Raw genomic sequence first — 54,849 nt, 5'->3', positions numbered from 1 at the left:
AGCACCAACGGCTGGACCCTGACCGCCGCACCCCCTTAAACCACGGCCATCCACCCCCACCAGCACCCCGCAAGATTTTCAGTGATCTTCTAGACAGGGTTTGCAGCCTGGCTGGCGTCCACCCAGCGCGCCAGGACCGCTGCGGCGGCGCCGGAGTCGATGGCCTGGGCGGCGCGGGGCAGCGCCTCGGCGATCTGCTCGGTGACAGGGGCCTCGGTCGGGCCGGAGGCCGCCACCAGCGAGGCGGCGGCGGCGAGCAGCACGGCGTCGCGGACCGGACCCGGCTCGCCGGCCAGCAGAGCCCGGGTGACAGCGGCGTTGTGGGGGGCGTCGGCGCCGCGCAGGGCGGTGATGTCCGGCACGTGGATGCCGACGTCGCGCGGGTCGAACCGCTCGCGGCGCGGCGACGTGGCTGAGTCCCCGGCCGTCCCGTCCCCGGCCGTCCCGTCCCCGGCAGGGTGGCCGGGGATCACCCAGATGGTGGAGGTGGTCGTCGGGGTCAGCTCGTCGAGGCCGTCGTCGCCGCGGAAGACCAGCGCCCGGGTGCCGCGGTCGGCGAGGACCTGTGCGACGACCGGCGCGAGGCGGGCGTCGGCAACCCCGATGGCCTGCGCGCCCGGCTCGGCCGGGTTGGTCAGCGGGCCGAGGATGTTGAAGGCCGTCGGCACGCCGATCTCGGCGCGGGGGGCGCCGACGTGCCGCATCGCCGGGTGGAAGATCCGGGCGAAGCAGAAGGCGATGCCGGCCGCCTGCAGGCACGCCTCGACCGCGGCCGGCGGCAGGTCGATGGCGACCCCGAGCTCGGCGAGCAGGTCGGCCGAGCCGCAGGCGGACGACGCGGCCCGGTTGCCGTGTTTGATCACGGGTACGCCCGCGCCGGCCACGACGAGGGCCGCCATCGTGGACAGATTGACCGTGTTCGACCGATCGCCGCCCGTCCCGCAGGTGTCCACCGCGCGTGCCCGGACCTCGTCGGGGATGCGCAGTGGGGCGGCGTGGGCGAGCATCGCCGCGATCAGTCCGCCGATCTCGGCCGGCGTCTCGCCCTTGGCCCGCAGCGCCACCGCGAACCCGGCGATCTGGGCTGGGGAGGCGGCGCCGGCCATGATCTGATTCATGGCCCAGGCCGTCCGCGCGGAGTCCAGGGACTCGCGGGCGAGCAGGGCGCCGATCAGCTCCGGCCAGCTCGTCACCGCGGCGGCCGGCACGGTGGGCGGCCCGGTCGGTGGCCTAGCGGGTGGCCCAGTGGGTGGCACGGTGGCCTCGATGGTCATCGGCGTCAGCCGGCGAGCTGGGCGCCCGTCAGCGGCCGCCGGGCCGCCGCGCCGCCGGCCCGTGCGCGCAGCAGCGTCACGACGGCCTCGGTGAGCCGGCCGGGGTCGACCGGGTGCGGGACGACGGCGTCCGCCTGCGACCAGGTGGCCAGCCACCGGTCGTCGGCGCGCGCGACGAGCAGGATCGTCGGCGGGCAGTCGGCCACCTCGTTCTTCAACTGGCGGCACAGGCCCATGCCGCCGGTGGGGGTGGCCTCCCCGTCGAAGATGCACAGATCGGCTTCGTGATGGTCGACGACGTCGATCGCGGCGGCGGCGTCGGCGGCCTCGACGAACTCCAGCGGGCCGAGGTCGGCGGCGGGCAGTCGACCGATCGCGGTGATGACGCGCGCGCGCACGTCGGCGCGGTCGGCGTAGACGAGGACGGTGCTCATGGCGTCCACGGCCTTTCGCATCAGGTGGCCACCGCCGACCGGCGGCCCGGGGCGGACCGCCGCCCCGGGCCCGACCGGAGACCGCGCGGGCGGGCGACCGGAGGCGATCGGGAGCGACCGGGCGACCGGCGCGATCCGCTCCGAAGATTACCCGGTTGTGGGGTCACGTCATCCCTTCTCCCTCGGGTCCGCCGCGCGGGCGGCGTGGCGCCGGCCCGCCGCGTGCATCGCCGGGCCGGCGCGGTTGCCAGAAGGCGGGAACAACAGTGATACTGAGAGTCGTTCTCAACCAGTGGAGCCCTCCGTCGGCGCGGTCGCCGGGCGTGTGCCCGGCGTGACGGCCGGCGGGTTCCGCTGCGACCGACGGGCGTGATCCATGACCGACCTGGCTGATCTTCGACTGACTCCGCAACGGATGGCCGTGCTGGAGGTCCTGCGGGCCGCCGACGACCATCCCACCGCGGCCGAGGTGTACGAGCGGGTACGCCGTTCCTCGCCGCGGATAGGCAGCGCTACGGTGTACCGCACCCTGGCGCTGTTGGTGTCGACCGGTCGGGCGCTGGAACTCAACCTGGGCGACGGCGCGGCGGCTCGGTACGACGCCAACACCCGCCGCCACGACCACGCGGTCTGCGACGGCTGCGGCCGTGCGGTCGACATCGATCACCCCGTACCGGACGGAATGATGGCGGAAATCGCTCGTCGCTCGGGCTTCGCCATCACCGGCTACGACCTGCAGTTCCGGGGCCTGTGTCCGGACTGTCAGGCGAATGGCTCCGATCCGGCCCGCGCCGCGGGCGGGACCGGCCCGACAGTGAACACCCACGCCAAAGGAGCGCTTCATGCCGAAGCTTGACGGCACCAAGACCCACGAGAACCTCAAGGAGGCGTTCGCCGGCGAGAGCCAGGCCAACCGGCGCTACCTGTACTTCGCCCGCCGCGCCGACATCGAGGGCCTGACCGACGCCTCGTCGCTGTTCCGCGACACCGCGGAGGGCGAGACCGGGCACGCCTTCGGGCACCTGGACTTCCTCGCCGAGGTCGGCGACCCGGCCACCGGCGAGCCGCTCGGCACCACCGCGAAGAACCTGGCCAGCGCCGTGGCCGGCGAGACCTACGAGTTCACTGCCATGTACCCCGGCTTCGCGAAGACCGCCCGCGAGGAGGGCTTCGAGGAGATCGCGGACTGGTTCTCGACCCTCGCCCGCGCCGAGAAGACCCACGCCGGCCGGTTCAAGAAGGCCCTCGACGCCCTCAACGCCGAGACCGCCGACGCCTGATCGGCCCGTTCTCGCACCACCGTCGGTGACCGGCCCCGGGTGTCCTTCCGCCGGGGCCGGTCACCGGTTCCCTCTCCCGCCCTCCCCTGTGACCCCGCCCCCCTGTGACCCCGCCCCCCGCTTCCGGACAGGAGGCCGCGCCATGGCGCTGACCGTCGCCGACATCACCACCGACCACCAGGCCTACGCGGAGAGCCGCCCGCAGTTGCGCCGCCAGATGATCCCGGTGCGCGCCGAGCGCCGCGTCCGGGTCGGCGACATCGTCCTCGCCGAGTTCGAGAACGAGCAGACCCTGCGCTACCAGGTGCAGGAGATGGTCTACACCGAGCGGCTGACGGCCTCCGCCGACGTCGCCCACGAGATCGAGGCGTACTCCCGCCTGCTGCCCGGCAGCCACGTCCTGACCGCCACCGTGTTCATCGAGCTCAACGTGCTCGAGACGGTGCGCGAGGAGCTTGGCCGCCTCGCCGGCCTGCAGCACAGCCTGTCCCTGGAGATCGGCGGCACCCGCGTCGCGGGGGAGGAGATCCCCGGCCTCGACGAGGACCCGGACGTCCCGTCCGAGACGGTCTCGGTGCACATGGTGCGCTTCGCGTTGACGGACGAGCTCCGCGACGCCTTCCGCGACCCGGACGTCCCCGCCGAACTCGTCGTCGACCATCCCGAGTACAACGACTCCNCCCCGCTGACCGGCGCCACCCGCCGAGCCCTCATCGCCGACCTCGCCCTGCGTTCCTGACCCCGCCGTCCGGATGGACCGGGCGACAGCCTGCCCCTCTTCGGATCAGATCTGCCGGATCAGGGCTGCCGGCCAAGCTACACCCGCCCACAGCGAGCGCGTGGCCGCCTTGATCCCTGCTGCTCGAGCCAACGCAGTGCGTCCTCTGTTGCCCGTGTCCTGGGGTGGTTGTCGCCGAGGGTGCGGCGTTGGTCGTCGAGCTGTCTCCACAGATCGGAGGCCGTCTGCGGGGCGCCGCGGGTCGGGTGATCGTCGGCGGTGTCGGGCGATTCCCGGGGTACGGCTGGCGTGGTGCCCGGGAGGACGGGGGCAGGGCCGGCCGACTGGCGGGCGTCGGACGACGGGGGGATGAGCACGCCGGGGAACTGGGGTTCCGTGGCCGGTTTCGCGCGTCCGGCGAGGGCGATGTGGATGTTGTCGAGCCGGGTGCGGCGGGCCTGGTCGGCGGGCAGGTCGAACAGGTCGAACGAGACGACGCCGGTCAGCAGGTCGGGGCGGGGGCAGTCCTGGACCCGGATCGGGATGATCTTGCGGATGGCGCCGTCGGGGTCCTGGTGGAAGGCGGTCTCCAGTTGCCAGGCGATCCACTCCGCCCAGGCCCGATCCGCGGAGGTGTAGGACACGAAGAAGTCCCACCCCCTCCGGCCCGCCGGCGCAGGCGTATCAGGATGCTGGTCCCCCATGAGATCAGACTGCCACGGCCCGTGCAGGTCCCGAAACGGGCCGCCGTCCCTCATGGGAGCCACCGATACGGGGTACGTGAAGTCGAGGAAGCGTGAGGTCGGTGGGCCAGTCCGGGCGGCCGGCGAGATTTGTCGTGGGTCATCCGTTCGGGGCGCCCGCGACCGGGTAGGCGAAAGGCTTACGGCACGTCACGTCAGCACGTTCATCTACGTCAAGGGAGTCACCCGTGACCGATGACCAGCTACGTCCCGACCTCGCGTCCGCCGGCTCAGGAGCTCCCGACCTGCCCCGTGGCGCTTCGGACCCGTCCCGCGGGGTCGCTGGCCGCGACCCGGACCGCGTCGGCGCGACCGGCGGCGACCCCGGGGGTGCCGGGCGGGTGCCGACGGCCGGTGGCCGGGCGTCCGAGCAGGGCGCGGCGGCGCTCAACGCGTTGCACCGCCTGGCCGAGGGGGAGGACGAGCGCTCCGCGCTCGGTGACCTCGCCCTCGCGGACGTCCTGTTGCCCGACCTCGGCAATGAGATCGCCGACCTGTCCGAGGAGAGCGAGGTTCTGCAACTGCCCGTTGCGGAGCGTCAGGACGGCACCCAGTTCGTCCCGACGTTCACCTCCGAACAGCGCCTGACGGAGGCCCTGCCCGACGTCGCCCGCTACCGCACGGTGCAGATCGCGACCCTCGGCCGGATCTGGCCGTCGGACGATCTGCTGCTGGCGGTCGACCCGGGGTCCGAAACCGGGATCGCCCTGCCGGCGGAGGGCCTGCGAGCTCTCGCCGCCATGTCCGCCTGATCGGTATGTCCGCCTGATCGGCATGTCTGCCTGACCGGCATGTCCGCCTGACCGGACTGGGCGGTCCGCTCGATCATCCGACCGACGTCCTCGACCGGGCCGACCCGCCCGGTCGAGGATCGTGGTCCGCGGGCCGTTCGCGGCTCTATGGCCGGCCACACGCCTTCCGCCCGGGTGTGCGGCCGGCCTGGTGCGGCTGGCTGGCGGGCGGGGAGGCCAGCGCCTGCCAGCCGAGGTAGGTGACGGGGAGGCGCATCTCCAGGCCCGTCATCCGGGCCCGCTCCTGAGCCACGGCCAGGACCGTCGGCACCGTCTGGCGGGTCACTGCGAGCCGGTCGCCCAGCCAGCGGACCTCGTAGCCGTCTCGCTCGACCACGGTCCGTAACGCGGCCTCCCTCGCCCTTCCAGAGGGACGAATCGGACGCCGAGCCCCCCAGGCGGGCAAGGAAGTGCTCGCAGCGCCATCGAAGCTCGATGCACCGGCGGCTTCGGGCGCGTCGGGTGGCTCGGGCGCGTCGGGTGGCTCGGGCGCGTCGGGCGCGTCGGGCGCGTCGGGGGACTCGGGCGTGTCGGGTGGCTCGGGGAGGGCGAACAGGTGGCGGAGGAGCACGGGAGCGCCGGGTGGATGGCCGGTGGCGGCCAGGGTGGCCAGGGCCGGCCCCTCGCCGGCGGCCGGATCGAACGACGAGGCGAGGATGGCGAGTGAGCCGTCGTCGACCAGAATCGGCGGGGCGGTGCGCCCGGACCGCCGGGGCCATCGCATCGAGAACCTCGAATTCCTGCCGACCGGTCCGGCAGGCACGCGACCGGCTTGCCGTCCGTTCTTCATCTGCCGTCCCTTTCCCGCGGCGGGCACCCGGTCGAACTCCGCCGCGCCCCAGGATCGTCCTGCCGCGTCCCAGGATCGTCCCGTCCCGCCCCACGATCGTCCCGCCCCGCCCATTGCTCGTCCTGCCGTGCCCCTTGATCGTCCCGACCTGCCCCTCGATCGGCCCTGACTTGCCCGCAGTTGGCGGCCGCCCGGCTGCTCACGGCGCCCGGAAGGCACTCTGACCTGCCGTTTCGATCGGTTGTGGTGGTCGCGCGACGCGTGGACGGCCACGTGGGCCGTGCCGTCCGGCCCGGCTCCACCGGGCCGGGAGACCCGGCTCCTGAGGTGGACGTCCGACGGGTGAGGCACGCAACATCCGCCGGAAGGATGCCGGTCGTCATGGTTTTTTCGACCCCTCCCGCGACGGCCCGAGGACCTGCGGTTTCCGCTGCGGCGCAGCGAATTGTGCGGTGGGTGGGGTGGTCCGCACGGCGGCTCGGGCCGGTCATCGACGAGTCGTAGTCCTACCGAACGTCGAACCTACGGTGGCGCCTGGAGCGTCGCGTGCCAGAATGACCGTCGTGGCCTCAGCCCCCGTCCTCGAGAAGGCTCCTCCACCACACCCGACGGCCAACCGTCCCTCGATGGTCTCGGTCGGCACGGTCGTGTGGCTGTCGTCGGAGCTGATGTTCTTCGCGTCCCTGTTCGCGATGTACTTCACGATCCGTTCGGTGAACAGCGGCAACTGGCCGCCGGTGACGGGTGATCCCGCCGGTTCCGAACACGGGCCCGTGGAGCTGCACGTCGGGTACGCGCTGTTCTTCACCGTGATCCTGGTGCTGTCCAGCGTCACCTGCCAGCTCGGGGTGTTCGCCGCCGAGCGCGGTGACGTCCACGGACTGCGGCGCTGGTACCTGGCCTCGTTGCTCATGGGCCTCGTCTTCGTCGGCGGCCAGGCGAACGAGTACTTCGGCGAAAACAAGTTCACCATGGCGTCGCACGCCTACGGCTCGGTGTACTACCTGACCACCGGGTTCCACGGGCTCCACGTCATCGGCGGTCTCGTCGCCTTCGTCATGGTGCTGGGCCGATCGACGTTTGGGCGCTTCACGCCGGAGAAGGCGACATCGGCGATCGTCGTGTCGTACTACTGGCACTTCGTCGACGTCGTCTGGATCGCCCTGTTCGCGACCATCTACCTCCTCCAGTGAGCGACATGACTGAAACCTCGGGCACACCGTCGGACACGCCGTCGGAAACCTCGTCGGACTCCACGCCGAGCGAGGTCGCGACGCCGGTCGCCGCCACGAAGCGGTCCGCGCGCAAGCGCGATACGTCCGCGCGCAAGCGCGGTCCGTCCGCGCGCCGGCGCCGGAGATCCTCCGCCCTCGTCCTCGTGTTCGGCCTGCTGGCCACCGGGGTGCTGTGGACGATGCTGGCTCCCACCGGCAACGCCGCGCAGACGGCGGACGCCAACGAGGCCGTCCGGCAGGGTCGCGCCCTGTACCTGCAGGGCTGCTCGACCTGCCACGGCCTCGGCGCCCAGGGCTCGAACACCGGCCCCAGCCTCGTCGGCGTCGGCGCCGCCGCGGTGGACTTCCAGGTCTCGACCGGGCGCATGCCGCTGGCCGCCCCGGCCGCGCAGGCCGACCGCAAGCCGCCGATCTACTCGGCGACGCAGATCGACCAGCTCTCCGCGTACGTCGCGAGCCTCGGTGGCGGCCCAGAGGTGCCCAAGGTCACTGACAAGGAGCTCAGCGACGCCGACCTGGCCCATGGCGGCGAGCTCTACCGCGCCAACTGCGCGCAGTGCCACCAGGCCGTCGCCCAGGGCGCTCCGCTGACCTACGGTAAGTTCGCGCCCTCGCTGAGCGAGTCCACCCCGACGCAGATCGTCGAGGCCATGCGCACGGGGCCGGAGTCCATGCCGGTCTTCGGAGACCGTCAGCTCAACGACGAGGACGCCGCCGCCGTGGCGGCCTACATCAAGCACCTGACCGACACCAAGAGCCCCGGTGGTTTCAGCCTCGGTAAGTACGGTCCGGTGCCCGAAGGGTTGCTGGCCATGCTGGTAGGCATTGGTGGCCTGCTCGTCGTGTGCCTGTGGATCGGAGCGAGGCAGAAGGTATGAGTGACCAGACGGGCCCGGGGACGCCGGGACCGGCGGGCTCGGGCGGAGGGGACCAGCCGGGCGACTCCGCCCAGGAACGCGTGCACTACGCGGGCTACCAGGGTGAGCCGGCAGACAAGTCGGACCAGGATTCGATGAGCAGCATCTTCAAGCGGGCCAAGCACCCCGTCGACACGTCGGGCGCCGCCGTCGGGGGGTCGGGGATCTCGGCCGGTGGACCGGACGTCCCGGCCGGCACCTCCGACGGCCCGGAGGTCCTGGGCACCCCGCCGCACCAGACGGACTCCACCCGCGATCCCGAGACCACGGTGATGCGGACCGGCGACGCCGGGGTGGCGCAGCCGACCTACGGCACGCACGCCGGCGGCGGTGGCGGGGTCACCGTCCGCCCGCCGCGCGCCGAGGACGTCGACCGCCGCGCCGAGCGGCGAGCGGAGCGGCTGATCGCCTGCTGGTTCCTGATCTCGGTGGTCGGCACCGTCGGCTTCGTCATCACGAACTTCGTCGGGGACAAGCACCAGGCGTACTACACGCCGTGCCTCGGCTCGGCGCTCGGCCTGGCCGTCGGTGGCCTCGGCATCGGCATGATCCTGTGGGCCAAGCGGCTGATGCCGCACGAGCAGGCCGTGCAGGAGCGCCACGAGTTCACCTCCGCCAAGGAGGAGATCGCGGTCACCGAGGCGGAGATCACCGCCGGCTTCGCCGACACCGGCCTCGCCCGCTTCCCGCTGCTGCGCCGCACCCTGCTGGGCGCCGGCACCGTGCTCGGCGGACTGATCGTGGTGCCGCTGCTCAACCTGACCAACTCCAAGCCGGGCAAGAAGCTCGACCACACCTCCTGGGTGAAGGGCGCGCGCCTGGTCACCGAGGACGGCCGCCTGGTCAAGCTCGGCGACATCTCCATCGGCGGCATCGAGACCGTCTTCCCGGCCATCCCGGTGACCGAGTCGGACGGCACGACGACCTACAAGCCGAAGACCGACGTGCACACCAAGGCGGACAGCACCACGATCCTCATCCGGTTGCCACCGGGTGTGGACCGGCCGCGCAAGGGGCGGGAGAACTGGTCCGTCGACGGTCACGTCGCCTACTCCAAGATCTGCTCGCACGCCGGCTGCCCGGTGAGCCTCTACGAGCAGCAGACCCACCACCTGCTCTGCCCCTGCCACCAGTCGGTCTTCGACGTGCTGGACGGCTGCCGGGCGATCTTCGGTCCGGCCAGCCGGTCGCTGCCGCAGTTGGCCATCGCCGTGGACGACGACGGATTCCTGTACGCCCGCAACGGTGACTACGACGAGCCGGTCGGTGCCGCCTTCTGGGAGCGCTCATGACAACCGCATCCCCACCGGAGTTCGTCAAGCGGCCGACCCCGGTCCGCAAGGCCAACCGCGCCATCGACGAGCGGTTCGGCACCCAGGCCGGGCTGCGGCGCAACCTGAACAAGGTCTTCCCCGACCACTGGTCGTTCATGATCGGGGAGATCGCGCTCTACAGCTTCATCGTCCTGCTGCTCACGGGCATCTACCTCACGCTGTTCTTCGACCCGTCGAACACCGAGGTCATCTACAACGGCTCCTACGTCCCGCTCAAGGGTGTGGAGATGAGCCGGGCCTACGCCTCGACGCTGGACATCAGCTTCGACACCCGGGCCGGGCTGGTGTTCCGCCAGATCCACCACTGGGCCGCGCTGGTCTTCGTCGCGTCGATCGTCGTCCACCTGTTCCGGGTGTTCTTCACCGGTGCCTACCGCAAGCCGCGCGAGGTCAACTGGCTGATCGGGGTCGGCTTGCTGATCCTCGCCATCCTCGAGGGCTTCGCCGGCTACTCGCTGCCGGACGACCTGCTCTCCGGCACCGGTCTGCGGATCGCCGCCTCGATCGCCCAGTCCATCCCGATCATCGGGACGTGGGCGTCGTTCCTGGTGTTCAACGGTGAGTTTCCGGGCGACAACTTCCTGCCCCGGCTCTACGTGATCCATATTCTGCTGGTGCCCGGTGTGCTGCTCGCCCTCATCGGCGCGCACATGGGCATCCTGTGGCACCAGAAGCACACGGACTTCCCCGGTCCGGGCAAGACCGAGCACAACGTCGTCGGCCACCGGGTGTTCCCGGTGTTCGCGGTGAAGTCCGGCGGGTTCTTCATGATGGTCTTCGCGATGCTCGCCCTGCTCGGCGGCCTCGCGCAGATCAACCCGATCTGGATGTTCGGTCCGTACGATCCGTCGAAGGTCTCCTCGGCGTCCCAGCCCGACTGGTACATCGGCTTCCTCGACGGCTCGACCCGACTGATGCCACCGTGGGAGTTCCGCGGCCTCGGCCATACCGTCCCGGCCGTGTTCTGGCCGACGGCGGTCCTGCCCGGCATCCTGTTCACGCTGCTGGCGCTCTACCCGTTCCTGGAAGCCAGGTTCACCGGCGACACCAAGTCGTACAACCTGCTCCAGCGGCCCCGGGAGGCGCCGACCAGGACCGCGCTCGGCGCGATGTCGATCAGCTTCTACCTGGTCCTGTGGATCTCGGGTGGTAACGACGTCATCGCGAAGACGTTCAGCATCTCGCTGAACGCGATGACGTGGGCCGGCCGCATCGGTCTGATCATCGTCCCGCCGATCGCGTACGCGGTCACCAAGAAGATCTGCCTCGCCCTGCAGGCGAAGGACGCCGAGGTCGAGCACCACGGGATCGAGACCGGCATCATCCGCCAGCTCCCCAGCGGGGAGTTCGTGGAGGATCACCGGCCGAAGCCGACCCCGGTACCCGACCACCCGCTGGTCACGAACGACCGGTTCGCACTGCCGTCGGCGAACGGCCATGGGGACGGGGACGGCAAGGGCCTCGCCCGCCGCGCCGGCAAGGCCGTGAGCGGCTTCTTCGTCGAGGAGAAGGAGACCGGTCCGGGCGGTCCGAGCGCACCGGTCGGCGGCGGCAAGCACTGACGCCGGCACCGATCCTTCAGCGCTGAGCTGACACCGGCCGCGGGGCCGGTCCGCCGTACCGGCGGGCCGGCCCCGCGGCCTTTGCCGTGCCTCCCGGCCCGCCGGGGGTGCTCAGCGGCGGGGGCGCTGGCCCTCGGCGCGCCGGCCGGCCGCCTGCTCCGGGCTGTCGGGGGAGCGGTGCACGTCGGCGTAGCGCAGAGCGTCGCGGATGGCGCCCGCCGCGGGCCAGCTCCACTCGCCGTCGAGGCGCACGAGCCGCACCCCGGAACCGGCCAGCCAGCGGGCGATTCGCTCGGTCTCCTCGACGGAGGCGCACGGCGCGGGGCCCGGCTGCGGTTGCACCGTCTCGGCGCTCGCGACCGCGGCGTCGACCCAGGGCCGCGGATCGATTCCGGGGGCCACGCTCACCGCGGACACCAACCGGCCGTGCCGGACCACGGCCAGGTCCCAGCCGGCCTGCGCGGTCGGCGCCGCCGCGACGAGCTGCGGGACGCCGGTCAGCGCGGCCAGCCGCTGACCGCGGGCCGCGGCGCGGACGAACGACACCATCCGGTCGCGGTGGACGGCCGCCTCCTCGTAGCGCCGATCGTCGGCCAGGCGGTCGATGTGGCGGGTCGACGCCGCGATGACCGGCCCCGGATCGCCCGTGATGGCCGCCCGGGCGGCGGCGACGTGGCGGGCGTAGGCGGCGACGTCCTCCCGGCCGTCGCAGGGCGCCCCGCACCTGCCCAGGTCCGCCAGGGCGCAGGCGGGGCGGCGGGCGCGGGGGGAGAGCCGCCCGGTGCACTGGCGCAGCGGCACCGCGGCGAGCAGCGCGTCGGCGGCGTCGTCGGCGCTGCGGGTGCTGGCGAACGGACCGAGATAGGTCGCTTCGTCCCGGGCGGCGCGCACCCGGGACAGCCGGGGGAACGGCTCGTCGGTGAGCTTGAGGTAGACGGTGCGCTCCGGGAAGCGGGAGCGGCGGTTGTACGGCGGCTTGTGCTCCGCGATCAGCCGCAGCTCCCGCACCTCGGCCTCCAGGGCGTGCGCGCAGCCGATGGCGTCCACCCGTTCGGCCAGCGCCACCATCTCGGCCATCCGGGTGCGGGGCTCGCTCGCGGTGAAGTAGGTGCGCACCCGGGACCGGACCGAACGCGAGGTGCCGACGTAGAGGGCCCGCCCGTCGGCGTCCCGGAAGATGTAGACGCCCGGGCCGGTGGGCAGCCCGTCGGCGAGGTGCCGCTTGCGCCGCTGGGCCGGGGAGACCCGGGCGCTGTACTCGTGCAGCTCCTCCAGCGTGCGCACGCCGGCGTTGCCGAGCCGCTCGAACAGCCCGTGCAGCACGTCCACCGTGGCCCGGGCGTCGGCCAGCGCGCGGTGGCAGGGCTCGGTCGAGCTGCGGAACAGTCGGGCCAGCGAGGCGAGCCGGCAGTCGGGGGCCTCGTCGCGGCTGACCAGCCGCCGCGCGATGCGCAGGGTGTCGAGGTGCTCCCAGGTGGGCGGCGGGTAGCCGCAGCGCTGCGCCGCCGCCCGCAGGAAGCCGAGGTCGAACGGGGCGTTGTGGGCGACCAGCACGGCGCCGCGGGCGAACTCCAGGAACGTCGGCACCACCTCGGACTCCGCGGGGGCCGTCGCCACCATGGCGTCGGTGATCCCGGTGATCACCGAGACCATCGGCGGGATGCCCACGCTCGGGCGGACCAGGGTGGACATCTCCGCGAGCACCTCGCCGCCGCGCACCCGCACCGCGCCGATCTCGGTGATCTCACCGGTCGCCACCGAGGTCCCCGTCGTCTCCAGGTCGACCACGACGAACGTCAGATCGGACAGCGGCCGGCCGAGTTCGTCGAGGCTGGCCTGCCGGTGCGCGCAGACGCCACCGGCCACGCCCACGACGGCGGGGTCGGCGCGGGGCCGGGCGGACTCGCCAGCCGGGCTGGTCACCCGCGCCAGGTCGGCGAGGGGACCGGCGTCGGCGGCGGAACGGTCGGTGGGGGAGCGGTCGGTGGGGGTGGGGTCCGGGCGCACGGCGTCACGGTAAGCCCCGCCGCCGACAGTTCTGCCACGGGTCGGGTTCCGGCTCGGGGCACGGGAGGCAGGGGAGGCGTCGGCAGGGACATGGTGGGTCCCGCTGCGGGCGTCATTGTGGTCCCGTCGGGGCTGTCCCGCGGCCCTTGTGGCGCCACGCCGGAGACACGCGACGGCCACTCGGCAGGCCAACCCGCCTGGAATGCGAAATCATGCGCAGGTGGCGTGGTTTGAAACGAACGGCATTCGGGTGGGGCGGGTCGCAGTGGACTGCGCGAACGTGGACGTGATGGTGCGCTTCTGGTCCGCTGCGCTGGGTTATGAGGTGGACCGGCGCGACGACGACGCGGCACTGCTGCGTCATCCCGCCGGGGCGGGGCCGAAGCTGTTGCTGCGGCCGGGAGCCCGCGGTGGCGGTGGTCCCAGCCGGCTGCATCTCGACCTCTACGCGGTCGACGCCGAGCGGGTCATCGGCTGGTTGTCGACCCTCGGCGCCCGCCGGGTCGCCCGGTACGACGACGACGGGGAGCGCGGGTACATCCTGTCCGATCCGGAGGGCAACGAGTTCCGGGTGATGACGGCCGGACCGACCGGCTTCGCCCGGCCCTTCGTCTGATGGCCGGTCGTGGCGATGACCCGTCGGCGGGCTGATGACCGGGTCGATAGGGTCGTGAGCCATGCCGAGCGTCTTCACCCGGATCATCAACGGCGAGCTTCCCGGGCGCATCGTGTACTCCGATGAGTACACAGTGGCGTTCCTGACGATCGCGCCGATCCGGCCGGGCCACACGCTGGTGGTCCCGCGCGCCGAGATCGACCACTGGATCGACCTGCCCGACGACGTCCAGACGGCGCTGTGGACCGCCGCCGCGACGGTCGGCCGGGCCATCGACGCCGCGTTCCGGCCCCGGCGGGTGGCGGCGCTCGTCGCCGGGCTGGAGGTGCCCCACGTGCATGTGCACCTGCTGCCCATCGAGAACGAGACGCAGATCGACTTCACGCTCGCCGACCACGACCCGGACTCGGCCGAGCTCGACGCCGTAGCGGAGCGGATCCGCGCCGCCGTCGGCTGACGCGCGGCCGGGTGGGGTGGATCCGGCGAAGGTCCACCCCACCCGGTGTGCCCGCGGCGGACGGTGTGCCCGCGACGGGCTCAGAGCTGGAACGTGGCCGGGCTGACCGCGAACAGCGGCTCCCAGTGCAGCAGGCCGTGCCCGGGCGGCGCGTCGATGACGACGTTGCCCCGCACCTTCTGGCCGGCCTTCACCGTCGACGCGGACAGCCGCGGCTCCACGTTGTCGTAGCTGCCGTCGTAGCGCGTCCCGTCCGGGGTCTGGATGTAGAAGTCCGACGGGGAGGCAGACGTGTCCCCGCGGCTCACCTCGACCGTCACGTTGAGCACGTAGTAGGCACCCTGGGTCGGCGGGTCGCCGTACTCGGTCACCTTGCCGGTGGTCGAGCAGACGCTGTTGAGGGTCACCCGGGCCTCGAAGTCGCTGACGGAGGAGTTCGCCTCGCCGACGACGGTCCCCGAGCCGCCGATGGCCGCCGCGCCGGCCCCCGGCGCCCCCTGCGGGGTGACCGCGACGCAGTTCGAGACGCCGATCGGGCCGGTCGCGGTGGCGCTCGGCACGGGCGGCGTCGGCGCCGACAGCCCGGGTGCGCTCAACGACGGTGCCGGTACCGGCGCGGCGATGTCGTTCGAGTCGTCGCCCCCCACCGCGAGCGCGATCACCACCCCGACGACGATCGCGGCGACGACGGCGAGCGGCACGATCACGAACAGCGGGTTGCGGCGCCGCTGCGGCGCAGGGGGCGGGGCACCCTGCTGCCAGCCGCCGCCCTGCTGCCAGGTACCGCCCTGCTGCCAGCCACCGGGCGGGTTCTGCTGGTAGGGGCCCTGCGCGCCCGGGTAGCCTCCCGGCCCCTGGTAGGCCGGGCCGCCCTGGTAGGCGCCGGTGCCACCGGGCGGGTAGCCGCCCTGCGGCCAGCCGCCCGGCTGTCCCCAGCCCTGCTGGTCCGCGCCCGGCTGCCCCCCACCGGGTTGCCCCCAGCCCTGGTGGTGGTCGGGTGCCTGCTGGCCGCTCCCGGGCTGCCCCCAGCCTGGTTGCTCGACGCCGGCCTGCCCCGCGCCGGAATGCCCCCAGCCTGCGGAGCCGCCGCCGGGCTGCTGCGGCGGTGGCCAGGACTGCTCCCCGCCGGGGCGCTGTCCCGTCGCCCACGGCTGCCCGGCGGTGGCGGGCCCGGGGGCCTGCGGCCCGCTCGGGGAGGTCCCGCGCGGCATGGCGGGGGTGTCGGCGGACCAGGCGAGCCGGGTCTGCTCGTCGGACTGGTCCGGGGCGGTGCCCCAGGACGGGGCCGGCGGGGGAGTCGAGCCGGATGGGCTGGACGGGCCGGATGGGCTGGACGGGCCGGACGAGCCGGACGGGCTGGACGCCGCGCCGCCGCTCGGCGTCTCTGCGGGCTGGTGCCAGGGATTGCTCGGCTGCTTCCACGTCTCCTGGCTCCCGTCACCGCCGGGGGGCTGGTGAGGGGGGTTCTGGTCGGTCACGATGGTCCTCTCCGGCGCAGCCAGGGCCGCGTTTGGAAAAAATCGCACGCTGGGGAACGCACCACGCGAGGCTACATAAGCCGGCTTTCCCGTGAGACAATGCCCGCCCCGGCGCGGCCCACCGGTCCTAGATCCCACACCGGTGGTCCGTGTGAGCCCTCTGAGCTCTCTCGATAGGCTGTACCTTCATCGTTCTTCCCGTCGGCTCCGGAGTCCCTACGTGCCTTGCTGTCTGGCCGGTCGGAGAAGCCGTCGGAGAGGCGGCCCGCCCGCTTTCCCGCGTCATCCGGACGCTGACGGACAATTCCGCGCGCGGCCAGGACCCGCGTTGCCCGCGTTCGGACCTCGGGCCGCCCTGGTCGGTGCTCCGACCGCGCCGGATGACTTCTCTCACCGGCCTGCCGCCGGGATGGTCGGTGCTACGTCGGTCGTGTCCTCGACGCCATCCGTCCGGACCGTGTCCGTGGTGGCCGCCCCTGCTGGGAGCAGGCGGTGACGGGCCCGCTGCCCGCGCCCGTGCGGGAGTACGTCATCGAGCTCGCCGCGCAGACACTCGCCGATCTGCCCGAGTCCGACGTGCCGCCGTCGCTCGTCGCGGTGCGCCGGTTCAAGGCGTCCCGGCGGGCGAAGGCGGGCGCGATCCCGCTGGCCGCCGCCGTCGACAACGAGGTGTTCCGTGGCCGCGTCGCCGAATGGATCCGCCGGCACCAGCCGGAGCTGGCCGAGGCCGCCGATTCCGCCGGTGGGCTCCCGCCGGCCGCCCCGCCGGAGAAGGTCGCCGCGGTGGCCTACCTGCTGCGCGTCCCGCACTGGCCCGAGCTGGTCGAGCTGGCCTCGGCCTCGGCCGCGGAGGCGGAGGTCCGCGGTCGGGCCGACGAGGCCGAACGGACGATCCGCCGGCTCACCGAGCAGCTCGCCGCGAACCAGCGCAGCGCCGCCGGTGAGCTGGGGCAGTTGCGCGAGCGCCTCGCCGCGGCCCGCGCCGAGGCGGAGGAGACCCGGCGGCGGCTGCGGGCGTCCTCGGAGCAGATCCGCCGGGCCGAGCAGGCCGCGCGGGAGTCGGTGGTCGCGGCCGAGACGGCGCGCGACGCGGCACTCGCCGCCGGTCGTGACGCCGAGGTCGAGGTGCGCCGGCTGCGTGGCCGGGTCGCCGAACTGGAGAGCGCCCTGGCCGCCGCGCGCCGGGACTCTCGCGACTCCCGCAGCGTGGACGACGCCCGCATGCGCGTCCTGCTCGACACGCTCATCGCCTCGGCCCACGGCGTGCGCCGCGAGCTCGACCTGCCGACGATGGTCGCCCGGCCGGCGGACCTGCTCGCCCGCGGCGGCGACGGGCCGAGCAGCGCGCCGCAGGCGTTCGTCGGGGCCCGGGGGCGGCCCGACGACGATCCGACCCTCATCGACGAGGTGCTCGCCGTGCCCGGCGTGCATCTGATCATCGACGGGTACAACGTGACCAAGCGCGGCTACGGCCGGCTCACCCTGCAGGCGCAGCGGGAACGGTTGCTGTCCGGGCTCGGCGCGCTCGCCGGGCGCAACCCGGACAGCGAGGTCACGGTTGTCTTCGACGCGACCGCGGTCGTCGCCCGCCCGGTCGGCGTCACGATGCCCCGGGGGGTTCGGGTGCTGTTCAGCCGTCCCGGCCAGCTCGCCGACGAGGAGATCGTCCGGCTGGTCCGGATGGAGCCCCAGGGCCGGCCGGTCTTCGTCGTCACCTCCGACCGGGAGGTGGCGGAGAACAGCGCCGCGGCCGGCGCTCGGGCGGTGCCGTCGGCGGCCCTGCTGGCGCGGCTCGACCGTTAGACGGGTAGGTCGACGGATCTCGGCCGCTCGCCACTCGAGTTTCCGGCATCGCCGAGCGTCGCATCCTCCTGTGGGCAGGTGGGTGGCGGAGGCGCCGGAGGTTGATGCCGGTGTGTGGGCGCGCAACCGCCACCAGGCTCCTGCCTTTTCGAAGGATGAGGCGTCCGGGCACCCGGGCGTGAACCGGACCGCCGTCCAGCCGTCCGTGGCATAGGCGCCGCACGCTGACCAGCCGGCCGCCGAAAATTGTCGGACCCGGGTCCTACCGTCGGTCACGTCGGGACATCGGTGCGCGGGTTGTGCCGCCACCGGCCGGACCTCGGGAAGGTGAGTGCCATGCTGATCGACTGCGATTCCTGCACCGGCCGCGGCCCCCGGTGCGCGGACTGTGTGATCACCGCCATGTTCGGGGAGGCGGACGGGGGCATGGCGTGGGATGTGCAGGAGCGCCGCGCGCTTGCTGTGCTGGCGGCCGCGGGACTGCTGCCGCCGCTGGAGGAGCTGGCCGGTTCGGTGCTCGACCGGGTGCCCCGCGGTGCCGCCGCGCACGGTGCGGCCCGTCCGCCGCGCCGTGCCGGCTGAGCAGCCCGCCGTGTCGAGTCGCGGCCTGGCGGGGCCCCGCGCCGCGCGGCGGCTCGGCCTGGCGCTGCTCCTCGCCCTGCTGCTCCTCGCCCCGCTGCTGCGCGGGCGGGTGCGGGGCGCCAGCCGGGCGGTGACCGCCGGTCGGCGTGGGAGAGCATGGGCGGATGCGCGTTCTGGCCGTCACCAACGACTTTCCGCCGCGTCCGGGCGGCATCCAGGCCTACGTGCACAACTTCGCGGCCCGGCTGCCGGCCGGCGAGATCGTCGTCTACGCCCCGTCGTGGGAGGGCGCCGCGGCGTTCGACGCCGCGCAGGGTTTCCCGGTCGTGCGCCACCGGACCTCGCTCATGCTGCCGACTCCGGACGTCCTGCGGCGGGCTCGCCAGATCGCCCGGGCGGAGGGCTGCGACACGGTGTGGTTCGGCGCGGCCGCCCCGCTCGCGTTGTTGGGCTCACGGCTGCGCCGGGACACGGCGGTGCGCCGCGTCGTGGCGAGCACCCACGGGCACGAGGTCGGCTGGGCGGCGCTGCCGGCCGCGCGCCAGTTGCTGCGCCGCATCGGCGCGACCGCGGACGTCGTCACCTACCTCACCGACTACACCCGGACGAGGATCGGGCCCGCGCTCGGCGCCCACCCGGCGCTCGCCCGCCTGCCCAGCGGTGTCGACGCGACGCTGTTCGGCCCGGGCGCCGGGCGGGAGGAGACCCGCCGCCGATACGGGCTGTCCGGACGGCGGGTGGTGGTGTGCGTGAGCCGGCTTGTCGCCCGCAAGGGGCAGGACATGCTCGTGCGTGCCCTGCCGGCGCTGCGGCGCCGGGTGCCGGAGGCGGCGCTGCTCGTCGTCGGTGGCGGTCCGCACCGCGCGGACCTCGAACGGCTTGCCCGGGACAGCGGCGTGGCCGAGCACGTCACGTTCACCGGTTCGGTGCCGTGGGAGGAGCTGCCCGCGCACTACGCGGCCGGCGACGTGTTCGCGATGCCGTGCCGGTCCCGGCTCGGGGGGCTGGAGGTGGAGGGGCTCGGGATCGTCTACCTGGAGGCATCGGCCACCGGTCTGCCGGTGGTAGCCGGGAACAGCGGTGGCGCCCCTGACGCGGTGCTCGACCAGCGCACCGGTTTCGTCGTCGACGGGACCGACCTCGGCGCGGTGGAGCGAGCCGTCGGGGACCTGCTCGCCGACCCGGACCGGGCCGCGTCGATGGGCGCCGCCGGGCGGGCGTGGGTCGAGCAGCGCTGGCGCTGGGACGTGCTCGCCGCCGAGCTGCGCTCGCTGCTCGGCGGCCAACCCGGCCCGGCCTGACAACCCGGGGCCGGCCCGGTGGCCTCAGTAGCCGCCCGGTGCCTCAGGGGCGGCGCGCGCCGGCGTAGAGGTCCTCGACGGAGCTGCCGAAGCGGTCCATCACCAGCGAGCGGCGGACCTTCAGGCTCGGGGTCAGCTCTCCGGTCTCGACGGTGAAGTCCCGCGGCAGGATCACGAACTTCTTGATGCCCTCGGCCTGCGACACCGTCGCGTTCGCCGCGTCGATCGCCTGCTGCACCTCGGCGCGCAGGTCGACGTCGTCGACGAGGTCCGCGACGCTCGCCCCGGCCGGCTTTCCGGCGCCGTCGCGCCAGTGCTCGAACCCCTCCGGGTCGATGGTGACCAGCGCGGCGATGAACGGGCGCTGGTCGCCGATGAGCATCGCCTGGCTGATCAGTGGGTGGGACTGGATCACGTGCTCCAGCGGGGCCGGCGCGACGTTCTTGCCGCCGGCGGTCACCAGCAGTTCCTTCTTCCGGCCGGTGATCCGCAGGTAGCCCTCGTCGTCGAGTGAGCCGAGGTCGCCCGTGTGCAGGAAGCCCTCGGCGTCGAGAGCCTCCTTCGTCGCGGTCTCGTTGTGGTGGTAGGCGCGGAACAACAGGTCGCCCCGGATGAGGATCTCCCCGTCGTCGGCGATCCGGATCGTCACCCCCGGAAGGGGCTGCCCGACGGTGCCCATCCGCACCGAGTGCGGGCGGTTCGCCGCCGCCGGCGCCGAGGTCTCCGTCAGGCCGTAGCCCTCCACCACGGTGAAGCCGATGCCGCGGAAGAAATGGCCGAGCCGTGGGCCCAGCGGTGCCCCGCCGCTGATCGCGTACCGGGCCCGCCCCCCCAGCGCCGCCTGCAGCTTGCCGTACACCAGCGCGGCGAACAGCCGGTGCCGCAGCCGCAGCAGCAGCCCGGGGCCACCGCGGTCGAGGGCCTCGCTGTAGGCCACGGCGGTGTTCTCGGCCGCGTCGAAGATGCGGCCCTTGCCCTCGTTGTGCGCCTTGAGCCGCGCGCCGGCGTGCACCTTCTCAAAGACCCGGGGAACGGCGAGCAGGAAGCTGGGCCGCACCTTGGCCAGGTCCGGCAGCAGGGTGCGCGAGTCCGGGGTGTAGGCGAGCTCGAAGGCCCCCTGCACCAGGCCCACCTGCAGCATCCGGGCGAACACGTGGGCCAGCGGCAGGAACAGCAGCGTGGAGCAGCCCGGCGCGAACACCTCCGGCAGCATGGCGATGGACGACTCGGCGGTGAACAGCAACGCCCGGTGGGTGATCTCGCAGCCCTTCGGCTGCGCCGTGGTGCCGGAGGTGTAGATGATCGTCGCGAGACTGTCGGCACCGAGGGGCGCGCGCGCCGCGGCCAGCCGGTCCTCGTCGACGCCGGCGCCGTCGGCGGCGAGGGTGGCCAGCGCGCCGTCGGAGAGGACGAGCACGTCGCGCAGGGCCGGCGCCTCGCCGCGGACCTGCTCGACCCGCGCGGCGAGCTCGGCGTTCTCGACGACGAGCAGTTCGATCCCCGCATCCCGGAGGATCCATTCGATCTGGCTCGGGCTGGACGTCTCGTAGATGGGCACGCAGACGGCGCCGGCCGCCCAGGCGGCGTAGTCGACCACGGTCCACTCGAAGCGGGTGTGGCTGAGGATCCCCACCCGGCCGCCGGTTTCCACCCCGCGCGCGATGAGTCCCCGGGCGGTGGCCACCACGTGGTCGTGGAACTCGCGGGTCGTCATCCCGACAAACTCTTCGGCGACCTTGTGGCGAATGAGAATTTTGTCCGGATGGGCGGCGGCGTGCCGGAACACGGCGTCCGTCAGCGTCGCATTGTCCTCGATGGTGACCAGGGGCGCAGAGGTGTACTCCCGCACTGCTACTCCTACCAGGTGCTCTCGTGCGTCCTACCGGATGCCCTCGGGCGCCCGCCGGATGACGAGGCCGCCGAACGGCGGATGACCGTTCAGGGCACCAGACGTTAGCGGGCGGGCCGGATGCTGGCGACTGTGCGGACGACGATGGGCGGGGCGCGACCCGTCCGCATACGGATGGTGGCTGCTCGCGACGGGGCGCCGCCCGCCCACGGCCCGGGTGTCGCACGGCACCACGGTGCCGGTCGACCGACCTGTCCGGACCGGGCCGGATGTCCCTCGCCGCCGCCTAAGCTTCCTGGTATGCGGGTCCACGTGGTGAGCGACGTGCACGGACGGGCGGACGCGCTGCCCGCCGCCGCCGAGGGGGCCGACGTCTTCATCTGCCTCGGTGACCTCATCCTGTTCATCGACTATCGCGATCACAGCCGGGGGATCATGGGTGATCTGTTCGGCGCCGAGGCCGTCGGCCGCATGGTGGAGCTGCGCACCGCGCAGCGCTTCGACGAGGCACGGGAGTGGTCGCGCTCGCTGTGGGCACGTCTCGACGGCGACCGGGCCGAGATCGTCGAGGCCGCGATCCGCCGGCAGTACGAGCGGCTGTTCGCCGCCTTCCCCACCCCGACCTACCTGACGTTCGGCAACGTCGACCTGCCCCACCTCTACCCCGACTACCTGCGCGACGGCATCACCCTGTTGGACGGGCAGACCACAACGATCGGCGGCTGGCGGTTCGGCTTCGTCGGCGGCGGGCTGCGGACGCCGATGCACACGCCGTACGAGATCGACGACGACGTCTACGCCGCGAAGGTGGCCGCCGTCGGCGAGGTGGACGTTCTGTGCTGCCACATTCCTCCGCATCTGCCGGAGCTGGTCTATGACGTCCAGGCTCGGCGCTTCGAGCGGGGCAGCGTCGCGATCCTCGAGGCGATTCACGCCACCCGGCCGCGCTACGTGCTCTTCGGGCACGTTCATCAGCCCCTCACCGCCAGCCTGGAGATCGACGGAACGCGTTGCGTGAACGTCGGTCATTTCAACGCCCGAGGTACCCCGTTCGTCCTCGAGTGGTAGCCAGCCGCTCTGCGAGATGTGGCCCAGGTTCCGGTAGCCTCAGGCGATCGGTCGGGGAATGATCCGGGATCCCGGAGAGATCCGGGTTGCCGGTGGGCCGGCGACGCCGTGCTCCTTCAGACGTGCTTGACAAATGTGGAGGTGCTGCTCTCCATGGCGGACCACGCCCGATCGACCATCGTCATCAATGCCAGGCCCGCCGCGGTGATGGGGGCGATCGCCGACATCCCCGCGTACCCGACCTGGGTCGGCCAGATCGAGGAGGCCGAGGTGCTCGACGTCGGCCCGGACGGCCGGCCCCGGCGCGCCCGCTTCCGGATCAACGCCGTCGTCGTCAAGGACGAGTTCGTCAACGAGTACGTCTGGTCCGACGACGTCCAGGTCACCTGGTCCATGGTCGAGGGGCAGGCGATGTCGTCGCAGGACGGCAGCTACACCCTGCGCGACCTCGGTGACGGTACCACCGAGGTCACCTACGACCTCACCGCCGAAACCAAGATCAAAATTCCGGGACTGCTCCGGCGGAAAGTACAGAGCGGCATCGTGGATGCCGCTCTCAAGGACCTCAAGAAGCACGTCGAGAGCTGAGCGCACGTGCGGTGTGTGCTCTTCACCGGGAAGGGCGGCGCCGGCACCACGACGGTGGCGGCGGCGACCGCGATCCTTGCCGCGCAACGGGGTCATCGCACCCTGGTCCTGTCCGTCGACCCGGCGGCCGGGCTCGCCGGCGCGCTTGACCACCCCGTCGGCGCCGACCCGACCGACCTCGAACCCGGGCTGACCGGCCAGCAGGTCGACCTGCGCCGCGCCGTCGGCACGCGCTGGCCGGCCGTGCGCGAGGTGCTGGCCGGCACCTGGCCGTCCTTCGACGTCGATCCGGTCGAGCTCGAGGAGCTGGCCTTCCTGCCGGGTGCCATCGAGACGCTGACCCTGCTCGAGCTGCGTGACGGGCTGGCCAGCGCCGACCACGACGTCGTCATCGTCGACGGTGGCCCGGTCGCCGGTCTGCTGCGGCTGCTCGCCTTCCCGGAGACGCTGTCGTGGTACTGCCGGCGGCTGCTGCCGCCCGACGGCGCGTTCGCCCGCTGGCTGCGGCCCGGCTTCGGGTGGGCGGGCGCGTTCGGCGGCCGGTGGGGAANCCTCGCCGCACCCGCCTACGACACCGTCTCCCGCGTGCACCGCGCCGCCGTGGACCTGCGGGCGATCCTCACCGATCACGCGGCCACCAGCATCCGGCTGGTGCTCACCCCGGAGAGCGGGGCGCTGGCCGCGGCGCGCAGCAGTCTCACCGCGCTGTCGCTGCACGGCTTCACCCTCGACGGCGTGGTCGTCAACCGGATCTTCTCGCCGGCCGGGGCGGACGCCTGGCGGGCCGGCTGGGCCGCCGCCCACCGCGAGGCGCTCGCCGAGATCACCGGGGCGTTCGCGCCGACCCCGATCCTCCCGGTGGCCTACCGGGCCGGCGAGCCGGTCGGCCTGGAGGAGCTCGCGGCCTTCGGCGCGGCGACCTACGGCGAGCTCGACCCGGCGGGCGTCCTCGGTGCCTCGCCGACCGGGGCCGGCGAGCAGCCGCGGGTCGAGCGCACCGACGACGGGTACGCGCTGTCGTTCGGGCTTCCGTTCGTCGACGGCTCCCAGATCGACCTGGCCCGGCTGGGTGACGATCTGATCATCACCGTCGGGGCGTTCCGCCGGGCGGTCCCGCTGCCCGCGGCGCTGCGCCGCTGCGACGTCAGCGCCGCCCGGCTGCGCGGCGATCGGCTGGTGGTCTCGTTCGTGCCCGATCCTGACCAGTGGGTGCGGGCATGACGTCCGTCCCGGCCGACCCGCCCCCCGACGGTCCCACCCCCAGCAGCGGTTCCACCCCCAGCAGCGGTTCCACCCCGCGTGGCGCCGCCGGCCTGAGCGGCGGTCCTGGTCAGAGCGGCGATGCCGGTACGCGCTCGGCGGAGCGGCCACCGCCGCCCGGCCCGCTCGCGGTCGAGGCGGCCCTGCTCGTCGATGCCCTGCGGGGCCTGGCCGGCACCGAGTCGGGTGGCCGCCTATGGGAAGCCGTTGCCGACGTCGCCGGTGGTGTCGGGGCCGCGGCCGGCGGGCTCGGCGTCGGTGGTGCCGGGGCGGGTGGTGGCAGGGCCGGTGGTGGCAGGGCCGGTGGTGGCGGGGCCGACGCGGGCGCGCCGGCCGACGCCGGTGTTCCGGCCGGTCCGGCCGGCGGTGCGGTCTGCGCGGGCCACGGGCGGCCCTGCACGTCGTGCCCGCTGTGCCGACTGCTGGCGATGTTCGCCGGGGATCGGCCCGAGGTGGTCCGCCACCTGCTGACCGCCGCGGAATCACTGGCGGCGGCCTTCCGCGTGGCCCTCGAGGCCTACTCCGGCAGCGCCTACTCCGGCGGCGCTCGCCCCGGCACAGCTCACGCCCGTACAGCTCGCGCCGGTGACGCCCGCGACGAGACCGCCGCCCCCGCGTCCCCGGGCGCGGGGCGCACAACTCACCAGAACCCGCGGCCGGGGGCCGCCGCGGGCACCCGTTCCGCCCCAGCGCCCAGACCACGCGTCCAGAGGATCGATGTCACGTGAGCACCATTGTTTCCGGCAGCTCGGATCGTCCCGGTAACTCGGATCGTCCCGGCACCCCGGACACCTCCTCAGCCCGTCCCACGGGCTCGGACGCCCCGCTCAGCCCCCTCCCGCCCGCCGTCGCGGACACGTCGGTCGACGACGATCGGCGCACCGCGGGCCTGACGATCGGCGTGGACGTCGGTGGGACGAAGGTCGCCGCCGGCGTCGTCGACGGCGCCGGCACCGTCCTCGCGTCAGTTCGGCGGCCGACTCCCGGTCATTCGGCGTCCGAGGTCGCGGACACCATCGCCGCCGTGGTCGCGGAGCTCAGCGCCGACTACGAGGTGAAGGCGGTCGGCATCGGCGCGGCCGGCTGGATCGACGCGAACCGCTCGCGGGTCCTGTTCGCCCCGAACCTCGCCTGGCGGGACGAGCCGCTGCGCGACGAGGTAAGCGGCCGCGTCGGGCTGCCCGTCGTCGTCGAGAACGACGCCAACGCGATGGCCTGGGCCGAGTACCGGTTCGGAGCCGGCCGTGGCCGCCGTGATCTGGTCTGCCTCACCGTGGGCACGGGCATCGGCAGCGGCATCGTCCTCGGTGGCGAGCTTTACCGCGGCGCGTTCGGCATCGGCGCGGAGACCGGCCACATGCGGATGGTGCCCGACGGCCACCTGTGCGGGTGCGGCAACCACGGTTGCTGGGAGCAGTACGCCAGCGGCCGGGCGCTGGTTCGCGCTGCCCGTCAGATCGCGGCGCTGGATCCGTCCGCCGCCGCCGCGATGCTGGAGGCGTGCGGCGGTGACGCCGAGCGGCTGACCGGCCCGGACGTCACCGAGGCGGCCCGCAAGGGCGACCCGGCGGCGATCCGCTGCCTGACCGAGATCGGCCAATGGCTCGGCGAGGGCATGGCGAGCCTGACCGCCGTGCTTGACCCGGACCGATTCGTCATCGGCGGCGGGGTCTCCGACTCCGGCGAGCTGCTGCTCGGCCCAGCCCGGGAGCGGTTCGCCCAGACGGTGCCCGGCCGCGCGCATCGGCCCCGGGCCGAGGTGGTCATCGCCGAGCTCGGCTCCCAGGCCGGTCTGGTCGGCGCCGCCGACCTCGCCCGGATCTGAGCAGCCCGGATCTGCGCAGAGCCCGGATCTGCGCAGCCCGGTTCAGATGCCAGAGCCGCCCGGCCCCGGTCGGGCCGGGCGGAAGTCCGGCACCAGCTCGACGGCGAGCTCCTCCAGGAACAGGCCCGTGTCGGCGACGACCCCGACGGCGTGCGCGCTGGTGCGTTCCGTGAGGGCGTGCACCGTCGTCGGGTTCACGTCGACGCAGGCGACCGGGATCGACGCCGGCAGGATGTTGCCGGTGGCCACGGAGTGCTGGGCGCTGGCAACCATCAGCGCGTAGCCGACCCCGCGTAGCGCCGCGCGCATCGCCCGCTGCCCCTCGATCACGTCGGTGTGGACGTCGGGCAGCGGGCCGTCGTCGCGCACGGAGCCGACGAGCACGAAGGTCTTGTTCGCCTTCACCATCGCGTGCATGATGCCCTGGGAGAGGACGCCGGACTCCACCGCGGCCCGGATCGAGCCCTCGCGGCGGATCGCGTTGATCGCACGGATGTGCTGTTCGCTGCCGCGCTGCACCCGGCCGCTGCGCAGCGGTCCGAGGCCGAGCGGGGAGCCGTAGAGCGCCGCCTCCACATCCAACGTCGCCAGCGCGTTCCCGGTGAACAGGACGTCGACGTAGCCGGCCTCGACCAGGGCGACGAGCGCGGGTGCGGCGCCGGTGCTGACGACCGTCTGCCCGGCCACCCACAGGACCTGGGCGCCCTCGGCCTTGACCTCGCGGACCTGGCGGGCGATCGCCTTCACCAGGACCGCCTGCGGCTGGGTGGAGCTCGGCAGCGGTGCGCCGAGCGCCTCGTACTCGGCGTAGATCCGGCTGGAGTGGTCGGTGACCGGCAGGACGACCTTCACCCCGTCCACCCCGCAGACAATCATGTCGCCGGCGCGGACGTCCGTCACCGGTACGGTGCGCACCCGCCCGCCGGAGACGACCAGGCCGCAGTCCATCTCGGGGTGTTCCACCGGGACCCACTGGCCGTCGAGATGGACGACGGTCTCCAGGTTCGTGGTCGAGTAGAAGTCCGGCGGGAAGGCGCCGTCGCGGTCCGCGGCCTCGCAGCGCGCCGTGCCCGCCTCGACCTTGTTCACGCCGTGGACCTGGATCCGCATGAGGATGCGCATGAGCCGCCGCGGCGAATCGGCGCCGACGGTGACGACCGCGTGGGACTCGTCATCGTGGCTGCGCCCCAGGTCGATGTGATCCACCCGGTAGTCGCCGCCGTAGTCCAGTACGTCGTCGAGCACCCGGGCCAGTACACCGGTGTCCATGAGGTGCCCGTGCACCTCGACTTTCTCGTGGTAACGCACGCCCAACGCCTTCCCTTCGGTGCCAGTACGACGGCTGCCACGCCGACGTCGTCCTCAGGCCCGATGCCACGCACCGACCCTGCCTTCCCTCCGGTGTGCCCCGGGGTGTGACCGTTCCCGGGATCCGGCCGGGGCACGAGAACGTCCGGAGGGCGCGCGCCCCGACCGCGCGGCCACGCACCGACGCAGGCCGCACCGCCGGTACGCCGCCGCAGGTTCATCGCGGCGGCTCACGCCCCGGACCGTCGCGGTCAGATCACCGCGCCGTCGTCGGGGCCGTCGAAATCGGTGGGCGGTCGGTCACCCATGCGGGCGACGAGGGTGCCGACCCCACCGAGGATCAGCAGCACGCCGGTGACATCCTGCGCGCGGGACTGGTTGAAGCCGATCAGGGTCGGCACGACGAGGAACACCACCCCGAGGGCGATCGAGCCCAGCGCCCAGCGGGTCACCGGCCGGATCCGGGGCAGGGGCGGCGCCGGCGGCGGCACGTAGTGATCGTCCTGCGGGTCCGCCGGGGCGTCCGCCGATCCGCCGAGGTCGATCACGACGAAGTCGGCCGGGTCGGCGCCGCGCCCGCCGCCGATGCCGGGCGGATTCAGCCCCGGGGGCGGCGCATCGTCCAGGCCGGGATCGGTGCGATCGTCCGGCGCGGGTGGAACACCGGGCTCGAACGGCGGACGCAGGATGATCACGGTGGGGCGACGGGTGTCGCCGAGGTCCTCCGCCGCCGGCCACCGCCGGGTCTCCGGCTCGTCGTCGAAGCGCGCGATGAGATCGAGGAAGGCCGCGTCGTCGGCCTCCTGGGAACGGGGCGTCGACCGCGCGGCGGGCTCTTCGGGCCGGGGCCCGGGCGTTTCCCCGTCGGCCGAACCGGCCGGGCCGCGCTCGGCGGCGACACCCCCGTCCGCCTCCGGCTTCCCCAGGGCGCCGGCCGCGGCGTCCGGTCGCCCGGTCGAGGACGGCAGACCTGGCGGGTGAGGCGACGCCGGCGGGTGGGTCGAGGCCGGCGGGTGGATCGAGGCCGGCGGGTGGATCGAGGCCGGCGGGTGGATCGAGGCTGGCGGGGCGGCCGAGGACGGCGGCCCGGTCGGGCTGGGGTCCTCGGGGGTCGCCGCAGCGGCGCCGGCGGGTCCGGAATGCCCCTCGCCCGCGGCATTCCCGGCCACGCCGGATGCCTCGCCGCCCGCGGGCGTGCCTGCATTCCCGGCCACGCCGGATTCGGCCGGCAGGGCGGCGCCGCACCCGGTGGGTGACACACCAGCTCCCGCCGCCGCCCCGCGGTCCGCCACCGGACGGTCGGGCTCCGCCGCGCCCGCCGCGGACGGCCGGGGCTCGCCCTGGCCCGGCGCCGGCGGAGGCTCAGCCATCGTCGCGGGGGGTGTCGGGCACGAGCGCGCGCGCCGCGTGCCGCTGGACGAAGTCCAGACTGCCTTTGAAGATCGTTTCCTTGTCGTTGTCGAGGGTTGCCACGTGCCAACTGTCCGGCAGCAGCCGTTCCTCGATCGGCGCGCGCACCCCGGCCAGCAGGATCGCCCCCGAGCTCGGCTCCACCACGTGGTCGACGACGCTTCGGTACGCGAGCACCGGACAGTCGATCCGCCCGAGGTCGCCGCGGGTGACCCCCCACAGCTTGCGCAGCGAGGCGAACGCGAGCAGCGGCACCCGGTCGTAACCGACCTCGGGCACGCCGGTGGCCTTCACGTCGCCGGCAACGCCGCGCACGGCTGGGATGAACCGCCCGAGCAGTGGGGCGAGCGCGGCGTGCCACCGCTCGGTCGACAGGCTCGCGTTCACCGTGACCACGCCGGCGATGTCGGAGCCGTGCTCCTCGGCCAGCCGCAGCGTCAGCGTCCCGCCCATCGACAGGCCCATGACGAACACCTGCTCACAGTCCGCCCGCAGGCGCAGGAACGCGCCCTGCACGGTGGCGTACCAGTCCGGCCAGGTGGTCGGGACCATGTCCTGCCAGCGGGTGCCGTGACCCGGCAGCAGCGGGCAGGAGACGGTCAGCCCGGCGGCGGCGAGGGACTCGCCCCAGGGCCGCATGCTGCCCGGAGAACCGGTGAACCCGTGGACCAGCAGGACGCCCACCGGGCCACCCGTGAACTCGAACGGTTCGGCACCAGGTAGGACGGCTGTGCCGGTGGAGCCCGCCATCGTGATCCGCCCTTCGTGCCCTGGGCCCGCCCGCTTGCCACGTCGCGGGCGGCGTGAAAGGAAAGCGCCGGTAAACGTATGCTCGCACGGTCCGCGGGTTGAGGCCACGGTCGTACGTATCTCACGGTCGTGCGGACGCCGTCGGAACGCCAGGAGCCCGCAGGGACCGAGAACGCCCCGGCTGGGATGATATAGGTGCGGGCCTGTCCGCGCGCGTCTCGCGAGTCCGGTGCCATCGGCGCCGAGCCGGGAGGGGTGGGCACCACCTGGGCCGCGCGAGCGTTAGATGGACGTGATGATGGCCGATCCCCAGGCTTGCGGGCGGCTCCCCTACGTCGGCGACCATGGCCGGGCCGCGTCCGCCGCCCGGCTCGCGTACCGTCGCAGTCCGCGAGCTGCGGAGCGCCGCCGTGCCCCACCTGGCGCGCGGTGGGATGCTCGGGTCTGGTGTGATCGGCGTCGGCGGATGGAGACGGGCGGCCCGGCCACGGCCGCCCCCGGCGGGCGTCGTCTGACGGCGGTGACCAGGTGGGAGCTGTCTTGTTCTACTGGGTGCTCAAGGCGGTCCTGACGCCGATCCTTCGGGTGTTCTGGCGTCCGTGGGTGGAGGGAGCCGAGAACATTCCTGTGCAGGGTCCCGCGATCCTCGCCGGAAACCACCTCTCCTTTCTGGATCACTTCTTCCTGCCGGTGGTGATCCCGCGTCGGGTGACCTTCCTGGCCAAGAGCGACTACTTCACCGAGGCCGGCGTCAAGGGCTGGTTCAAGCGCGTGTTCTTCAGCGGCGCCGGCCAGATCCCGATCGACCGCAGCGGCGGTAAGGCGAGCGAGGGCGCCCTGCGCTCCGGCGTGCGCGTCCTGCGCCAGGGCCGGCTGATCGGCATCTACCCGGAGGGGACCCGCTCACCCGACGGCCGCCTCTACCGCGGCAAGATCGGCGTCGCCCGGATGGCCCTGGAGGCCGGCGTGCCGGTGATCCCGGTCGCGATGATCGGCACGTTCGAGGTGCAGCCGCCCGGTCAGCTCGTGCCGAAGATCCGCCGGATCGGGATGCGGGTCGGTCGGCCCCTCGACTTCTCCCGCTACGCCGACATGGCGGATGACCGGTTCGTGCTGCGGTCGATCACCGACCAGATCATGTACGAACTGATGGCCCTGTCGGGCCAGGAGTACGTGGACATGTACGCCAAGCGGGCCAAGGAGGAGATTGCCGCCGCCCGCGCCGCTGGCACCTCGGTGCCGGGTGGACGGTCGGCACCGGCACCGGCGGCGGGGTCGGCACCGGCGGTGGGGACGGCACCGGCGGTGGGGACGGCACCGGCGGTGGGGACGGCACCGGCGGCGATGCAGATACCGGCGGCGGCTGGACACGTGCCGGCGGCGGGGACGGTGCCGGGAGTCCCCTCGGGGCCGGCCGCGGTGGCGGGCGAACGCCCGGCCAGGCCCGTGGCCGCGTCGGCTCCTCCGCGAGGCTCCGACGACCACGTCGACCGGGCGGTCTGACCCGGCTGCAAGCAACACGGCAGGATGGTCGCGTGCGTGGCGATTTCGGTCCTTTGTCGGCGGCGGTTGCTCGGTCGGCCGGCATGCGTCGGCGGCGGTGCGTTCCGGGTCCGCGGCCGGGTCGTGGTCGTCGCACCGGCGCGGCCGACGCGCGCCATGGCTCCCGCCGGGCCGCCACGCTGCTGCTCGCGCTCGGTGCGCTCGCCGGCTGCCTCGTCGCGGTCGGCCCGGCCGCGCTCGCCGCGCCCACACCGTCGGCCGCGGTCACCGCGTTCCCGACGGCACCGGGTCCCGCGGGTCTCGCCGCCGCCCCCGCCGATGGCCCCGCCCCCGCCGATGGCCCCGCCCCCGCCGGCACCATCGGCCGCTCCGGGTCCTACCTGACCGACAGCGAGCACCGGGCGGTCGTCATCCGCGGGATGACGGTGCCGGCCGGAGTCACCCCGACCGCCGCCGACCTCGACACCTGGATCGGCTATGGCTTCAGCGGCGTGCGCCTCGCGGTGCCGGTGGCCGCGGGCGGCCGCTTCCCGGTCACCGCCGGCTGGCCGGTGCCCGATGCCGTCGCGCGCGCCGCGTCCGATCCCGGGCTCGGTCAGGTCGCGGGCCTGGCCCGCACGTTCACCGGCCGCGGGATGCGAGTCGTGCTGCGGCTCGTCCCGGCTGTCCGGGGCCAGGTGCTGTCGAACGCGACGCTCGCCACCGGCCTCGGCCGGCTGGCGACCCGGTTCCGCGGCGAGCCGGGCCTGATCGGCTACGAGGTCCCCGCCGCCGCGGGCGCCGGGCCGGCGCTGACCGACGCCGTCACGGCGCAGGACCCCCGCCACCTGCTGTGGCGGGACCGCCCGGCGCCGTTCGACGCCGCCGCCAGCGTCGCCGTCAACGACCCGACCGGCTACCTGATCGGGTGGAAGGACGGCTCGCCCGCGGCGGTGCGCGGCCTGGTGTCGGCCGCGGACGCGTTCGGGCTGAGCTGGTTCTACGACGCGCCCAGCGGCACGGGCGGGACGGTCGGCACCGACCCGCCGCAAGCCCTGGGTGGCGGCCCGCTCCCGGCCGCCCCGGCGGAGATCGTCCGTCCGTACCCGGTGGCCGTCGCGGGAACGCCCGAGTCGCTGCGGTTCGACGACGCGCGGGTCCTCACGGTCACCTACCGGACCGCCGCGCCCGCCGGGAGCTCCCTCGCGCCCGGCACGGCGACGGCCATCAGCGTGCCGGCGTGGTCCTACCCGCAGGGCTATCAGGTCCAGGTCGTCGGCGCGCGGGTGACCTCGGCACCGGGCGCGGGCCTGCTGTGCGTCGTGGCCGAGCCCGGGGCGGCCCGGGTCGACGTCCGGGTCTCCCCAGCCACCGCCGGCCCGCAGGTGAGCGCGCCCGCGGCCGCGGGCGCGAGCGGCTGTGTCCCCTCGTCGAGACCCGCGGCGGGGTCGGCGGGGNCGGGCGCCCCCNCGGCCGCCGACCGCCGCGACGACGACTACTCCGGACCGCTGCTGTGGGTGCTGCCACTCGTCGGGGCAGCCGGCGCGGCGGCGCCGCTCGCGTTCGTGCTGCGGCCGTGGCGCCGGCGCTCGGGTCGCTCGGGCCGCTCCGGCTGGTCGGCGCCGGACTCGGCGTCGCCGGACCCCCGTCCCGCGCCGGCCGACCCGGCGGACTGGCAGCCGGCGGTGGCCCCGGGGCAGGCGTCGGTTCCCGCCGATCCGGCCGGCAGAGGAGACTGAGCCGGTGGGCACCCGATTCTTCTACGACACCGAGTTCATCGAGCGCCGCGAGGCCGATCATCTCTGGCTGGATCTGGTCAGCATCGGCATCGTCAGCGAGGACGGCGCGCAGCGCTACTACGCCGTGTCCACCGAGTTCGACCCGGCCTTCGCGGTGCCGTGGGTCCGCCGCAACGTCCTCGACCAGCTACCGCCGCCCGCCGATCCGGCGTGGCGATCCCGGGCGCGGATCCGCGAGGAGATCGCCGCGCTGCTGACCGCCGACGGCACGCCGGAGTTGTGGGCCTGGTACGGCGCCTACGACCACGTGGTGCTCTGCCAGCTTTTCGGGACGATGACCGACCTGCCCGCGCAGTTGCCGCGGTTCACCCGGGACCTGCGCCAGCTCTGGGAGGACGTCGGCCGCCCGCCGCTGCCGCCGCCGCCGGCCAACGCTCACGACGCCCTCGCCGACGCCGTGCACAACCAGGCTCGCTGGGAGGTCCTCGCCCCGCTGCGGGCCCGCGTCGTCGCCGCTCCGCCCGCTCGGCGCTGACGCCCCACCGCGGGCTCGTCGCGAAGACATCGTCTCTTCTGCGCGATCGAGTCGCCACGCCCAGTGACCGAACTTGCTGCCTGTGTGCGGACCTGCCGCTACGCTGCCCCCGGCGGGGCCTGCGCACTCGACAGGAGGATTCGCGATGAGGATCGGCGTACTGACCGGTGGCGGCGACTGCCCCGGGCTCAACGCGGTGATCAGGGCCGTCGTCCGCAAGGGCGAGGGCGTCTACGGGCACAGTTTCGTGGGGTACCGGGACGGCTGGCGCGGGCCACTGACCGGTGACACCGTGCCGCTCGACACCGCCGCCGTGCGTGGCATCCTGCCGCGCGGCGGGACCATCCTCGGGTCGAGCCGCACGAACCCCTACGCCGCCGTGGACGGGCCGTCGCTGGTCCGCGAGAACCTGGCCGCCGCCGAGATCGACGCGCTCATCGCGATCGGCGGGGAGGACACCCTTGGCGTGGCCGCCCAGCTCCACGCCGAGGGTCTGCCTGTGGTCGGGGTTCCCAAGACCATTGACAACGACCTGTCCGCCACCGACTACACCTTCGGCTTCGACACCGCCGTCAACATCGCCACCGAGGCGATCGACCGCCTCCACACCACCGCGGAAAGCCACCACCGCGTGCTCATCCTCGAGGTGATGGGGCGCCACGCCGGCTGGATCGCCCTGCACAGCGGCATGGCCGGCGGCGCGAACGTCATCCTCATCCCGGAACGGCCGTTCGACTTCGACAAGGTCTGCGCCTTCGTCGAGGCCCGCTTCGCCACCCACTACTCCCCGATCATCGTCGCCGCGGAGGGCGCCACCCCGATCGCCGGCACCCTGGTCACGAGGGAGGGTGAGCTCGACGCCTTCGGTCACGTCCGCCTGCAGGGCATCGCGCAGGTGCTCGAGACCGAGATCCGCGGCCGGACCGGCCGCGACGCCCGCGCCACCGTGCTGGGCCATCTCCAGCGCGGCGGCACGCCGACCGCGTTCGACCGCTGGCTCGCGACGCGCTTCGGCCTNCACGCCGTCGACGCTGTGCACGAGGGCGACTTCGGGGTGATGGTCGCCCTGCACGGGACCCGCATCGACCGCGTGCCGCTGGCGGAGGCGACCCGTGAGCTCAAGACGGTGCCCGAGGAGCTCTACAACGAGGCGGAGATCTTCTTCGGCTGAGCGGTACGTCCGGACCGTCGACGGGTACGGAACGTCGTCGGGACATCGACCGAGCATGTCGACCGTTGGCCGGCGCACACGGCGGTACCCTGGTGCCTCGTGAGCGCATTGGATGTCTGGCGGACCCTCCCGGCCAAGCAGCAGCCGTCGTGGCCCGACCTCGAGGAACTGCAGGCCGCCTACAACCAGCTTGCGGCCCTTCCCCCGTTGGTCACGGCCCCGGAGGTGCGTTCGCTCACCGAGCGCCTCGCGATGGTTGCCCGGGGCGAGGCCTTCCTGCTCCAGGGCGGTGACTGCGCCGAGACCTTCGCGGCGAACACCGCCAACAAGATCCGCGACAAGGTCAAGACGCTGCTGCAGATGGCGGTCGTGCTCACCTACGGCGCAAGCACGCCGGTGGTGAAGGTCGCGCGCATCGCCGGCCAGTACGCCAAGCCGCGCTCGGCCGACATCGAGTCGAGCACCGGCCTGCCGTCCTACCGCGGCGACGCCGTCAACGACATCGCGGCCACGGCCGCGGCCCGCCGGCCGGATCCGATGCGCATGGTCGCCTCCTACCACCAGAGCGCAATAACGCTGAACCTCGTCCGGGCGTTCGCCACCGGCGGGTTCGCGGACCTGTCGAAGGTCCACGAGTGGAACAAGGCGTTCGTGCGCGACTCGGCGGCCGGCCGGCGCTACGAGGTGATGGCGACGAACATCGAGCGCGCCCTCGCCTTCATGGCGGCCTNTGGCATCGACCTCGGCAGCGCGGCGCTGACCGGGGTGGAGCTGTTCACCAGCCACGAGGGCCTCCTGCTGGAGTACGAACGAGCCCTCACCCGGGTGGAGGACGCCACCGGCAACCCGTACGACCTGTCCGCCCACATGATCTGGATCGGGGAGCGGACCCGGGACCTCGACGGCGCCCACGTCGACCTGCTGTCCCGGGTCGGCAACCCGATCGCCTGCAAGGTCGGGCCAAAGGCCAGCCCGGACGAGGTTCTCGAGCTCGCCGAGCGGCTCAACCCGCAGCACGTTCCCGGCCGGCTGACTCTGATCACCCGGATGGGCGCGGGCAAGATCCGGGACGCCCTCCCGCCGATCATCGAGAAGGTCAACGCCGCCGGCCCTCCGGTCGTCTGGTCCTGCGACCCCATGCACGGCAACACCCGCGACGTCGGCGGCGTCAAGACCCGCCACTTCGACGACGTGCTCGACGAGGTCTTCGGCTTCTTCGAGGTGCACAAGGCCCTGGGCACCCACCCGGGCGGTCTGCACATCGAGCTGACCGGCGAGAACGTCACCGAGTGCCTCGGCGGCGCAGAGCTGATCGGCGAGGAGGATCTCGGCGGCCGTTACGAGACCGCCTGCGACCCGCGCCTGAACACCGGGCAGGCACTCGAGCTGGCCTTCCTCGTCGCCGAGATGCTCCAGCACGCGCGGGGCGAGCGGGCCGCCGCGATGCAGGAGCTCCCCATCGCCTAGCCGGACCGGACCTCACACAGTCCTGCTCCTCGCACGCGCGACCGGCACCCGGATCTCACCGGCAGACGGTTGCCAGCCTGCCCCCGGACGCGTCCGCACGCAACCGCGGGCGCGCCGTTCAGCCGGCGGGGGCGAGCCCGTAGTCCGTGGCAGCGCCCGTCGGGGTGCCGGTTGTCGGGGTGCCGGCCGCCGGGGCGGTTCCGTTCGCGGCGCCCGTCGTGCCGCCGCCGTCGCCGGCAGGCTCACCCCCCGCGCCGCTGGACGTCACGCCGCTGGGCAGGGCCCCCACCCGCGCCCCGTCCGCCCCAAGAACAGGAGTCGGGGCTCCCGCGCCGCCCGTCGCGGTCGCCGTGCCGGCCGTTCCGGCCCGGTCGCCCGTGCCCGGCTGGCTGTTGCTGCCTGCCCGGTTCGTGCTGCCTGCCTGGCTGGGGATCGCGGCCGGGCGGCCGGCGGTGCCCGCCGGCGCGAGGGCATCCGGTGTGCGTGGAGCCCCGGCCGCGGAGGTCGTGGAGGATGCGTCCGGCGGCACGGCCGGGGCCACGGCGTTTGGCTGCCCTGGCGCGGCGGGCGTCGGATCCGGCGCGACCGGCTCGGCAGCCCGGTCCACCCCGGTCGAACCGTGCGTCGCCTCCTGCGCCGGGCCGCTGATCGGGCTGCTGGCTGACGTCGGCGCAGTGATCGGATCGGTGTCGCTCGGGGAGACCGGCGTGCTCGGCATGGCGGTCGGCGGGAGCCCCTGCGAGGCAGTGGTCGGCGCCGCCGTGGGCGCGGCGCTCGCGGGATGCGCCGCGGTGGCGGCCGTTGGCCGCGGGAGACGGGGGCCGAGGGCCCTGCGAAACCCGTCGATGAGGTCGAGCGCCGCCCGGGTGGCATCGGTCGTGCCGGGGGGAAGGGCGGCGAGGACGGGTGTCAGTCGGTCGGACTGCTCGGTCGTGAAGGCGTTCATCGTCGCCCAGGCGTCGGCGTTCCCGGCGGTGGCCCGGGCGAGCAGCACCCGCGAGCCGGCCCGGGCCTGGGCGCACCAGGCCCGCAGCAGGCTGTTGACCATGCCGGCATCCGCGTGACGGCCGAGTGAGGCGGGGGCCGGCGCCGAGGCTGTCGGGGCGGCTGCTGTGGCCGAGGCGGCTGCCGTGCCCGGCGCCGCGGCGGGCACGACGGGTGGGAGGGGCCGGGCGGGCAGGAGGGGAAGGCCCGTCCCGGCGGTGCGCGGCGAGCCGAGCGGATCTCCCAGATGCGACGGGTCCGCAGGGCCTGACGGCTGGTCGGCGGCGCCTGCGGGACCGGCGGCTGCCGCGGACGTCCGCAATGTCGACGACGGCGTGCCGACCCCGGTCTCGGCCCGCGAGGAGGCCTCAGGTACGGCAGCCAGGCCGCCCGCGGCGCCCGCGACGGGTGCGATCAGCGGGGGTATGCCGGCAGCGGCGGGCTGGCCGAGTGCGGTGGGCGCCGGCGGCCGGACCTCGGCAGCCGCCTCGGTGCCGCCGGTGCCGCCGGTGCCGCCGGTGCCGATGTTGGCGGCGCTGCCGGTGTCGGTGTTGGCGCGGCCGATGGGGGCGCCCTCGCCGAGGGTGATCGTGCGTAGCTCGTTCATGCGGGTGCCGGCCACGTCGAGTCGGGTCTTCGCCCTGGCGACCGGATCGCGCACCAGCGATACCTGGAGGTTCTCGACCCGCCGTTTGACGCTGTAGAGCGTCTCACCGGGCAGAGCGTCCTGCGCGCTGACGGCGAGACCGGCCAGGGCCACCGCGCCGGCGAGGGAGACGGCCAGCAGCGGACGGGCGGCGCGCAGGACCCGGCCTCGCCGCGCCGGGGCCGGACGCACCCGCCGCCCGGTGTTGCCCGAGCCGCGCGCCGCGGTGCTGGTCTGGTCGGTGAGAGAGGCGAGCAGGTGGGAGCGCACGGCGTCACGGCGGACCGGATTCATCCGGGGGATCGGGAGGTCACGCAGAGCCGCCGCCGCGTTCGCCAGGCGGATGTCGGAAGCGTCGGTCGGCGGGCGCCGGCCTTCCAGCAGCGCGGCGGCCCGCTCGGCGCGGGTCCGGCGCAGCCGCCACCACCGGGAACCGCATGACCCAGGCCCGGGTTGTTCCACCCCGGCGGAATCCCGGTCGCGGCCGCGCGCTGCCCTCACGTCCTCCCCCTGGGAGCGGTCGCGCGGCGGCGGTCTGGGAGCCGGCTGCCCCCGTGCCGGCCCGACCGAGGTCTACCGCCGTTCAGTTACCGAACTACCACACAGTGTTCACGTGTACTGTACTACCCTTTTCGATCTTGGAGTTGGGCTGCGGGAACTGGGCTGTCACCCGGTCGGTCGGGTTGCCGAGCACGGCGAACCGGTCGATCTTCAGCCCACGCTGGCGCAGGACGTTCTCGGCGTCGCGGTAGGTCTTGCCGATCACTTTGGGGACGGTGACCTGAACGCCGCTGCTGTCACCGCCGCTGCCGTCACCGCCGCCGGTGGAGTCGGTTCCGTCGTCGGGCAAGGCGGCGACCGTCAGCGTCACGGTGCTCTTCGGCGCGATCGGCTGGCCGACGCCGGGGTCGGCGCCGATGACGTTGCCGGGGGTCGTGTCCTCGGTCACGGCCAGATCGCGCTGGACCGTCACGCCCGCGACGCCGAGGGCGTCGATCTCCGCCTTGGCCGCGTCGTAGGGCTTGCCGATGATGTCGGCCGGCATCTGCCTGGTGTCCGGCCCGCTCGACATGATCAGGGTGACGCCGTCGCTGGGCTTGAGCACCGTGTTGACGGCCGGGTTGGTGCCGATCACATGGCCGGCCGGGACGGTGTCGCTGGCCTGGTTGACCAGCCCGCCCACGGTGAGGTTGACCTCCTTGAGCCGGGCCGTGGCCTGGTCCTGCGTGAGGTTCGCGAGGTCCGGCACACCGACGGTCGCCGGCCCGGAACTCAGCCGCAGAGTGATCACCGCGCCCTTGTCGACCTTCGCACCGTCCTTGGGGTCCTGCTGGGCGACATGGCCGGCGGCCACGGTGGGGTTGGCGACCGGATCGAGGTAGGTCGGCCTGAGCCCGTGGTCCCGCAGCATCGCCTCGGCATCAGACTTGCTGAGGCTGGTCAGCAGCGGGACCTCGATCTTGTCGCTGGACAGCAGGCGCAGTGCGAGAAAGCCGAGCAGCAGGACCAGGACAGCCGCGCCGCCCACGGCGAACGGCGCGTACCGGCGCGCGCCTGAGCCGGGGCTGGCGGCACGGCGGCGCCCGTGCCCGGCGCCGAGGTAGCTGGTGGAGGTCGGGGTCGGTGGGGCGGCGGAACGGTAGAGCGCCCCGGTGCCGGGCTGGCTCGCCACGCCGCCCGCGTACGGCCGCCCGCCGGCGGCGTCGTGCTCCGCGATGCCCGCTCTCGGCTGTCTCGACTCCGCACCGGTGAACGGAACGGCGCCGTGCGGATCGTCGTAGTCGGCGTCGTAGTCGGTGGGCTGGAAGGGGCGGGTGTAGTCGGGCCCCGGGTCCTCGGGGGGCGGCCCCATCAGGCCGATCCGCTCGACCTCGCCGGTGAAGCCGGTCTGGTAGGCGTCCGGCGCGGGCAGGTACGGCCCGATGCGGTGCAGCTCGTCGAGCAGCGCCGCGCCGTCGGCGGGCCGGCGGGCCGGGTCGCGTGCCGTCGCCCGCAGCACGAGGCCGTCGAGCTCCGCCGGCACGCCCTCGACGACGGTGGACGGCGCCGGCACGTCGCCGTGGACGGACTGGTAGGCCATCGACATCGGGGTCGCGCCGCTGTGGGGAAGATGGCCGGTCAGCGACTCGAACAGCACGACCCCGGCGGCGTAGACGTCGCTACGGGTGTCGGCGGTGCCGAGGGTGACCTGCTCGGGCGCGAGGTACCCGACGGTGCCCATCACCACCCCGTCGGTGAGCGCCTGGGTGGGCTGGCCGAGCGGGCGGGCCAGGCCGAAGTCGGCGACCTTCACCTGGCCGTCGTCGCCGAGCAGGATGTTCTCGGGCTTGATGTCGCGGTGGATGATGCCCGCGTCGTGCGCGGCGGCGAGCGCCTCCATCACGGGCTCGATGATCTCGACGGCCTCGGCGACCGGCAGCCGCCCCCGGGCGCCCAGGTGCTGGCGCAACGACCGGCCGCGTACCAGCTCCATGACCAGGTAGTTGATCAGACCCGCCGGGGTGTGGTCGGAGCCCTGGTCGAGCACCGAGACGACCCGGGGGGTGTTCAGGCGCGCCACCGCCTTGGCCTCGCGGTGGAAACGGCCGACGAACTCCGGGTCGTGGTTGAGGTTGGGATGCATGACCTTGAGGGCGACGAGCCGGTCCAGCCGGTTGTCGTGTGCGACGTACACCGTCGCCATGCCGCCGACGGCGAGTCGTTCCTGCGCCGTATAGCGGCCGTCGAGAAGCCGACCTATGACGGGGTCGGCCACGGTGGCATCCACGGGAGACAGTTTACGATCGTCGCCGAACCATGCCGCTACCGGAGCCACGTGGAGTTAGCTCCGGATTCGACTGAGGGGCGGCGGCGAACGCAACGCCATGCCCGCGGACATGGCGTTGCCTATCGCCTTACCGGCCGATGCTCTTCGGTTGAATACCTGACCCTGCCGGTATGCGGCGATCGCGCTGCGCGGATCCGCCGCGGCGCACGGATACCGCCGCCCATCCGCCCCGGCCGGCGATGGGCGTGCCCCGGCACGTTCGAGTCGTCGCCGTCCGTGAGGATGAGATTCGCGGGACGTCGCCCGTCGGGGTGCCGCCCCCGATCCGCGGGCCCCCGGTCCGGCCGCCGCACGTGGGCGGCGTGCATCGATCCGGCTCGGTGGCGGTTGCGGGCCGGCTAGACTGGGGTCGCACCGGGGAGCCCGTGGACATGGGCTGAGAGGCCGGCCAGGAACACCGTCGGCGACCCGCATACCCGATCGCGGTCATGCGCGCGTGGGGAGGATGGTCATCATGTCGCAGGCTCCGTCAGGTCGCGCCGTTCCCGCGTCGGAGTGGTCCCGGCCGCCCGGCCCGGCGCTGTCCGGCGCCGTCGAGCCGGTCGAGAGTGATGAGCTCGTGATCGCCGGGCGGTCCTACGGCAGCCGCCTGCTGGTCGGGACGGGCAAGTTCGCGGCTCACGAGGTGATGCGCGACAGCCTGCTCGCCTCCGGCGCCGAGATCGTGACGGTCGCGCTGCGCCGGGTCGATCTCGACCGCGCCGGCGAGGGCGACGTGCTCGACTTCGTCCCGCCGGGGATGACGCTGCTGCCCAACACCTCCGGTGCGGCGGATGCGGCGGAGGCGTTGCGGCTGGCCCGCCTGGGCCGCGCCGCCACCGGCACCGGCCTGGTCAAGCTGGAGGTCACCCCGGACCCGCGGACGCTGGCCCCGGATCCGATCGAGACCCTGCGCGCCGCCGAGCTCATGGTCGCCGACGGCTTCACCGTCCTGCCGTACTGCTCGGCGGACCCGGTCCTGGCCCGCCGCCTGGAGGAGGCCGGCTGCGCCACGGTCATGCCGCTGGGTAGCTGGATCGGCTCGAACCGCGGGCTGCGCACCCGGGACGCGATCGAGGCGATCGTGGCGGGTGCGGGCGTGCCGGTGATCGTCGACGCCGGCCTCGGTGTGCCCTCCGACGCGGCGGAGGCCATGGAGATCGGCGCGGCAGCGGTGCTGGTCAACACGGCCATCGCGGTGGCGGCCGACCCGGTGCGGATGGCCCGGGCCTTCGCGCTGGCGACCGTCGCCGGGCGGCTGGGCCACCTGGCCGGGCAGGCGGGGACCGGGACGGCCACCGCGGCCTCCGCGTCCTCGCCGCTCACCGGCTTCCTCGGCGCTCTCGGCACCCCCGCGAACGGCAACGGCAGGGTGGCCGGGTGAGCGCGCCGCCGGGAGAGTTCGCCCGCGAGCTCGTCGCGCTGGACCTGTCCGGCCTGTCCGACCGGTCGCGGCGCGCGACGACGGCGGAGGTCGACGAGGTGCTGCGCCGGGTCCTGCCCGCCCCGGGCGGCCGGGGCGAGCCGGCGCCGGGGCGGGTCGGCCTCGACGAGCTGGCCGTCCTGCTCTCGCCGGCCGCGACGGGTCGGCTGGAGGAGCTCGCCCTCGCCGCCCGGACGACCACGCTGCGCCGCTTCGGCCGGGCCGTGCGACTGTTCGCCCCGCTGTACGTCTCGAACGCCTGCCTGTCGTCCTGCACCTACTGCGGCTTCGCCAAGGGTCTGCCGGTCGCGCGGCGCACGCTCAGCGTCGACGAGGTGGCGGCAGAGGGTCGGCTGCTGGCCGAGCGGGGCTTCCGCCACGTGCTGCTGGTCGCCGGGGAACACCGCATCGAGGTGTCCGCCGACTACCTCGTCGCCGTGGTGGAGCGGCTGCGGCCGATGTTCCCGTCGCTGTCGATCGAGACGCAGACCTGGTCGGACGACACCTACGCCCGGCTGGTGCGGGCCGGGCTGGAGGGCGTCGTCCACTACCAGGAGACCTACGACCGGGCCCGTTACGCCGAGGTGCACGTCGCGGGCTGGAAACGCGACTACGACCGCCGGCTGTCGTCGTTCGAGCGGGCCGCGGGCGCCGGGGCACGCCGGCTCGGGATCGGCGCGCTGCTCGGCCTCGCCCCGGACTGGCGGGCCGACGTGCTCGCTCTGGCCGCCCACGCCTCGTTCCTGTCGCGGCGGTACTGGCGGACCGAGGTGTCGGTCGCGCTGCCGCGGATCAAGCCCAGTGCCAGCGAGTTTCCGCCGGTTGTCGTCGTCTCCGACGCCGAGTTCGTGCAGGCGTACGCGGCCCTGCGGCTGTTCGAGCCCGACCTCGCGCTGACGCTGTCCACCCGGGAGCCGGCGGCGATGCGCGACGGCCTGGTCCGCATCGCCGTGACGACGATGAGCGCGGGTTCCTCCACCGAGCCCGGCGGCTACGGTTCGCCGGGTACCGCTCAGGAGCAGTTCTCGATCTCGGATGAGCGCCCGCCGGCCGAGGTCGCCGCGATGCTCGTCACGGCCGGCTACGAGCCGGTGTGGAAGGATGCCTTCCCCCTCGTCGACCCGCGGTGATGGCGGAACTCGACGCCGTCGGCGCAGAGCACTCCGCCCAAGGTCGTTCGGAACCCGGCCCGGCGGAGCCGGCCCGGACGATGCCGACACTAACGCGCTGTTCTGCGTGCGGACGGTGTCGACGCAATTCCCCTATGCGCGGTTTGAGGGTAGATGTGGCGCACTGTTCGTAATGTAGAGAGGGCATGCTCCGTCCTTCACGACCCGAATGACCGCGCGCGTCGGTAAGACCACTAGAGTGCCGGGCGTGCCTCGCATTCACCTGGTGTCGAACCTGCCCGGGGTGAACGCGCTCGGCGACCATCTGCGCGCAGCGGGTCTCGGCCCGACCTCGGCACGGTCGGCGGACGCGCTTCTCGTCCTCATCGATCGTCCCCTCGACCACGTCGAGCAGGAGCTGCTCGATCGCGCCCGGCAGTCCGTTCCGGTGCTGCTCGCCGGCCCGACCGTGCGCGCCCTGCCCGCCGACAGCCCGCTGGTGGAGGCCTCCGGCCTCATTCCCGGCCGGGCGACGCCCCCCTACGAGCTGCGGTTGCAGGCCGGGCCGCAGGGCGGCGCGATCATGGCCCGATCGGGTGACTTCCGTCCCCGGGAGAGCTGGGTCATCCCGGAGAAGGTCGCCGATGACGTCGAGCGGCTGGTGCTGATCCGCCACGAGATGGGTGACTATCCCGTCTGCACCTGGCGGCCGGCGACGGGGCTCGGCATGTTCACCCTGGGCACGGGTGCCGCCGTGCTCGGCGACGCGGCCTACCACCGGCTCGTCGGGCGGTGGCTGCGGCACTGCCTCGGCGTGCACGACGCGCCGCCGGTCGGCGTCGGCCTGCTCGGCACCCCCGACACCACCGCAGCCCACCACGCGGGCCTCGACGCGACCGAGGGGCTGGAGCTGACCGCCCTGTGCGACGGCGGCCCGGGTCGCGCTCCCGCGCACGCCGCAGGTCGCCTGCCCCGTCGGGTCGAGGACCCCGACGACCTGGTGAACGACCCCGAGCTCGGCGTGGTCGTCGTCGCCACCCCGACGCACACCCACCTCGAATGGGCCGGACGGGCGCTGGAGGCCGGCAAGCACGTGGTCGTGCAGGCGCCGCTGTGCCTGGCGACGTCCGATGCCGACCAGCTCGCCGAGCTCGCGGCCGAGCGTTCCCTGCTGCTCGCCGTCTACCCGGAGGGTCGGGCCGACCCCGGCTATCGCGCGCTGCGCGCGGCCGTCGGTCGTGGCGCGATCGGCGAGCCGCTGCGGCTGGAAGTGCACCGCGGCGGGCTGCGTCGACCCGTCGGGACCTGGCGCGATGACGAGCGGATCAGCGGCGGCCAGCTCTACGATCGCGGCGCCGCCGGCGTCGACCAGGTGCTCGCGCTCGTCGACGAGCCGGTCGAGTGGGTCAGCGCCGCGGAGCTCAAGCGGGTCTGGTACCATGTCAGCAACGCCGACCACAGCCGGCTGCTGCTGCGCTTCGCGAGCGGCGCGGAGGCACAGATCACCGTCTCCGACCTGACGGTGGCGGCCCGTCCGAGCCTCGAGGTGCTCGGCAGCGTGGGCACGCTGATCCTCGACGACGCCCCCGCCGCCGCGAACCTCGAGCCGCCTGACGGTGGGCCCGCGGTCACGGGCCGGCACGCCGGCCGCCGGGCCGCGCAGGACGACGACGCGGCCGGGGCGGCCTCGTTGCTGCTGGCCACCTACGACGGCGTCCGGACCCGCTATCCGCTGCCGGCGCCCGGGTCGGCCCGGGTCGGCACGGAGGTGTTCTACCGCGACCTCGCCGACAGCCTGGTCTCCGGTTGGCCTCTTGCGGGCTACGAGGTCGAGGCGGCCCGCCCGGTGGTTGCGGTGCTCGAGGCGGCGGTGCGTTCGGTGGCCACCGGCGGCGCGCAGGTCGTGCCGCTGTGATCAGGTCGCCGTGACCGTGCGCCGGCCCTGAACGTCTCCGGGACTGACGAGGTCACGGGTGGTGCGGACCCCGCCGGCACCCCACGACGCCGGTCCGGACTTAGGTGTTTACTGTTGACCATGGATTGGCTGACCCTGCCTGACGCCGCGACGCAGTTGCAGGTTCCCGTGACCCGAGTCCGGCAGATGGTGCGCGACCGAACGTTGCTGGCCCGGCGGGAGGGCGGCGTCCTACGGGTGCCGGCGGAGTTCATCGGCGACGGCGCGGTGGTCAAGGGCCTGCCCGGCCTGCTCACGCTCCTCGCCGACGCGGGGTTCACCGACGACGAGGCCCTCGACTGGCTTTTTCGGGAGGACCCGAGCCTGCCCGGCACCCCGATGCGGGCGCTCGTCGAGAACCGTGGCAAGGAGGTCAAGCGGCGAGCCCAGGCCCTCGCCTTCTGACCAGGCAGCGTGGTCGTGGGTCCTGCGGGGTCGTGGGTCCTGCGCGGTGCTGGGCTTCCGGGCTGTCGGGGGCTGCCGACTCCCGTAGGGTCGGGTCATGGTCGATCGCCCGCCGCCCGCCTCGGCGCCGGCGCCCACCCCGCCGACGGGACCTGCCCGGGCACAGATCGTCGTCAACGGCGCCGCCCGCGTGGTCGCGGACGGCCAGCCGCTGCCCGACCTGCTCGCCGAGCTCGGCCTGCGGCCCGGTTCGGTGGTCGTCGAACGCAACGGGGTGGCGATCACCCCGTCGGAGTTGTCCGGCATCCGGCTCGCGGATGGTGACACCTTGGAGATCGTGCGTGCCGTCGCCGGAGGATGAGTTGACCACAACGGGACCGACGCCGCCCGCCGACGCGGGGGACAGGCCGGCGGCAGCGGACAGGCCGGCGGCAGCGGACGGGGCGGTGCGGGCGGACCGGCTGCGGCGGCTCGCCGACGCCCGGCTGTATCTCTGCACGCCGCGGCGGGCCGAGTTCGGCCCGTTCCTCGACGCCGTGATCGGCCCCGCCGGCCGTGGTGGCGTCGACCTGGTGCAGCTTCGCGAGAAGAGCCTCGAATGGGCCGACGAGGTGCGCGGCCTGCGCGAGATCCAGGCGGCTGGCGCCGGCCGGGAGACCCTCGTCAGCGCCAACGACCGCGCCGATCTCGCCGCGTTCACCGGAGTCGACATCCTGCACGTCGGCCAGGACGACGTACCGCCTGCCTTCGCTCGCCGGCTGGTCGGTCCGGACGTCCTGATCGGCCAGTCGACGCACAGTCCCGAGCAGTTCCTGGCGGCTCTGGCCGATCCAGACGTCGACTACGTGTGCGTCGGTCCGGTGCACGCGACGCCGACCAAGCAGGGACGGCCACCGGTCGGGCTGGGGCTGCCCCGGCTCGCCGCCCGCCATGCCCCGCCGTTCGAACCGGGCGCGAAGCCCTGGTTCGTCACCGGCGGGGTCGGTCCGGACACCCTCGACGACATCCTCGCCACGGGGGCCCGCCGGGTGGTGGTGGTGCGAGCGTTGACCGCCGCCGAGGATCCCGCCGCCGCAGCCGCCGCGCTCGCCCGGCGGCTGCGTACCGCTTCCAGCGGCAGCGCGTGCGGCACCTGAGCTACCTCGCCGTCCTGGCCGGCTGCCTGCTCGGCACGGCGCCGCTCGAACTGTTCCTGGGTACCAGGGTCTACGCCCGTCCGCGTCGCCTGCTGCTGACGCTGCTGCCCGTCGTCGCGATCTTCGTCGGCTGGGACGTGTACGCCATCGCCGCCGGTCAGTGGAGCTTCGATCCGCGCGGCGTCACCGGCGTGCGGCTCCCCGGCCACCTGCCGCTGGACGAGCTGCTGTTCTTTCTCGTGGTTCCCGTCTGCGCGGTGATGACGCTGGAGGCCGTCCGCTCGGTGCGCGGCTGGCCGGCCGGTGACGAGCCGGACGACGATCCCGCCGGCGAGTCCGCCGACCTCGCCGACGCCGACGCAGACTCCGCCGCCGACGCAGACTCCGCCGCCGACCTCGACGCCGACCTCGATGCCGACGCTGACTCCGCCGCCAGCCTCGACGCCGGCCCCGGCTCCGGCGACCTCGAGGTGGCCAAGGCCCCGGGCGCGGCGGGCGGGCCAGGGGGCCCGGGGGGATGAGTTACACGGCGCTGGCGGTCCTCGGAGTCGCCGTGGCGGTCGCCGCGGACCTGTGGCTCCTGCGCACCCGGCTGCTGACCCGGCGGATCTTCTGGGTCTCGTATGGGATCATCGTCGTCTTCCAGTTGCTCGCCAACGGAATCCTGACCGGGTTCGGCATCGTCGTCTACGAGCCGGGCGCGATCGCGGGGCTGCGGATCGCGTACGCCCCGGTCGAGGATCTGCTGTTCGGCTTCGCACTCGTCACCCACACACTTACCTGGTGGGTCTGGTGGGGTCGTCGGCTGGACCGGTCACCCCGACGCCGCCCCGCCCCCGCCGAGCGCCACAAATAGCCACGTTGCGTTACATTTGCGAAACTGAATGAAATCTCTCCGCACTCCGTGACGGAAACGAGCGAATTGGCTCCCTGGAGGTCATCCATCGGCCTAATCTCGACCGTGATGACGCATGATGTTGCGGGGGGCCCAGGTTCCGCGGGGCGGCACCGTTCTCCCTGGGGTAAGCCGGGCAGGATTCTGCCCATCCGGTGGGGGCGCATCATCGCCGTAGTGGTTGCATTGGCGCTGGTGGTTGTGAGTCTGGTGCTGATCCGTGGTCGATTGGCCGGGGATGGCCGCGCCGCCGGGCCCGTCCACCGCTCCGGCGTCCCGACCGCCCCGTTCGCGCCGAGCGCGCAGAGACCCTCGGACGTGCTGACCGCGACCACGGCGACTCACCGACCGAGCTCGACTGCGGCCGCATCCTCGACCCCCGCGGTCGGCAGCGCCGCCGCGACCACGACCGCGCCGGCTCCGGCGATCGTCTCGCCGTCCGGCGCGCCCACCGGAGTCCGTTCGCGCGCCGCGGGGCGCAGCGGCGCCGCGGTCGTCCCGGTCGCACCGCGGCCCACCGGTTCGGTCCTCGCCGTGAGCGCGACGACCGTCGATCTCGGCCCGGTCGACTCGGTCTGGCGGCTCGACCTGCGCGGCGAGGGCACGGCACCGGTCGACGTCGCGGTCGGGGCGAGCCCCTCCTGGCTCGCCGTCGTCCCCGACCGTCCCCGCGTCAACCCGGGGGCGGACGTCCCCCTTGTGATCACGCTCGACCGGTCTGTGGCCCCGCCGGGGCCGGTCGACGTCACCGTGCCGGTCAACGCCCGCAACGGCGTGGGCGGTGCCGACGTGCGCATCACGGCCAGCGTCGACGGACCGCCGCGCATCCAATCGGTGACGGCCGCACCGGATCGGATCGTGCGGGCGGGCTGCCCGCCGGCGGCGGGCGTGGCGCGGTCGACGGTGACGGTGACGGCGCTCGACGAGACCGGCATCTTCGCCGTGGAACTGGCCGCAGTCCTGCCCGGCGGGCGGACGACGACCGAGTCGCTGAGCCTCGGCCAGGCCACGGGAGACCGCTCGACGTGGACCGGCACGCTGGCGTCGACGCAGGACCCCGGCACGATCAACTACACGGCCACCGTCACGGATCTGGAAGGTCGGCGCTCGCAGTCGTCGGGTTCGCTCGTCGTGCTGCCGTGCCCGTCCTGAGCCGGCGCCGCGGGGTGTCCCGCGCCGGTCAGCGGCCCGAAAGTGCGGCCCGAAAGTATGGTGCCGCCCGGCTCGGGGGGTGCCGGGCGGCGAATCCATCATCGCAGGAACGCCCCGGCTCGCCAAGACCTTGGCCGGTGTCCTCCACTGGCCCCTCGCTAACGTAGGCGAGTAAGGCCAGGTCAGGAGGGGCGTCGATCGGGCCGTTCCCCGGCCAGGTGGTGGCCATGGCCGCCGCCGGTGGTCGGACCCGTGGGTGTGTCGTCGAGCCCGGGTGTGTCGTCGGGGCCGGCTGCGGGTGTGGGCGGCCGGGGGCGCGCGAACAGCCGGGTCGCGGTGATGACGCCTGTGACGGCCGCCCCTGCGGAGACCGGGTCGGGCGGGGTCAGCCCGGGTCGTAGATGCTCCTCCACTCGCAGGTACTTGCGGCCGGCCCGCAGGTCCGCATCGTTGCGCAGCCGGACGATCAGCGGAAAGGCCGACAGGGCAGCGGTGTCGAACAGCCCCGTCGTGTAGACGAGCTGGACGCCCAGCCGGTCGGCGACGGCGAGCTGGAGGTCGAGGAGGTAGCCGGCGCTCGCCCGGCCGATCGGATTGTCGAGGAACAGCACGCCGGCATGCGGGGCCCGGAGCTGGCCGCGGTCGTTGGCCCGCAGGGCCGCCATCGTGCAGTACAGGATGATGGCGGCGGTGAGCTGCTGACCGCCGGAGAAGACATCACCCAGCTCGCTGACTCGCACCCGCTCGGTACGCAGGACTGCGTCCGGTTTGAGGATCTCGACCCGCACGCCACGGGGAAGCGCGGCGCGGACCCCGCGCAGCAGCAGCCCCATCCCGTCGCGGAGCACGGCGGCCGCGGCACGGGTGCCGCGTGCGTCGCCGGTCCCGACGCCGACGGCCACGCCCGGTCGGGGTCGGGTGGCCACCGCGGCGGCGGCCGTCTCGTCGACCACCCGGCCGAGGGCCTCCGTCAGCGCCCGGTCATCCGGCTCGGCGAACGTGATGCGCAGGAAGTCCTGACCCGACCAGTCGCCGAGCTGGTCGGGGAGGCGGGACAGGCGGCCGGCGGCACGCAGCGTGCCGAGCGCGGCGCGGACCATCCCCTCCAGGCGGGCGACGATCGCCTCGCGGTTGCGGCCGATGTGCGCGAGGTCGTCGTCGAGGCTGCGCAGCCGCGGCGCGAGGGCCTGCGCCCAGGCCGCCGCCCCGTCGGCCACGGCCTCGCGTCCTGCCCGCCGCATCTGACGGCGGGCGGGGCTGCGCACGGCGTCGAACCGGTCCTGCGCCGCCCAGGCGGTGACCACGTCGGCCGCCGTCCGCACGGCGCCGGCGGCCTGGCCGTAGCCGGCGGCCGCCTCCCGCCACGCGAGGCGCAGCCGATGGGAGCTCTCCCGAGCCTGGCGCGCGTCGCCCGTGAACGGGACGGCTACCGCGACCCCGTCGGCCGGCGCGGGATCGTCCATCGCCGGCCCGGCGAGCGCGGACGCGCCCCGTTCGCGCTCGCCGGCGCCGCCTGTTCCGGCGCTCGCCGGGCCCATGGTCGGCTGGGTCGCAGCGGGCAGGTCCGCGAGGCTCTCGGCGATGGCGGTGAAGGCGTCCAGTTCCTCGGTGTGCCGGGTGGAGCGCTCGACGAGGTCGTCGCGGACAGCGCGGGCCCGGGCGTGACCGTCCTCGGCGTGCTCGACCGCCGCGGTCGCGGCGCGCAGCAACTCCCCGGCGTGACCGAGATCCGTCGGGACCTGTTCCCCGGTGAGCGGCGCCACCCCGCGTCGCTGTACCTCCGCCGTGGCGGTGCGCAGTTCCTCGCGCAACGCGCCAAGCCGCTCGCGGGCGCCGTCGAGTTCGGCCCCGACCGCCGCGGCCGACCGGCGAGCCCGCGCCTCACCGGCCGCCCGGGTCGCGCTGTCTCCGCCGCTGACGCCCGCGAGAAGCTCGCGGGCCCGTACGCGCACGGCCGGCTCGAAGGCCTCGAGTGCCGCTCGGGCGGCGGCCTCCTCCCGGCGGGCCCGATCGACCTCGCCGCGCAGGTCCGCGCCGACCTCCACCTGCGCGTAGGTGCGGCTTGCGGCCTCGTAGGCCGCGCGCAGCACCGCCACGGGCGGTCTCGGCTCGTCGCCCGCGCTCGCCGTCGCCGCGGCATCGCCCGCACCGACGACGCTGCCGCTCTCCGCGCGGGCGGCCGCGGCGTTGCGGCGCGCCTCGTCCGCGCGCCGGACGGCCTCGGCGGCCGCCCGCCGCTGCGTCGCGGCGTGTTCCCGAGCTGCCCGGGCCTCGGCCAGCCGGTCCTCGGCGACCGCGGCGACCTGCTCGATCTCCCGCTCGGTCGCGGCCAGGTCGCCGACGGACCGAGCGAGCTGGTCCAGCGCGGTCGCCCGCGCGGCAGCCTCGGCGGCGGCCAGCCGCAGCGGTTCGACGTCGGCGAGCGCGCGCCGTGCCGCCTGCTCGGCTGCGGCCGCCTCCCGGCCGGCAGCGGCGAGCTCCGCCTCGGCGGCCGTCAGCGTCTCCCGGGCGGCCGTGAGCTGTGTCCCAAGCCGGTCGAGGTGTCCGGGGGGGTGGGTCCGCCGCCAGCCGGCGAGGGCTGCGGCGAGGTCACGGTCCGTCGCGATCCGGTCGGACAGCGCCGCGGCGAGCGTGGCGCGCTCGTCCTGGCGTGCACGGATGGTCTCCCGCTCGGTGGCGGCGGCCGCGGTGTCGTAGAGCGCCGGGTTCGGCCGGACCATCGTGATCCGTTCGCCGTCGATGACCGGGTCGGCGTCGTCGAGCAGGTCATCGACCCCACCCACGGCAACCACACTGTCGGGGAGCAGGGCGGCGGCGTCGAGTACCTCGCGGATCCGCGCGTGACCCGCCCGATCTGTGATGATCACCCCGTCGGCGAGGTGGGGCCGCGCCCGCAGGACCCGTTCGCGCCGTGCGGCCGGCACCGCATGCGCGAGATGGGACCAGCCGGCGACCGCGGCGATCCCGGCGGCCTGCAGGACGTCGACCGCCGCGGCGACCTCCTCGCGGGGTGGGCGCAGGCCGCCCCCGCCCAGCGCGCCGAGCAGGCGCCGGTCGGCGTCGGCGGCCACCGACAGAGCGAGCCGGCGCGCCTCCGCCGCGGCGACCGCCTCCGCCAGCCGTTCCCCGGCGGCCTCGGCGACCGCGTCGAGGATCCGGTGCGAGCCCGCGGCGGCCTCGTCGTCGCTGACGGTGGGGCTCGGGTCGGTGCCCCGGGACTCCCCGTCGGCGGCGCTGGCCTCCTGGTCGGCGGCGGCCGGCTCGTCCTCGTCCTCGCCCGCGACCTCGTCCGGTCCGCCCAGTCCGCTGGCCGGGCCCGCGTCGCCGAGCAGCTCCGCGAGTCGGCCGTCGGCGAGCAGCGCCGCCGCGCCGGCCCGTGCCTGGTCGAGCTGGCCGGTGAGCCGATCCAGGGCCGCGCCGGCCGAGACGACGCGGTGCTGGGCGGCGCGGGTCGCGGCGTCCGCCGGGCCGCGGTCCTGGGCGTGGGTGGCGTGGCGCAGCGCGTCACGCACGGCGGCGGCGGCCTGCTGAGCCTCGGCGCCGGCCCGCTGCGCCTGACGGGCGAGATCGGTGCCGCCGGGGGCGATCAGCCCGGCCCCGGCGGCGGCGGCCAGAGCGTCGAGCGCCGCCGCCCGTCGCTGGTGCAGGGCCTGTTCCCGGGCGCGCGCCTGCGCGGCCTCGTCGCTGGCGCGGCGGTCCGCGCGGTCCGCCGCGCCAGCGCGCCGGTCGTGCTCGCCGGCCTCGGCCTCCGCCTGCCGGGCCGCCTCGCCGGACGCCTCGGCCAGCCGGTTCAGGCCGAGCAGCAGGGCCCGCGCGGCGCCATCACGGTCGGCCAGCGCGGGCGCGGCGACGTCCTCCGCATCGGCGACGAGGCGGGTCAGCCGTTCCGCCTCGGCCGACGCCGCCGCAAGCCGTAACACGTCCTCGGTCGCCCGCCAGGCGTCGATCTCGGCGGCTGCGGCGCGGGCGTCGGTGACGAGCCGGTCCCGCTCCCGCTCGGCGTCGGCGAGGCGCAGCTCGGCGATCCGTCGGCGCAACGCGAGAACGGCGCCGTGCCGGCGCGACCGGGCCTCGTCGGCGTCGCGTTCCGCGTCGCGGGCGGCCTGCACCTGGGCGGCGAGCCCGGCCAGGGCGGCGGCGTCGCGGCGCACCCTGGCCCGCACGCCGTCGTGCAGGTCCGCGATGCGGGCCTGGGTGGCCGCGTAGCCCGCACCGGCGCTGGCACGCCGTTCGACCGCGTCGGCCAGCGGGGCGAGTCGCGCCAGCGCTCCCGCGACGAAGTCGCGCTCGGCGCCGAGCGCGGCCCGTTCGGCGAGCTTGGTCGCGTAACCGTCGACGACGTCGGCGATGCCCGCGGGGTCCTCGGGCGGGGTGACGGCGCGCAGCAGAAAGTCGACGAACTGCTCGTCGGAGCCGAACGAGAACGCCTCGGCCGCCTCGCCCTCGCCGGCGTTCATCGCCCGCTGGTAACGGAACAGCTCGGGATCGAGGCCGAGGGTATCCAGGTGTTCCCGCCAGGCGCCCTGGTGCGTCTCCCAGGTCAGGTCGAGCGCCGGGTCGGCCCCGTGGGCGTCGTGGAGCCGGCCCCGCAACCCGGCGAGGGTGACCTGGCGGCCTTCGGCGGTCAGCGGCAGAGAGGTGATCTCCAGGCTGCCGCCGGGGCGGAAGGAGTACCAGGCCTCGGTGAGTCGAGCGGCGTCGGCCGCGCCGCGGCCGCGCCACTCGCTCACCTTGCCGGTCACCACCCGGTGCCCGGTCACCGCGTGCTGCCACTCGCAGATGACGTGAGCGCAGTCGCCGGGCAGGACGAAGTTGTCCAGCACCCGCCCGTTGGAGGTGCCGACGACCTGCCGCCGACCGGGCAGCACCACCGAGAAGATCAGCTTGATCAGGACGCTCTTGCCGCCGCCGTTCTCCAGGAACAGCACCGAGGCGGGGGAGGGGCGCCGTGGCCGACCCGGCGCGACCGCCGTCCCCGCAGCCGCCGTCCCCGCGACCGCGGTCTCCGCAGCCGCCGTCCCTGGGTCGATCGCCGTGCCTGGGCCGACCGGGGCCACCGGCGACGGCGCGCTGGAAAGCGCGGGAACTGCGGGGAGGGCGGCGTCGCGGCGCTGGCGGGGCGTGACGGGGAACAGCCCGTCCTGGCGCGGCCCGGCGACCGGCGCGCCCACTCCCGAGAAGTCCAGCAGCACGTCACCGAAGCGGGCGCCCGGCGGCCCGATCGAGTGCAGCCGCACCCGCGACAACTCATACATCCGCGGCCTCTCCGGCCGGCGTCGTCTCCAGCAGGGCCGGCTCGTCGACGAGGACCCGCACGCTGCCGGCGCCGTCGGTGACCGTGACCACGCCGAGGGCCAGCAACTCCTCGAAGGCCGCATCCGCGGCCAGCTCGCGGACCTGGACCTGATAGCGGGGCGTGGTCCGGTACGTGCCGCCGGCCTCGTCGCCGACCGGAACCAGGCAGCCCGACTCGACGAGGAAGTTCATCGCCCGGGCGATAATTCCCGTCGTCGACCCGGCGAGGCGGCGCGCGTCGCGGGTGGTGCCGGTCGAGGTGCGCCGGGAGTAGAGGCGCCAGGCGGCCTCCAGCCGTGGCGCGTCGACCGGCGGATCGGTGTTCAGGTCGTCGGCGGTGCGTTCGGCCAGCAGCCGGCAGGTCTCCCGGACGAACGCGTCGACGCCGTGCACGCTGACCCGCCCGACGTAGGAGGCGTCGGCGAGGTCGGCCGGCCGCGGATAGGCGAGCGCGGCGACGGCGAGCTGGGCGAGGGCGTGCAGCAGCCGGTCGGCCGCGCGGTGCTCGCCGCCGGCGCGGCGGGCGTAGTCGCCGATCCGAACGGCGAAGGCCGAGTCGTCGGCGCCGGCCGGGACCAGACCTGCCCGCTCGGAGACGTCGAGCACGACCAGCCCGAGGCCGGCGGCGATCGCCTGGGTCAACGCGGCGAACTCCGCCTCCCGCAGGTAACGCCGGACCAGGTCGCGGTAGTCGGGGTCACGAGCCGGCACCAGCCGGGGCCGCAGGCCGAACGACACCAGCCGGGACGCCTCGTGGGCGTCGGCGCGCCGCCGCTCGGCCCCCCGCCCCCCGTCGCCCGGCCCGCCGTCGACCGGCCCGCCGTCGACCGGCCCGCCGTCGACCGGGTCGGCGTCGATCGACCCGCCGTCGATCGGGTCGGCGTCGATCGGGTCGCCCTGTGGGTCCGGGACGCCCGTGTCAGGTTCCCGGCTCATCGTGACCTCCTTCCCGCCGGCGCGGCCGCGCCGCCCGCAGCCTGCAGTTCTGTCAGGACTGAAGTGATACCAGCCGGGTCCGACGATTCCGCTTCGCCCTGCGGCCCCCGGGCGACCGCACCATCCGCGACGGCCGCGGCAGTGCCGGCCGTCCCCGCGATCGCCGCCGCGCTGGCCGTCTCCGCGCTGGCCGTCCCCGTGCTGGCCGTCCCCGTGCTGGCCGTCCCCGTGCTGGCCGTCTCCGTGCTGGGAGCCGCGACGATCCGGGCCCGGCCGACGAGCAGGTCGGCCCCGCCGAACTCCGGATCGTGCAGCGGCGTGCCGTCGTCGACGG

The 54,849-nt window shown here is 74.2% G+C and carries 45 protein-coding genes and 7 pseudogenes; 36 read left to right on the top strand and 16 right to left on the bottom strand.

Annotation, left to right across the window (positions count from 1 at the left end):
* Nucleotides 1-89: 89 nt before the first annotated feature.
* Both trpD and FF36_RS23200 read right to left on the bottom strand, forming a co-directional pair.
* Nucleotides 90-1,274 carry an anthranilate phosphoribosyltransferase gene (trpD, locus tag FF36_RS23205; protein WP_396229975.1) on the bottom strand — a complete coding sequence of 395 codons (1,185 nt, stop codon included), beginning with the start codon at nt 1,272-1,274 and terminating at the stop codon, nt 90-92.
* Between the two features lie 5 nt (nt 1,275-1,279).
* Nucleotides 1,280-1,708 (bottom strand): response regulator, encoded by a 429-nt coding sequence (locus tag FF36_RS23200; protein WP_044887275.1) that lies wholly within the window; start codon nt 1,706-1,708, stop codon nt 1,280-1,282.
* 376 nt (nt 1,709-2,084) lie between these two features.
* Between FF36_RS23200 and FF36_RS23195 the strand changes: the two genes are divergently transcribed.
* The 4 genes and pseudogenes from FF36_RS23195 to FF36_RS40110 all read left to right on the top strand — a co-directional run.
* Nucleotides 2,085-2,564 (top strand): Fur family transcriptional regulator, encoded by a 480-nt coding sequence (locus FF36_RS23195; protein WP_044887265.1) that lies wholly within the window; start codon nt 2,085-2,087, stop codon nt 2,562-2,564.
* Nucleotides 2,551-2,988: a rubrerythrin family protein gene (locus FF36_RS23190; protein ID WP_044887264.1), complete on the top strand. Its 438-nt coding sequence runs from the start codon at nt 2,551-2,553 to the stop codon at nt 2,986-2,988. The genes FF36_RS23195 and FF36_RS23190 overlap by 14 nt, the downstream gene beginning before the upstream one ends.
* Before the next feature lie 142 nt (nt 2,989-3,130).
* Nucleotides 3,131-3,667, top strand: a pseudogene (locus FF36_RS23185) (DUF3501 family protein); the annotation flags it as partial.
* Nucleotide 3,668: 1 nt separating this feature from the next.
* The coding region (locus FF36_RS40110; protein ID WP_255355867.1) for a hypothetical protein at nt 3,669-3,727 on the top strand (59 nt) is incomplete at its 5' end.
* A gap of 77 nt (nt 3,728-3,804) precedes the next feature.
* On the opposite strand, the gene FF36_RS36115 is transcribed toward FF36_RS40110, so the two are convergent.
* Entirely contained in the window at nt 3,805-4,350 is a 546-nt protein-coding gene (locus tag FF36_RS36115; protein ID WP_052681356.1) for a toll/interleukin-1 receptor domain-containing protein, read from the bottom strand.
* 287 nt (nt 4,351-4,637) lie between these two features.
* On the opposite strand from FF36_RS36115, the gene FF36_RS23175 reads away from it, so the two are divergent.
* Entirely contained in the window at nt 4,638-5,201 is a 564-nt protein-coding gene (locus FF36_RS23175; protein WP_052681355.1) for an SseB family protein, read from the top strand.
* A gap of 145 nt (nt 5,202-5,346) precedes the next feature.
* Here the strand turns inward: FF36_RS23175 and FF36_RS35550 are convergent, their stop codons facing one another.
* Complete coding sequence (locus tag FF36_RS35550; RefSeq protein ID WP_044887262.1) at nt 5,347-5,964, bottom strand: hypothetical protein; 618 nt, start codon at nt 5,962-5,964, stop codon at nt 5,347-5,349.
* A 620-nt stretch (nt 5,965-6,584) separates the two neighbouring features.
* Between FF36_RS35550 and ctaE the strand changes: the two genes are divergently transcribed.
* The 4 genes from ctaE to qcrB are packed head-to-tail and all read left to right on the top strand — an operon-like array spanning nt 6,585 to nt 11,078.
* Nucleotides 6,585-7,223 (top strand): aa3-type cytochrome oxidase subunit III, encoded by a 639-nt coding sequence (gene ctaE / locus FF36_RS23165; RefSeq protein ID WP_044887261.1) that lies wholly within the window; start codon nt 6,585-6,587, stop codon nt 7,221-7,223.
* Nucleotides 7,224-7,228: 5 nt separating this feature from the next.
* Nucleotides 7,229-8,143 (top strand): cytochrome bc1 complex diheme cytochrome c subunit, encoded by a 915-nt coding sequence (qcrC, locus tag FF36_RS23160; RefSeq protein WP_044887272.1) that lies wholly within the window; start codon nt 7,229-7,231, stop codon nt 8,141-8,143.
* Complete coding sequence (gene qcrA / locus FF36_RS23155) at nt 8,140-9,474, top strand: cytochrome bc1 complex Rieske iron-sulfur subunit (RefSeq protein WP_044887260.1); 1,335 nt, start codon at nt 8,140-8,142, stop codon at nt 9,472-9,474. The genes qcrC and qcrA overlap by 4 nt, the downstream gene beginning before the upstream one ends.
* The gene (gene qcrB / locus FF36_RS23150) at nt 9,471-11,078 is read left to right on the top strand and encodes a cytochrome bc1 complex cytochrome b subunit (RefSeq protein WP_044887259.1); all 1,608 of its coding nucleotides are present in this window, start codon (nt 9,471-9,473) and stop codon (nt 11,076-11,078) included. Before qcrA ends, qcrB begins: the two co-directional genes overlap by 4 nt.
* Nucleotides 11,079-11,189: 111 nt before the next feature.
* Here the strand turns inward: qcrB and FF36_RS23145 are convergent, their stop codons facing one another.
* Nucleotides 11,190-12,950 carry a DEDD exonuclease domain-containing protein gene (locus FF36_RS23145; protein ID WP_044887271.1) on the bottom strand — a complete coding sequence of 587 codons (1,761 nt, stop codon included), beginning with the start codon at nt 12,948-12,950 and terminating at the stop codon, nt 11,190-11,192.
* A 337-nt stretch (nt 12,951-13,287) separates the two neighbouring features.
* On the opposite strand from FF36_RS23145, the gene FF36_RS23140 reads away from it, so the two are divergent.
* Nucleotides 13,288-13,701 carry a VOC family protein gene (locus tag FF36_RS23140; protein WP_044887258.1) on the top strand — a complete coding sequence of 138 codons (414 nt, stop codon included), beginning with the start codon at nt 13,288-13,290 and terminating at the stop codon, nt 13,699-13,701.
* Between the two features lie 61 nt (nt 13,702-13,762).
* On the top strand, nt 13,763-14,158 hold the full coding sequence (locus FF36_RS23135) for an HIT family protein (RefSeq protein WP_044887257.1): 396 nt from the start codon (nt 13,763-13,765) through the stop codon (nt 14,156-14,158).
* 80 nt (nt 14,159-14,238) lie between these two features.
* Here the strand turns inward: FF36_RS23135 and FF36_RS23130 are convergent, their stop codons facing one another.
* Complete coding sequence (locus FF36_RS23130) at nt 14,239-15,636, bottom strand: DUF4352 domain-containing protein (RefSeq protein ID WP_044887256.1); 1,398 nt, start codon at nt 15,634-15,636, stop codon at nt 14,239-14,241.
* A 492-nt stretch (nt 15,637-16,128) separates the two neighbouring features.
* On the opposite strand from FF36_RS23130, the gene FF36_RS23125 reads away from it, so the two are divergent.
* The 3 genes from FF36_RS23125 to FF36_RS23115 all read left to right on the top strand — a co-directional run bounded on the left by FF36_RS23125 (nt 16,129) and on the right by FF36_RS23115 (nt 19,322).
* Nucleotides 16,129-17,439, top strand: a complete 1,311-nt coding sequence (locus tag FF36_RS23125; RefSeq protein WP_044887255.1) for an NYN domain-containing protein — start codon at nt 16,129-16,131, stop codon at nt 17,437-17,439.
* A gap of 336 nt (nt 17,440-17,775) precedes the next feature.
* The gene (locus tag FF36_RS23120; RefSeq protein WP_044887254.1) at nt 17,776-18,021 is read left to right on the top strand and encodes a hypothetical protein; all 246 of its coding nucleotides are present in this window, start codon (nt 17,776-17,778) and stop codon (nt 18,019-18,021) included.
* Nucleotides 18,022-18,185: 164 nt separating this feature from the next.
* A complete protein-coding gene (locus tag FF36_RS23115) occupies nt 18,186-19,322 on the top strand; it encodes a glycosyltransferase family 4 protein (protein ID WP_044887253.1) in 1,137 nt (378 codons plus the stop codon).
* Nucleotides 19,323-19,365: 43 nt separating this feature from the next.
* Here FF36_RS23115 and FF36_RS23110 read toward each other — a convergent pair whose 3' ends face one another.
* Nucleotides 19,366-21,171: an AMP-dependent synthetase/ligase gene (locus FF36_RS23110; RefSeq protein WP_044887252.1), complete on the bottom strand. Its 1,806-nt coding sequence runs from the start codon at nt 21,169-21,171 to the stop codon at nt 19,366-19,368.
* 300 nt (nt 21,172-21,471) lie between these two features.
* Between FF36_RS23110 and FF36_RS23105 the strand changes: the two genes are divergently transcribed.
* The 6 genes and pseudogenes from FF36_RS23105 (at nt 21,472) to FF36_RS23085 (ending at nt 25,912) form a co-directional block, all read left to right on the top strand.
* Nucleotides 21,472-22,239, top strand: coding sequence for a metallophosphoesterase family protein (locus FF36_RS23105; protein WP_044887251.1), 768 nt, complete (start codon nt 21,472-21,474; stop codon nt 22,237-22,239).
* A gap of 153 nt (nt 22,240-22,392) precedes the next feature.
* Nucleotides 22,393-22,827: an SRPBCC family protein gene (locus tag FF36_RS23100; RefSeq protein ID WP_009742916.1), complete on the top strand. Its 435-nt coding sequence runs from the start codon at nt 22,393-22,395 to the stop codon at nt 22,825-22,827.
* 6 nt (nt 22,828-22,833) lie between these two features.
* Nucleotides 22,834-23,377: pseudogene (locus FF36_RS38820) on the top strand (ArsA-related P-loop ATPase); the annotation flags it as partial.
* 1 nt (nt 23,378) lies between these two features.
* On the top strand, nt 23,379-24,048 hold a 670-nt coding region (locus FF36_RS38815; RefSeq protein WP_277912975.1), incomplete at its 5' end, for an ArsA family ATPase.
* The gene (locus FF36_RS23090; protein WP_128423372.1) at nt 24,045-24,815 is read left to right on the top strand and encodes a hypothetical protein; all 771 of its coding nucleotides are present in this window, start codon (nt 24,045-24,047) and stop codon (nt 24,813-24,815) included. The genes FF36_RS38815 and FF36_RS23090, both read left to right, overlap by 4 nt.
* On the top strand, nt 24,812-25,912 hold the full coding sequence (locus FF36_RS23085; RefSeq protein WP_242419204.1) for an ROK family glucokinase: 1,101 nt from the start codon (nt 24,812-24,814) through the stop codon (nt 25,910-25,912). The genes FF36_RS23090 and FF36_RS23085 overlap by 4 nt, the downstream gene beginning before the upstream one ends.
* A 42-nt stretch (nt 25,913-25,954) precedes the next feature.
* Here FF36_RS23085 and FF36_RS23080 read toward each other — a convergent pair whose 3' ends face one another.
* The 3 genes from FF36_RS23080 to FF36_RS23070 all read right to left on the bottom strand — a co-directional run bounded on the left by FF36_RS23080 (nt 25,955) and on the right by FF36_RS23070 (nt 29,380).
* On the bottom strand, nt 25,955-27,220 hold the full coding sequence (locus tag FF36_RS23080) for an ornithine cyclodeaminase family domain (RefSeq protein ID WP_044887248.1): 1,266 nt from the start codon (nt 27,218-27,220) through the stop codon (nt 25,955-25,957).
* A gap of 251 nt (nt 27,221-27,471) precedes the next feature.
* Nucleotides 27,472-28,479 carry a hypothetical protein gene (locus tag FF36_RS23075; protein WP_128423371.1) on the bottom strand — a complete coding sequence of 336 codons (1,008 nt, stop codon included), beginning with the start codon at nt 28,477-28,479 and terminating at the stop codon, nt 27,472-27,474.
* A gap of 103 nt (nt 28,480-28,582) precedes the next feature.
* Nucleotides 28,583-29,380: an alpha/beta hydrolase gene (locus FF36_RS23070; RefSeq protein WP_044887246.1), complete on the bottom strand. Its 798-nt coding sequence runs from the start codon at nt 29,378-29,380 to the stop codon at nt 28,583-28,585.
* A gap of 528 nt (nt 29,381-29,908) precedes the next feature.
* Between FF36_RS23070 and FF36_RS23065 the strand changes: the two genes are divergently transcribed.
* From FF36_RS23065 to FF36_RS38795, 7 genes and pseudogenes are all read left to right on the top strand, one after another.
* Nucleotides 29,909-30,883 (top strand): lysophospholipid acyltransferase family protein, encoded by a 975-nt coding sequence (locus FF36_RS23065; protein ID WP_044887245.1) that lies wholly within the window; start codon nt 29,909-29,911, stop codon nt 30,881-30,883.
* 83 nt (nt 30,884-30,966) lie between these two features.
* Nucleotides 30,967-32,319 (top strand): annotated as a pseudogene (locus tag FF36_RS40460) (hypothetical protein); the annotation flags it as partial.
* Between the two features lie 286 nt (nt 32,320-32,605).
* Nucleotides 32,606-33,136: a polyadenylate-specific 3'-exoribonuclease AS gene (locus FF36_RS23055; RefSeq protein WP_044887244.1), complete on the top strand. Its 531-nt coding sequence runs from the start codon at nt 32,606-32,608 to the stop codon at nt 33,134-33,136.
* Nucleotides 33,137-33,281: 145 nt separating this feature from the next.
* Nucleotides 33,282-34,153: pseudogene (locus FF36_RS23050) on the top strand (6-phosphofructokinase); the annotation flags it as partial.
* 1 nt (nt 34,154) lies between these two features.
* A pseudogene (locus FF36_RS38805) lies at nt 34,155-34,307 on the top strand (6-phosphofructokinase); the annotation flags it as partial.
* Between the two features lie 99 nt (nt 34,308-34,406).
* Nucleotides 34,407-35,037 (top strand): annotated as a pseudogene (locus tag FF36_RS38800) (3-deoxy-7-phosphoheptulonate synthase); the annotation flags it as partial.
* A gap of 1 nt (nt 35,038) precedes the next feature.
* A partial coding sequence (locus FF36_RS38795; RefSeq protein WP_242422771.1) for a 3-deoxy-7-phosphoheptulonate synthase occupies nt 35,039-35,774 on the top strand: 736 nt, incomplete at its 5' end.
* 118 nt (nt 35,775-35,892) lie between these two features.
* Here FF36_RS38795 and FF36_RS23040 read toward each other — a convergent pair.
* Together FF36_RS23040 and FF36_RS23035 are read right to left on the bottom strand one after the other, a co-directional pair.
* Nucleotides 35,893-37,905, bottom strand: a complete 2,013-nt coding sequence (locus FF36_RS23040) for a DUF5667 domain-containing protein (RefSeq protein WP_044887241.1) — start codon at nt 37,903-37,905, stop codon at nt 35,893-35,895.
* 94 nt (nt 37,906-37,999) lie between these two features.
* Entirely contained in the window at nt 38,000-40,159 is a 2,160-nt protein-coding gene (locus tag FF36_RS23035) for a Stk1 family PASTA domain-containing Ser/Thr kinase (protein ID WP_052681357.1), read from the bottom strand.
* Nucleotides 40,160-40,685: 526 nt separating this feature from the next.
* Between FF36_RS23035 and FF36_RS23030 the strand changes: the two genes are divergently transcribed.
* From FF36_RS23030 to FF36_RS22995, 8 genes are all read left to right on the top strand, one after another.
* A complete protein-coding gene (locus tag FF36_RS23030) occupies nt 40,686-41,594 on the top strand; it encodes a thiazole synthase (RefSeq protein WP_082122158.1) in 909 nt (302 codons plus the stop codon).
* Nucleotides 41,591-42,763 (top strand): 2-iminoacetate synthase ThiH, encoded by a 1,173-nt coding sequence (gene thiH, locus FF36_RS23025; RefSeq protein WP_044887239.1) that lies wholly within the window; start codon nt 41,591-41,593, stop codon nt 42,761-42,763. The genes FF36_RS23030 and thiH overlap by 4 nt, the downstream gene beginning before the upstream one ends.
* A 208-nt stretch (nt 42,764-42,971) precedes the next feature.
* Complete coding sequence (locus tag FF36_RS23020; RefSeq protein WP_082122155.1) at nt 42,972-44,657, top strand: Gfo/Idh/MocA family protein; 1,686 nt, start codon at nt 42,972-42,974, stop codon at nt 44,655-44,657.
* 120 nt (nt 44,658-44,777) lie between these two features.
* Complete coding sequence (locus FF36_RS23015) at nt 44,778-45,101, top strand: Rv2175c family DNA-binding protein (RefSeq protein ID WP_044887238.1); 324 nt, start codon at nt 44,778-44,780, stop codon at nt 45,099-45,101.
* A gap of 97 nt (nt 45,102-45,198) precedes the next feature.
* Nucleotides 45,199-45,462, top strand: a complete 264-nt coding sequence (gene thiS / locus FF36_RS23010) for a sulfur carrier protein ThiS (RefSeq protein ID WP_044887237.1) — start codon at nt 45,199-45,201, stop codon at nt 45,460-45,462.
* Nucleotides 45,463-45,547: 85 nt separating this feature from the next.
* Nucleotides 45,548-46,237 (top strand): thiamine phosphate synthase, encoded by a 690-nt coding sequence (locus tag FF36_RS23005; RefSeq protein ID WP_044887236.1) that lies wholly within the window; start codon nt 45,548-45,550, stop codon nt 46,235-46,237.
* On the top strand, nt 46,225-46,758 hold the full coding sequence (locus FF36_RS38790) for a lycopene cyclase domain-containing protein (RefSeq protein WP_236706260.1): 534 nt from the start codon (nt 46,225-46,227) through the stop codon (nt 46,756-46,758). The genes FF36_RS23005 and FF36_RS38790 overlap by 13 nt, the downstream gene beginning before the upstream one ends.
* Entirely contained in the window at nt 46,755-47,093 is a 339-nt protein-coding gene (locus FF36_RS22995) for a lycopene cyclase domain-containing protein (protein WP_044887235.1), read from the top strand. The genes FF36_RS38790 and FF36_RS22995 overlap by 4 nt, the downstream gene beginning before the upstream one ends.
* Before the next feature lie 380 nt (nt 47,094-47,473).
* Here FF36_RS22995 and FF36_RS38785 read toward each other — a convergent pair whose 3' ends face one another.
* Nucleotides 47,474-47,650: a hypothetical protein gene (locus FF36_RS38785; protein ID WP_242419197.1), complete on the bottom strand. Its 177-nt coding sequence runs from the start codon at nt 47,648-47,650 to the stop codon at nt 47,474-47,476.
* 16 nt (nt 47,651-47,666) lie between these two features.
* On the opposite strand from FF36_RS38785, the gene FF36_RS38780 reads away from it, so the two are divergent.
* A complete protein-coding gene (locus FF36_RS38780) occupies nt 47,667-48,284 on the top strand; it encodes a hypothetical protein (protein WP_236706262.1) in 618 nt (205 codons plus the stop codon).
* A 182-nt stretch (nt 48,285-48,466) separates the two neighbouring features.
* Here the strand turns inward: FF36_RS38780 and FF36_RS22985 are convergent, their stop codons facing one another.
* From FF36_RS22985 to FF36_RS33195, 3 genes and pseudogenes are all read right to left on the bottom strand, one after another.
* Nucleotides 48,467-53,539 (bottom strand): hypothetical protein, encoded by a 5,073-nt coding sequence (locus tag FF36_RS22985; RefSeq protein WP_044887233.1) that lies wholly within the window; start codon nt 53,537-53,539, stop codon nt 48,467-48,469.
* Nucleotides 53,532-54,515 (bottom strand): hypothetical protein, encoded by a 984-nt coding sequence (locus FF36_RS22980; RefSeq protein WP_044887232.1) that lies wholly within the window; start codon nt 54,513-54,515, stop codon nt 53,532-53,534. The genes FF36_RS22985 and FF36_RS22980 overlap by 8 nt, the downstream gene beginning before the upstream one ends.
* Nucleotides 54,512-54,849: pseudogene (locus FF36_RS33195) on the bottom strand (hypothetical protein); the annotation flags it as partial. The pseudogene FF36_RS33195 and the gene FF36_RS22980, both read right to left, overlap by 4 nt.

It is taken from the genome of Frankia torreyi (assembly GCF_000948395.1).
Classification (GTDB): Bacteria; Actinomycetota; Actinomycetes; order Frankiales; family Frankiaceae; genus Frankia; species Frankia torreyi.
This window is presented reverse-complemented; position numbering and strand designations above follow the sequence as displayed.

What these genes read in the sequence shown, in the direction of transcription:
- FF36_RS23120 (WP_044887254.1), top strand. Translation starts at nt 17,776, where the DNA reads ATGCTGATCGACTGCGATTCCTGCACCGGCCGCGGCCCCCGGTGCGCG.
- qcrB (WP_044887259.1), top strand. Translation starts at nt 9,471, where the DNA reads ATGACAACCGCATCCCCACCGGAGTTCGTCAAGCGGCCGACCCCGGTC.
- FF36_RS23105 (WP_044887251.1), top strand. Translation starts at nt 21,472, where the DNA reads ATGCGGGTCCACGTGGTGAGCGACGTGCACGGACGGGCGGACGCGCTG.
- qcrC (WP_044887272.1), top strand. Translation starts at nt 7,229, where the DNA reads ATGACTGAAACCTCGGGCACACCGTCGGACACGCCGTCGGAAACCTCG.
- FF36_RS23090 (WP_128423372.1), top strand. Translation starts at nt 24,045, where the DNA reads ATGACGTCCGTCCCGGCCGACCCGCCCCCCGACGGTCCCACCCCCAGC.
- FF36_RS23115 (WP_044887253.1), top strand. Translation starts at nt 18,186, where the DNA reads ATGCGCGTTCTGGCCGTCACCAACGACTTTCCGCCGCGTCCGGGCGGC.
- thiS (WP_044887237.1), top strand. Translation starts at nt 45,199, where the DNA reads ATGGTCGATCGCCCGCCGCCCGCCTCGGCGCCGGCGCCCACCCCGCCG.
- trpD (WP_396229975.1), bottom strand. Translation starts at nt 1,274, where the DNA reads ATGACCATCGAGGCCACCGTGCCACCCACTGGGCCACCCGCTAGGCCA.
- FF36_RS23195 (WP_044887265.1), top strand. Translation starts at nt 2,085, where the DNA reads ATGACCGACCTGGCTGATCTTCGACTGACTCCGCAACGGATGGCCGTG.
- FF36_RS22980 (WP_044887232.1), bottom strand. Translation starts at nt 54,515, where the DNA reads ATGAGCCGGGAACCTGACACGGGCGTCCCGGACCCACAGGGCGACCCG.
- FF36_RS23030 (WP_082122158.1), top strand. Translation starts at nt 40,686, where the DNA reads ATGTCGCAGGCTCCGTCAGGTCGCGCCGTTCCCGCGTCGGAGTGGTCC.
- FF36_RS23100 (WP_009742916.1), top strand. Translation starts at nt 22,393, where the DNA reads ATGGCGGACCACGCCCGATCGACCATCGTCATCAATGCCAGGCCCGCC.
- FF36_RS23135 (WP_044887257.1), top strand. Translation starts at nt 13,763, where the DNA reads ATGCCGAGCGTCTTCACCCGGATCATCAACGGCGAGCTTCCCGGGCGC.
- FF36_RS22995 (WP_044887235.1), top strand. Translation starts at nt 46,755, where the DNA reads ATGAGTTACACGGCGCTGGCGGTCCTCGGAGTCGCCGTGGCGGTCGCC.
- FF36_RS35550 (WP_044887262.1), bottom strand. Translation starts at nt 5,964, where the DNA reads ATGCGATGGCCCCGGCGGTCCGGGCGCACCGCCCCGCCGATTCTGGTC.
- ctaE (WP_044887261.1), top strand. Translation starts at nt 6,585, where the DNA reads ATGACCGTCGTGGCCTCAGCCCCCGTCCTCGAGAAGGCTCCTCCACCA.
- FF36_RS23070 (WP_044887246.1), bottom strand. Translation starts at nt 29,380, where the DNA reads ATGGCGGGCTCCACCGGCACAGCCGTCCTACCTGGTGCCGAACCGTTC.
- qcrA (WP_044887260.1), top strand. Translation starts at nt 8,140, where the DNA reads ATGAGTGACCAGACGGGCCCGGGGACGCCGGGACCGGCGGGCTCGGGC.
- FF36_RS23200 (WP_044887275.1), bottom strand. Translation starts at nt 1,708, where the DNA reads ATGAGCACCGTCCTCGTCTACGCCGACCGCGCCGACGTGCGCGCGCGC.
- FF36_RS23140 (WP_044887258.1), top strand. Translation starts at nt 13,288, where the DNA reads ATGCGAAATCATGCGCAGGTGGCGTGGTTTGAAACGAACGGCATTCGG.
- FF36_RS23015 (WP_044887238.1), top strand. Translation starts at nt 44,778, where the DNA reads ATGGATTGGCTGACCCTGCCTGACGCCGCGACGCAGTTGCAGGTTCCC.
- FF36_RS23190 (WP_044887264.1), top strand. Translation starts at nt 2,551, where the DNA reads ATGCCGAAGCTTGACGGCACCAAGACCCACGAGAACCTCAAGGAGGCG.
- FF36_RS22985 (WP_044887233.1), bottom strand. Translation starts at nt 53,539, where the DNA reads ATGTATGAGTTGTCGCGGGTGCGGCTGCACTCGATCGGGCCGCCGGGC.
- FF36_RS23020 (WP_082122155.1), top strand. Translation starts at nt 42,972, where the DNA reads ATGACCGCGCGCGTCGGTAAGACCACTAGAGTGCCGGGCGTGCCTCGC.